A 56958-nucleotide genomic window follows, 5' to 3' on the forward strand; every position below is an offset into this window, starting at 1 on the left:
CGAACAAAACAGGTCGATGGAGTGGGCACGACAACCCGCTCCGCCGACCTGTTTCTACACAGTCTCCCTAAACTACTTTTCGCAAAAAACGTGAGATTTTTTCGCAAATTCGATGCGACGCCACACGAAATCAGCACTATCGCTCACCTAAAGAACGGTTCCGTCAAGGTAAAAGCGGGCGATCGGGTTACCGCCGGTGAGCTCATCGGGAAATGCGGAAACTCGGGCAACTCCACCGAACCTCATATCCATTTTCAAGTATCCGCACCCTCGGATACAGTTGCCAACATGAGCACCATTCCGATATCCTTCACCGATAACATTCGACCGATTCGAGGGGATCGCATTGGCGGAAATACCAACTAACGGACGGTGAAGCTGACCTGATGAAACCCATACCCAAGGAAAAGATTGTTACGCCCCACGGGAGCCTGGAATATGCTCGGCTGGGTGAAGGCGAACCGGCAATCATTATGATCAATGGAGGAAACGGGCCCATCGAAGGATGGTACAAAGTCATTCATGAAATTGCGGAGCACTCCACCGTTGTCGCTTATAACCGGTTAGGAGTAGGCGGCAGCGACAAGCCTTCAAGTCCCCAACACGGGAAATCGATTGTCACCGCGCTCCGGCATTTGCTGAAGGAAATCAACCTCCAACCGCCCTACATCTTGGTCGGGCATTCTCTGGGAGGCTTGTATGCCAACTTGTTCGCCAGACAGTATCCGCAGGAAATCAAGGGAGTCGTTCTGCTCGATTCCAGCCACCCGCAGGATATGATTCTCAATCAAACCCAAAATGCGTTCATTCGGGAGATCAATCGCGTCCTGGGGGTGTTTGACCCGTTGTTTCCCCACCGCCAATGGAACGAGACCCGATTCGTGGAGCAGACGGTCCAGCAGATCGAAACCGCCGGCCCATTCCCCGATGTCCCGCTCTTTGTCGTCTCGGGAGGGAAGAAACCGCCGATGATGCCTGGGTCTATGATGGAGCTTCGACGGCAAAACCAGTTGGACTTTCTCCGCCTAAGCCTTCAAAGCCGCCATGTCTTGGCGTCGCAGAGCGGGCATTTTCCGCAGTTCACGGAGCCGGCCGTTGTGACGCAAGCGATTCTGGATTGTGTTGGAATGGCACGGCAATCGTCGGCGACATAAGAATGCCGTTTCTGAATAATGAAATAGGAAACAGCCATCTCCGCGCAGGAGATGGCTGTTTTTTCGACCGTCGCCTGAACCTCCGTAAATATAGTCTAAAACAAGCAGCCGATTGTCATATGCAAGGCAAACCGTGACCAATCAATGGCACTGCCCCTGAATGATAGCCTGTAGCCTCCAGAACCTTCGATTTGTCTGCCATTTTTATTTTTGAATAACCTAATTCTTCTCCCAAAGCCTGAAAATCAACGCGACCCCGCGCGAACTAACGATAAAAGCTATTAAACCTTGTTCCGTTTGCAAAATGAGGGTAGGTGCCGCTTTTTCAATATCAAAGTATTTTGCCGCATTTCGCGATAGACTGAACATATAAATAGCGTGATATCGATTCCATGAATATCTGCTCCTATCATCTATTTGAACTCACGATCCTTAGCGAGTCCATCCTCGAATAATACGAACGCCATTCTCATGGCCTGCAACATTCCCTTCTTCTTTTACCTTGGGCTTACCCTTCTTCTCCTACCGCAACCGGATTCCCTAAATGCACTTATAGCCCGTTTAATACACGAAAAGAGGGGTTGTCCCCTCTTCTACTACTCCTCTTTCGGCCACCCGCCCTATATGCCCATGCAGTTGCCGTCCGGGTCGATAACTTGGAAGCTGTAGCCGTTGCCTGGCTTATAGACCATCTCCTTGACGTCAGCGCCCTTCTGCTTCATCTCTTCGTAAAGTTCCTGGATGTTATCCACTTGGAAAGAGAAGAAAATCTCCCTTTCCCCCTTGGCGGAGACAAACTCCATTTTCGGAACATCGGAGACGGGCTCGCTTCAGCGCTTCCTTCACAGCGCCTTTCGTGGAGTCGAACCAGGCCGCGGTTTCTTTGGCTGTAAATCCGAATACTTCTGTCATTAATAGCAGGACGGATTGCCTGACGGACAGACGCTCCGCCATGACCTCGAACGCTTCCCTGACATTCACATCGTTCACTGCATGATGCTTGACATGCTCTTCCAACAGCGGCACCTCGTGAACGGCTTTCGTCCGGCGGTGATCGATCCATGCGTTTTTCGCAATACGGAACAAATAGGCCCGGTTCATCGCCGAATTGTCGCCGTAAGCCCGATAGGCTTTCTCAAGCGTAATTTGATACAGTTCTTCGCCATCCGTGCCGTTGACGGTGAGACGTTTGCAATATGCTTGTAATACACCCAAATGAGGCTCCAACTGTTCCACAAACTTTGCATGCAGGTATAGGTAATCACCGCCTCTGCTCTAGCAACAACTGCCGTGCTGCATACCCTCACCGCTTATACGCCGACAGCATCAGCCCGATCTGCCGGATGGCGAACTGGACGTGCTTGTTGTCGCGGGTCAGCCTGCTCGCCATCACGCCACCCTCCAGCGACGTCACGACGAACGAAGCGATGGGCTCCGTCTCCATATCGGAACGCAGTTCGCCGTCTTGCACGCCCTTGTCCAGAATGCTTCGTACCAAGGCCACGAACCGATCGAACGCCGCGAGGGCTGGCTCCCTCAACGCCGCATACCCGTCGTCGGCTTCGACCGCCGTGTTCAGCAGCGGACATCCTCCCTCGAGCGGCGGATCTCCGACAGGGTCGCGATGCACCTCGCACACGGCAATGACTTTGTCGATTGCCGACGTCGCCTTGTCGGCGGCCTCCTGGAATCGCTCCATCAGCAGGTCGCCGGCATATGCAAAAGCTTCGACCGCGATATCGTCTTTGCCGGCGAACGTGCGGTAGATCGCACCCTTGCTCAGCCCCGTGACGTCCATGACATCTTGTATGGAAGAGCCGGCGTAGCCCTTGGCATTGAACAATTCGGCAGACTTGGCGATGATAAGCCGACGCGTTTTTTCGCTCTTGCGCATCGCGATGAACCTCCGCATGTGAAAGATAATTGCCTCTATTGTAACATCGCGTTGGCGTTTCAGGGAAAAATCGCGTACAATAAAATACCGAACCGTTCGGTTTTTTTATTATAGGAGGAATGAATGATGAATCGAGTAAAAGTAGTCCGCATTCCGATTCTTCCGCTGCGCATGGTCAATGCTCATCTGCTGATCGGGCCCGACGGATGCGTGCTCATCGATGCGGGACTGCCCGGCTCCGAGAACAAAATACGAAACGCCTTGCGCCGGGAGAAGCTGACGTTCAAAGACATCAAGCTGATCGTGATTACCCACGCGCACGTGGACCATGCCGGGAGTGCCGCCGCGATAAGGGAATTGACGGGAGCCCCCATACTCGCGCACAAGGACGATGCCATGCACTACAGCCGGGAAGTGCCGATGACCTTCTGCCCGTCGGGATGGTTCGGCCGGTTCTTCATCAAGCTTCCGTTGATGTTCCAGCCGTACGTCGGATTTGCGCCGGATCTGATGCTATCGGGCCAGGAGACGCTCGATTTGAGCCGATTCGGCGTACCGGGCCAAGTGATCCACACCCCCGGGCACACGTCGGGCTCCATCTCCGTCGAGCTGGCCACGCGCGAAGCGATGGTGGGCGATCTGCTGGCTTCCGGCATTTTGCTCGGCGGCATCATGAGGAAACACCGCGCGATACGCCCGCCCTTCGAAGACGACCCGCATCGAGTAGCGTACGAGCTTCAGCGACTGCTTGATTCGGGGCACCGCACATTTTACATGGGGCATGGGGGTCCGCTTGGAGCGGACCAAGTCAGACGGCACGCGCAATCCTTGCTGCGCCTGACGTCCACCGGCCGCGCTCGCGATCTGCACCCCAGCTGACGGATTGTCTCCAGAGTCCCTTTAACAAGCAGATGAGTAAGCAGGGGCTGTCCGAAGCATTGTTGCTTTCGGCAGCCCCGTTTTCGATCACGGCTAGAATCCGATCGCGCATCCGTCCTTTCTCGGATCGGAGCCTCCTTGGAACAGCCCGGTTTCCGGATCGATGCGAATCCCCTGGTACCCCCCGACGACGAAATCATCGCCATCGGATTGTTTCAATAGCGTATAGCCTTGATCGGAAAGCTCCTGGCGAATCTCCGGGCCCATCTCCGACTCCAGGAAAACTCCATGAGAATAGTGGCGGAACCGGGGGGCATCTCCCGCCGCCTGAATATTCATGCCGAAATCAATCAGGTTCACCAGCGTTTGGACTTGTCCTTGAGGCTGCATGTCGGCGCCCATCACGCCGAAAGAGATCAACGGTTTCCCGTCTTTCAGCACCATTCCCGGGATAATGGTATGAAACGGACGTTTGCCGGGTTGGAGAACGTTGGGATGGTTACGATCGAGTGAAAATAACGAACCGCGGTTATGCAGAAATATTCCGGTCTCGGGAATCAATACCCCGCTGCCGAACAGACTAAAAATGCTATTGGTCACGGAGGCCACGTTTCCTTGTTTGTCCGTAACGGTCAAGTAAACCGTATCCCCGCCCAATTCAACCTCGGATTGGCTTTTCTTCAAACCGGACTGAATCGAATCCGCCAACTCTTTTGCGTATTCCTTGGACAGCAGATGGTTTACGGGAATGTCTGCAAATTCCGAATCGGCGATATATTGGTCCCGGTCAGCGTAAGCGAGCTTCTTCGCTTCGACAAAAAGCCGGATATACTCCGGAGAGTTATGCCCAATCGCCTTCAGGTCGAAATTTTCGAGAATATTCAGCATTTGGAGCACGACAAGCCCTTGGCCGTTCGGCGGAATTTCCAAGATCTCGTGTCCGCGGTAATCGGTCGATATCGGTTGGACCCACTGGGAGCGGTGTTCCCTTAGGTCTTCCTTTCGCAGCAATCCCTGACGGCTCTTCATGTAGCGATCGATTTTATCGGCAATCTCGCCCTGATAGAAGGCGTCCCTTCCATCCTTCGCGATTTGTTTGAGGGACCACGCCAAATCGGGTTGCTTAAATAGCGTTCCTTCGTTAGGAGCTTTTCCGTGTATTAAATATTTATTACTGGCTTCCTCGGACTGCAGAAGGAGCCGTTCCGCTTTCTTCCAGTAGTACGCCACCATCTCCGGAATGGGAAATCCCTCTTCCGCATACCGAATGGCCGGAGCCAATACTTCTTTAAAGGTAAGCGTTCCGTGATTTTGAAGAAGCTGTGACCACCCGTCGACAACTCCCGGAACGGTTGCCGATAGAATTCCATGAGACGGGATGCTGGTATAACCATTCTGCTCGAAAAAATCGGGGGTTGCCGCCCGCGGGGCTCGCCCGCTTGCATTCAGCCCCTTGACTTCGCGCTTTGCGGCATCGTAAATCAGGGCGAACATATCGCCGCCCAGCCCTGTCATCATCGGCTCAACCACGCATAACACGGCCGCGGTTGCCACGGCCGCATCGAAGGCATTTCCCCCTTGCTGCAGGATTTGCAGGCCGGCCATAGCCGCCAGGGGATGACTGGTGGCAACCATTCCATTTTGCGCATGCACCACAGAGCGGGTTTGTTTCCGATAACCGGATGGTCGATCTGCCATGTTAGGTCCTCCTGGACGACAAACTGTTTTTCACTGGATTGACAAGGGGCTCAAATCCCTCGATTCGGCACTCCACGACGTCTCCGTCCCGAATCACCGCAGCGCCTGGCGTTCCGGTTAAAATCACGTCTCCCGGAAGCAAGGTCATGACCTGCGAAAAAAAGGAGACAATGAACCATGGACGATAGATCATATTGGACACGACGTTGCTCTTGTGGACTTCTCCGTTCAGGATCGTACTGACTTCAAGATCCGGGAGATGGGGCAATTCATCCTTCGTCACGAAATGGGGCCCGAAGCTGAAGAACGTATCGAAGCTTTTGGAACGCGTTAAGAATCTCGGATTCCTCTGGTGAATATCCGCGGCGGTCATATCCAATGCGGTCGTGAACCCGGCGACAACATCGGGCGCTTCGGATTCCGGAACCTCTTTGCAGCATTTCCCGATGATGATAGCCAGCTCGGCTTCGGCGGTTGTTTTCTCCGATTGAGCGGGAATACAGATCGAATCGAGAGGGCCAATGAGGCTGGTATCGGGCTTCATGAAACTGACAGGCTCTTCATTCTCCGGAATGGAAGCGAGTTGGGAGGGATTCTCGACATAGTTGAAGCCGACACCGATGATTTTCCGGGGGTAACGGTACAGAGGGGCGTATGCCGCGTCCTTATCGGGAATCAAGGGAAGCTCCTCCAGCCGGTTTTTCCCTCCTGTCTGGTACCAGCGATTGAGTTCGTCCAGTTGATCGTTGAGCAATAGATCATAAAGCCGGTCGTTCCAATTCACATTGAATGCTCGATTGATCGTCTCTATGAAAACAAGTCCGCGCTCCGTTACGATAGCGGAGCGTTCCTGCCCTTCGAGTTTCAGGGTGGCTATCCTCATCGCTGTTCTCCCTTATCAATCCATTCAAGAAGCTTTACATCTTGGCCGAGACCGGCGATAACGGACAGTCCGATTGGCGAGCCGTTGATTTCAGCTACGGGCAGCGTTACCTGCGGCAAGCCGGCCAATCCGGCAATGCAGCATAATTGCAAGGTTCGGGCCCGGCGTATCTCGACTTCCTCTCCGGACTGGCCCCGCAACGGAGCGATGCCCGGTGCCGTCGGAATGACCAGAAGGCCATCATCGCCCAATAGCTCGGACATACGGTGCCGAATGTCCTTCCTCAGCTGCACGAGGTCGTGACTTGCGTCTTTTTGCAACGTGCTCGCCCAAGAGAAACGTTTTCCGATCGAGGTTCCGAAGCGCGGTTTCGTCTGCTCCACCCATGCGCCGTGGGTTTCCCAGATTTCCAGACCTTGCAGAGTCCGAAAGGCATTCATCCAATCGGTTAACCCGGATGGGGATAAGTGGATCCATTTGCACTCCTCTACCCGATGGATGAACGGAATGGATATCGTTAGAGCATCCCGGCATTTCGCGTCCGCGATGGACCAGGCATCATGGGCAAAATAGATGTGCCGAAATTCGGCTCCCACGGACGGGCGGCCACCCAGCAAGACCTGCCCGACATCCAGAAGCGTCTTCGAATCTCTAGCCATCCACCCCACCGTATCGAAACTAGGGGCCAGGGGAATGACTCCGCTCATGTCGACGAGACCGTGAGTGGGGCGGAATCCATAGATTCCGCAATAGCTCGAAGGAATCCGGACGGAGCCCCCCGTATCGGTACCCAATGCGAAATCAACCAAACCCGCGGAAACGGCCACAGCCGAACCGCTGGATGATCCTCCGGGAATCCGTTCCGGCGCCTTGGGATTCACGGGGGTTCCGTAATGTTCGTTCTCGCCGTCCAAGCTGTACATCAGTTCGTCGGTATGCGTAGTTCCGGTCAGCCTGGCTCCATGGCTCAGCAGCAGCTGAATGCTGACGGCATGGCGATCGGCCGGCCCGTGGGTTTGCAGCCAGTCCGGATTGCCTGCGCTGGAGGTATAGCCCTGAATGTCGAATACGTCCTTTACGGCAAACGTTAGTCCGTCCAATGCTCCCGAGCCGGAAGGACCCGCCGCGATGTCTCGACGGACATAAGCGCCCCAATCATGGTTCATCTCTCATTCCACACCTTCCATGCGAAGGAATTCACCGTGTATGGAACTTATATTAGTAATAATTAGAGAGGAAGTCATTGTTTATGTGTAATAATTTAATGGACCCTTATTGTGCACATTGAACATGCGTTAAGCCAGGAGCAGGGAACGTACCATGAGAGCAATCCTCAATTTCAATACCTCGTTCGGATCCTTCAGGCTCCTGCCGAGAATTTCCTCGCATTTGTTCAGGCGGTAGGAAACGGTGTTTCGGTGAATGTAAAGTTGTTTGGCGGTTTCCGTAATGAGGCAGTTGTTCTCCAAATAAACGGCGATGGTTTGAATCAGATCCATATGTTCCCGGTCGGTAGAATCGGCAAGACCCTTGAGGGTCATGTCATAGAATTGCTTCAGATTTTTATACGGAATCATCCGAAGCAATTCCGTCAACTCCTTCACGCGATACGACTGAATAAATCGCGTTTTCTTCGATTGATATCCGGACCGCAAGGCTTCCAGGGCTTTCTGGAAACATGTCGGAATATCCATTAATTGTTCGGCGTAATTCCCTACGCCAAATGACAAGCTGATTTCCAACTCCCGGTAAAGCTTGTCCTGAATGTTCCGCAAGATGCCGTTCCAATCCTGCTCCTCCGATTCTTGCGTTGCCTGTGAGGCCTCAACCGGAATCAGCATCATAAAATGATGGGTTTTCGTAAACAAAATGTACGGCTTCTTAAGGCTGGAAAACGCATCATCCAAATGTTCGTAGACTTGATCCCTGAATTGACGGATGGCCTCTTCCTGATGAACGAACTTTTTGCTGTAAATTTCCGAACCGTCGTCGATTTCAGCTACAATACATTTGTAAGTTTGCCTTTTCTGAAGGCCGTAGTGCCTCCCGCGGTTCAGAATTTCTTCATCCGAAGTCATCTGCTCATCGAGCAAATCGGCAAAAAACTCATTTTTAATCCGTCTTGAGCTTTCTTCCAGCGCATGCTGCTTCATCAATTCGAACCGCACGACATTCGCGGCCTGTTCCACGGCCAGAACGGAAAAAGGGTCCTCCAGCATCGTTCCGAGAACGACCAAAAATCCTTGCCGCTGTTGATAGATTTCAACGGAAAACGCGGTTACGGCCTCTTTGCCGGCTAACAGCGAGAAATAGCAGACTCGATTCGGGAGAGCCGATTCCAAATGCCGGGCGATCCCCTTTTGTTTGTCCGAAGAGAGGGAACGGGTTGAACGCGATTCTGCCAGCACTTGTCCCCGGTGATCCAAGAGGAGTACCGGATGTAGAATTAAGGCGCTTAAGCTGTCCATCACTCCCGGCATTCCCTTGCCCTCCATCACGATGCGGGAAAAAGCCTGATGGGTTTCCAGCGCGTAGCGCAATTCATCGGTTCTCTTTTCCAAAATGAAGCTGAGAATTTGCGTCGTCAATTCCCCTAACGGGGAATCGAGCGGGATCTCGATAATCGGAAAAGCGAGTTCATCCGCCAATTGCAGGACGGAAGAGGGAATCTCGGCAATGAAGCGTTTGGTCTTAATGCCCAGCCCGGCACATCCCTTGTCGGCCATCTGCCGGACCAACTCCAGCAAGTCGTTCGGCGATTCCTTAATGGCAAATGCCGTCGTCAGCAACAATTCATTCGGTTTCAAATATTGAATGATGTCCGGAGCATCCATCATATTGACGCTTTCCACGCTTCTGTTCATGCCGAGACCGCCTGCAGCGAGTTTCGCGTGTTTGAGAAGAGGCATATGGACCACATCCATCATTTTCATGAGCGTCACCCCGAATTATGAATTATCCAGTTAAAATGAATATACATGAACACAATCATTGTACATTGCGCATGATTATATGGCTATATTTTATTCAAAGGATACAATGACTTCCGAATAAGGATTCACTACAATAGGAATATCCTTCGAAAATAACGTGTAGAGAGCGAAATTGAAACGTGAACAAAGGGGTACGCACGGATGAAAATAGCGGATCTCCAGCGGCAGAAAGAGGGGAGCGCGCGGATGGATATACCGGATCTCCAGGAGCAAGTCGAAGAAATGGTCCATTGGTTGGCGGTTCACGGAGCGGATCCGGAAGGCGGCGTGACGCGCCATTTATATACGGCATCTTGGACAGAAGCCCAGCAGGCATTGGAACGGAAGATGAAAGAATGGGGACTGGAAACCTATTACGATGAAGTAGGCAATTTGTATGGAAGGCTTGCCTCGTCCCATTCCGAGGCAGGTGCGATCGTTACCGGATCGCACGTGGATACGGTCAAGTGCGGCGGAAAATACGACGGTGCATTCGGAATTGTTGCCGGATTATTGGCGTTGCGTTACTTAAAAGAAACGTACGGCCCGCCCGTTCGGAATATCGAAGTCGTTTCCTTGTGCGAGGAGGAAGGCAGCCGGTTCCCCCTCACCTTCTGGGGGTCCACCAATGTGACGGGAATAGCGCCATGGGACAGAATCTCGCAGATTCAGGATGCCGAGGGAGTTCCCTTCACGGAGGCCATGATAGAAGCGGGATTCGGTTTGGGTCGTTATCGAAACCCGCGGCGGGAGGACATTCTTTCCTTTATCGAGCTCCACATCGAACAGGGAGCCGTTCTCGAGCGAGATGGAACGCCGATCGGAATCGTCGAGCAAATCGTCGGGCAGAAGCGCTACACGATCGAATGTACCGGGGAAGCCAATCACGCGGGAACGACGCCGATGGATCTGCGGAAAGACGCTTTGCGGGGCTCCAGTCAAATGATTGTCGCGATTATGGAATCCGCGGACCGCGCGGGTGCTCCGTTGGTCGCAACGGTCGGTAATCTCAAGGTGGAGCCTAACGTATCGAACGTCATTCCGAATAAGGCAACCTTCACCTTGGACATCCGGCATCCCCAAGGCGACGCGTTGGACGCTTTCTGTGAAGAGGCGATCGAAGCCTGCTATACGATTGCGCAGGAACGCGGGCTTCATATCATGGTTAACAAACACCTCGATGCTCGTCCCGTTGAAATGGATGCGTCGTTGCTTCGCCGAATCGAAAGGATTTGTCGTCATCAAGACGTGCCTTACAAATTGATGCCAAGCGGAGCGGGGCATGACGCCCAAATTATGGCTCCGCGATACCCGACTTCCCTGATTTTCGTGCCGAGTCGTCGCGGGATTAGCCATAGCCCCGAAGAATACACCTCGAAAGAAGATTTGGCGGCAGGGGTGCAAGTCCTGATCCAATTGTTATACGAGTTAGGTTATGCAAAGGAGACGGAGTAGATGAAATACCGAGATCTCAATACGTCAACCCGGACCATCATGACTCCGGGTCCCGTGGAAGCGGAGCCGCGCGTGCTGCGCGCGATGGCGACTCCCATCCTCGGACAGTTCGACCCCGAGTTCACGCATATGATGAATGAAACCATGGAGATGATCCGCGAGCTGTTTCAGACGGAAAACCGCTGGGCCTTTCCTGTTGACGGAACATCCCGTTCCGGAATCGAAGCCGTATTAGCCAGCATGATTGAACCGGGCGACCGCGTTTTCATCCCGATTTACGGCCGGTTCGGCCATCTTCTTACGGAGATTGCAGAACGGTACGGGGCTGAAATCCATAACATCGAAACAACATGGGGAACCGTTTTTGAGCCGGAGGATGTCATCCGTGAAATCGATCGCGTAAAGCCCAAAATCGTCGCGATGGTTCACGGGGAAACCTCTACGGGATGCATGCAGCCCTTGCGGGAAATCGGCGAAGCTTGCCGGGAACGCGATGTGTTCTTCGTGGTTGACGCGGTTGCTTCTATCGGGGGCGTCGATGTAAAGGTAGACGAGTGGAAAATCGACGCCGCGATCGGCGGTACGCAGAAGTGTTTGTCCGTGCCGTCCGGCATGGCTCCCATCACCTTTAATTCCCGCGTTGAGGCCCTGCTCCTGGAGCGGAAGAAGATCGAACAAGGGCTGGTCGAACCCGGTTCGAAGGGAAAGGTGCAGCCCCGCGTGATTCGAAGCAACTACTTCGATCTAAGTCAATTGATGGATTACTGGGGCCCTGCCCGATTAAATCACCATACGGAAGCGACTTCGATGCTTTACGCGTTGAGGGAAGGCTTGCGCATCGTCCTCGAAGAAGGTTTGGAAAATCGATTCGCCCGGCATCAACGGCACGAAAAAGCGCTGGTTCAAGGAATTCGGGCGATGGGATTGGAGTTATACGGCAATCCGGCTTGCAAGCTGCCGGTGGTCACTTGCATTGCGATTCCGGAAGGAGTGGACGGCGAATCGGTTCGTGCCATGCTGCTGAACGATTTCGATATCGAAATCGCCAGCTCCTTCGGACCGCTGAAAGGAAAAATTTGGAGAATCGGCACGATGGGTTACAGCTGCCGCAAGAAAAATGTGCTCCATGTGCTGGGTGCGCTGGAATCCGTTCTTCTGCGCCAAGGGGTTAAGGTTCAGGCCGGTCGTGCGGTTCAAGCCGCATTGGATGTTTATCATGGGAATGCAAACGGATAAGCGAAGCGATATAGGAAGAGGGTGAACGCGTGCGGAAATCCTATCAAGAGCTCATATTGGGAATGCTGCGGACAGGCATATTCGGGTTTGGCGGCGGGCCATCCGTCATCCCGTTAATCCGTTACGAAGCCGTTTCCCGATATCGCTGGCTGGATGATGACGAATTCGGGGAAATATTGGCGATCGCCAATGCGTTGCCCGGTCCGATCGCTACGAAAATGGCAGCCTATTTAGGGTATAAACAGAAGGGGACGCTAGGAGCCTTGGTCAGCGTGGCGGCACATATTTTGCCTACATGCCTGGCGATGGTCGCTTTGCTCGCGGTCGTCAATGTTGCAAGCTACTCGAAAGCAGTTGAAGGCATGATTTCCGCTGTCATGCCGGTCGTTGCGGTCATGCTTGGTCAGATGGCCTACGAATTTGGCGAGAAAGCCGCGAAAGGGTTGGGAAAGTGGTTGGCCTGCCTATTATTTGTTCTTTCCTTTCTGATGCTGCAGGTCATATCCATTCACCCGGCCATTGTGATCGTGATCTTCCTGGCATATGGAACTTTCCATTTTAAACTCAAGAATAAAGCGGATCGTTCCAAGCGGAAAAAGAAGGGGATGTCCTCATGATCGTTTGGTTAGGTTTATTTTTAGGCTTCTTTCTTGCGAATGTTCTCGGATACGGCGGAGGGCCTGCTTCGATCCCTCTTATGTACGAAGAAATCGTGAATCATTATCATTGGATAACGAATGCCGAATTTTCCAATATGCTTGCTCTAGGGAACGCGCTCCCGGGACCCATCGCAACGAAAATTGCCGCTTATGTAGGTTATGACGTTTTCGGATGGTGGGGGTTCTTGGTCGCTTTGTTCGCTACCGTATTTCCCTCTGCCTTTGCCCTTATTTTTCTTTTGAAAATCATTCAGCGGCATCGGCAATCGTTCGTCGTAAAAGGAATGACTTTATGCGTTCAGCCGGTCATCGCGGTGATGATGTTTATGCTGACGTGGAATATGGGGAAAGATTCCGTGGTTTCGTTAGGAATATGGCAAAGTCTCGGAATTGCGCTCCTTTCTTTCCTTGCGCTTGTCAAATGGAAGGTCCACCCTGCCCTGATGATCGTTGCGGCATTTGCCTACGGCGGGCTTATTCTTCCCCATATTAAATAATGCATATTAAATAATGGGCAAAAATCTAACATAACATGTCATAAAGACAGGGGAAATCCCTGTCTTTTTTCTTTTCAGTCCAGCTTTTATGCACGATGACCAGTTCGGTCTTTATGTTTTGTGTGCACTGAATAATGAAAAACAAAGGCTTTTCAATTATATTAAAGGTATGCCAAGTGAAAGTATGTAACGAGTTATGTAAATAAAGATGACAATTAACGAAAGGTGGGTAGTCGAGCTAAGGCTGATTAGTAAACCCATACATGATCCGCAGCAAGATAATCCCCATAATAAAGGAGCTCGTGTACATGTCCACTCGCCTAGAAACATACAATACGCCGGATGTGCTGATCCAACAGGATGCAAGTGTGGATGAATCGCTGAAGCCGAAAACCGAAGCAAGCAGAACGGTGAAACCTCTGGACTATATTTTTATGTGGATCGGAGACGGCGTTAATTTGGGCAATATGACGCTTGGCGCAAGCTTGATTGCGGCGGGCGTCGCAACGCTGAACATTTTTCAGACATTTGCCGCAGCCGTCATTGCCATTGGCCTCATTTCGGTTATTTTCGCTTTGAACGACAGGCTCGGCTACAGAACGGGAATCCCCTATGTGGTGCAGCTCAGAATGTCCTTCGGGCTCAAAGGCTCCATCATATCCTCGCTTTGCCGGGGAATCCCCGCCATCGTATGGTACGGCTTTCAAAGCTGGATTGGCGGTACGGCCTTAAATGAAATCGCGAAGATCGTTACGGGCGGTTCTTTCGATAATGTGGCCATTTGCTTTGTCTTGCTGCAGGTGGTCCAGATCGCGCTTTCGCTGTATGGCTTCCACGCCATCAAATGGGTAGAGACGCTTACCTCCACCGTCATTATCCTCGCGCTGCTTTATGTGTTTGGCGTCCTTCTAACGTCCCACAGCGATGTGATCGCGGAGAAATGGGTTCATGCCAAAGGCTCGTGGGGCTTGCCGTTCTTTGCCTTCATCATGATGTTTATGGGAAATTACGCGGCGATCTTCTTGAGCGCGGCGGATTATTCGAGAGAACTGAAAACCGGGATCAGCGACAAAAAACGCGGCTTCTTGTACTTCACGCCTATTCTGGTCGCCTACGGCTTGACCCTGACGATTGGCGCCATGCTTGCTTCCGCAACCGGCATCTCCAATCCGGTCAAGGCCTTTGCGGAAGTGGTGGATAACTCTTACATTACCTTCTTTGTATCCGCATTTATCGTGATGGGCGCGGTTGCCGTAAACATGGTCGCCAATATTATCCCCCCCACCTACGTGATTACCTTGCTGACCAAAGTGAAATTCAAACCTGCCGTTACCCTAACCGGACTGCTTGCGTTGTGCTCCTTCCCTTGGGTGCTTGTACAGGATTCTTCGGCAAAGGGTCTGGGCATGTTCATTCTGATCTATTCCGCATTCTTAGGGCCGATCGTTTCGATTTTGTTAATCGAATATTATGTGTTGCGGAAGCAGAAGGTAGATATTTCGGAGCTGTACAAGGAGAACGGTCGATTTGCCGGATATAATCCGGCCGCGATTCTTGCCATGCTGATCGGTGCCGGCGCCGCCTTCATCAAAGTGGAATTGGCATGGGTTACGGGCTTTGTCGTATCGGGCATCGCCTATCTTCTTCTGACGAAGTATGCATTCCAAGGTTCGAAATTCAAACAGGGAACGATTTTCGAAAAATAATCGCATCAGTGTTGAAAGGAAAGGAGATCAGCCATGAAGTACGACTTATTGATCACAAACGGCAATGTCGTTCTCAGGGATGTCGTAATAAAGGCGGATCTGGCCATTCAAAATGGCAAGATCGTCGCGATCGCCGAACGATTGAATGAGACAGCGGACCAAGTTGTGGATGCCGCAGGTCAGTATGTGATGCCTGGCATGATCGATACGCATGTCCATATTTGCGAACCGGGGCGCACGGAATGGGAAGGCTTCGAAACCGGCTCGAAGGCGTTGGCGGCAGGTGGCACTACAACCTATGTGGATATGCCTTTGAATGCTTTGCCCGCAACAACGACGCAAGAAGCGTTAGCATTAAAGCTTGCCGCAGCTGCCGGGAAAAACTATGTTGACTATGCCTTATACGGCGGATTGGTTCCGGGAAATCTGGCCAACTTGCAGGAGCTTTCCGATGCGGGAGTCGTGGCGTACAAATGTTTCATGGCCACATGCGGAACCGACTTGCCGGACGATTTCAAAAACGTAGACGACTATACGCTATATGCGGGAATGAAGAAACTAGCCGAGCTTGGCCATTTCTTATCGATTCATGCGGAAAATGCCGAGATCACGGACCGTCTGGGAGAAGAAATGATCAAACAAGGGAAGACGACGGCTTCCGATTATGTCGCCTCCCGCCCGGTATTTACGGAGGTAGATGCCATTAAGAGAGCACTGCTGATGGCGAAAGAAACCGGATGTAAACTGCATTTCGTCCATATCAGCAGCGCTGCGGGCGTAGAGGAGATCATCAAAGCTCGGAATGATGGACAGGATGTGACACTGGAGTCATGCCCGCACTACTTTACGATTACGACAAGCCAGTTTGAAGAAATCGGGCCTCTCGCCAAATGTTCGCCTCCATTGCGTGATGAATCAGAGCAAGAAAAGCTATGGGAAGCCTTAAAGCAAGGGAAAATCGATATGCTGACCTCCGATCATTCCCCTTGTCCGCCGGAAATGAAGCATAGTGAAACCAATAATATCTTTGAGGTATGGGGCGGAATTTCAGGCTGTCAAAACAATGTCGACCTGATGTTCGATGAGGCTGTGCAAAAACGCAATGTACCTGTCACTCAATTTGCTCGAATGATTGCGACCAATCCGGCGGAAAGGTTCGGCCTAAGAACGAAGGGTGAAATCGCGCTCACCAAGGACGCGGACATCATCTTGATCGATCCCAATCAATCTTATGTCGTCAAAGCCGAAAACCTTTATTACCGCCATAAGCAGAGCCCCTATACGAACAGAACCATCCATTGCCGGGTTACCAAAACATTCGTGAGAGGGCAGCTGGTATTTGACGTTAATGAAGGCATCGTAGGGGAACCCATCGGGCAATTCATACGATCCCCGAGAGTGGAAGGCCTCCATGAATCATTAAGATAACCCGGTCACCGCCGCCATTCACCCCAATCCGGGCGTTACATGTTGACTTGCAAAAAAGGCCGGGAATGCACTGCCTTTACCTCTATGGTGGGTGGGGTATCCCGGCTTATTTCAAATCCTCATCGCTCACGAAAATCATATTGGGTAGTCCTGTTTTAACAGCCAAGCCCCATCCAAATGATTCCCTTTGCGATACTTGGGCACGAATGGAATTTATACCCTTTTTCCATTTAACCGGCACACTTGCAAAGTCCGGACGAATGCGTCCGTCATTCAATGGCGGGTTCCAATACCAATCACCTTGGTACAATTCCTTATCATTGATCCATATACGGATCGAGTCACTGAACCCAAACGACAGCATGGTCTCTTGCTCTTCAGAAATCATGAAATTGCTTTTTACCTCAACACTAATCCCCGGCTCCGCTCTATGAATTCTATTTAGATTAAGAGTACCGTTTTCCTCGACCATAGCTTTTGTCCAATACCTTGCTTCAAGCGAAGGGTTTGATACGTACCACTCTGTTATAAATGTTTCAGATTTAAGCTTGGCAAAATCTATGGTTCTTTTATTCAATGGTTTTGGATGAATTTCTTCTATGGAGAGGTTACGGATATAGCTAGGCAAGAAATTCCATACCCCCACTTTACCCAGTTCTCCACCATGCTGCAGGTTAGATATAACGAGCGATGGCTCCGTATGATTTCCCAAGTAAACGCAAGCCCCTTCGGGTTGGACTTCAATACTGAATGTATGCCATTCACCCGTCGTGTTTGGGAGCGGTTGTTGATAGGAAGGTCCGTTATAGATTTGCCACGTCATCGACCCGTTCATAACCGGATCATACTGAATCTCAACCGGAGCAAGATAAACCAATTCAAAATTGGCGTCGTCCTTGGCTCCAAAAACCAAACCGATGAATCCTACTTCACCGGGAATGGCTACCTCGGCTTGAAGCCGATAAGAACGATACGGCACTTCTTCACGAAGAAAAACAACCGAATTCATCTTCTCCATATACAAAGCTTTTTTGCCGTTCCATTCCGATGGCCGTGCCTCGGAAATCCCCAAATCAAATTTCTCCAAATCATCCCACAACGAATAAATCCGCCTTGTTGCTGTCATTTTGTTCTATCTCCCTGTCTTATTAGATTCAAGTGGTCAAGCAACAGCCAACAGACCGCGCATCCCATCCGGAAACGCCTCAATGTAAAGACTTGATCTACATCGGATGTTTCGAAAAAAAGAGACCGAATGCCTGTCCCCTCCATTTTGAACTCGAGAATGTCGTCACCCTCCGCAAGCACCCCAGTTCCCTTTCTTAAAATCCTTCAAATGCGGATGTTGAACGCGAAGACCAAAAAGGGCTGCAACAGGTCATTAATCCTTAACCTGCCACAGCCCCGCGTCCGACGCCGCCTCTCAAATCTTACCCTTCCCCCTGGAGATGTCGATTAGTTCAGGGATGACGTCCATAGATATGTAGGTTCGGCAAGTGCTGCTCAACTTGCAGCTACAAGTGTAAGCTGATCTCCAGGCTGAAGAGCTAAGCCTTCGATTCCTTGCTCCTTCAGTTGCGCGGTGAAGGCTGCAGCATTTTGTGCGATGCCCGGGAATGTGCTGTGATGAACTGGGATCACGTTCTTTGCTTGCAGCCACTTTGCTGCAATCAGAGCATCCTCAGGTCCCATTGTCAATATATCCCCTATCGGCAGTACCGCGTAATCGATATCGTAGAGCTCGCCGAACATTTTCATATCTCCGAACAAGGAGGTGTCGCCGGCATGATAAAGCGTAATTCCGTTCCAATCCATGATAAAACCGCCCGGCATACCTGCATAGATGATGCTTTGGGAATCGTCCGATATGAAAGAGGAGCTGTGGAACGCGTGAACAAGCTTTGCTCTGGCAAATCCCAAGTCCACAGTTCCTCCAATGTTCATTCCGATCGTCTTCAGACCCTTCCAGGAGTAGTAGGTAGCGAGTTCATAGGTGGCGACAATGGTCGCATCGTTAGCTCTGGCGATAGCTTCCGCATCTGCGGTGTGATCCGAGTGTCCGTGTGTAAGCAAGATATATTGAACTTGAATATCCTCGGCTTTCGCTTTCGCAACAGGATTGCCGCTCAGAAACGGATCGATGATGATCGAACGCTCTCCATCCGCGAGCTGAATGCAAGAGTGTCCGTGAAAAACAAGGTTCATTTAGTCTCCTCCATATACTATATTTTATTCGAATGACGACAAAGTGATTATATTTTTTATTTCTTTCCTTGTCAAATTTTTATTTTTTTGTTTTCAAAGCATTGTGATATGATGGTAGCGAGTATGCTGGAAGGGGTTCAAATATCGAATGCTGTCAATCGAGAAGCAGATACTTTTCCTATTATCAAAAAAGCGTTGCATGCATGCTAATGAATTGGTGCAAATTTATACGAAGCGCGGCTATAAGGAGCAGTCGATCAGGAACGTTTTATCACGAATGAAGAAAGAAAAGTATATTCATGCAGAACAACGTTCCCTGTATTCCATCGTGGACAAAGGGGAGCAGTTTTTATCTTTCGTGAACCGGAAACCGTGGCAATACGATGTGGACTGGAACCGCAAATGGTATTTCGTTCACTTCGAGGTACCGGAACCGGAGAGGGCAAAAAGGGATCAATTCCGTTTGCAGCTGCTGCAGCTTGGCTACGGACAAATGTATAAAGGCGTTTATGTCTCTCCTTGGGATTACAGCAAGCAGCTTTTGTCCTGGATTCATGCAGCCTCCATGGATGAATACGTCACGATCTCGGAAGCATCGATTTTGTTTCGGGATATTACTCCCGAGCGGGCAGCCGACATTTGGCCACTAGCCGGCATCCATCGCCTGCATCAGGAGAAGTGGAAATGGTATCAAGAAGAATTCGTGCCGGCTCTGAATCAGGAAATCAGAGGCAAGATGGACCCCTTAGAGCTGTTTGTCCTATATTTGCATATCGGAGAGGTTATCAGCGAGATTAGCCTTAGGGATCCCATGCTTCCGGTGTCTCTGCTTCCATACGATTGGATTGGGCAACGCGTTATCTCCGAGTTGTATCGTTCGTTTCAGTCGTTCGCCACCCTCATCCCCAGCTCTTCAAATTATTATCAATTTCTCGTGTGAGCAAACAACGTCAATGATTGCTACAAATTTTGTTGGTAGAGAATGCGTGCAGACGCTCGATTCGTCAATGCTCCGAAATTGCTTTCATTGACTCCGTGTTGACTTCGGGGCATAAAAAAATACACCGCCGGGGCGAACATGCCCGTGGCGATGGATCCAATGATTAATAACTGCTATTCTTTCTTCGGTTCTCCCTCATTCCCGACGGTTATCGGGTAATCTTTGAATGTAATCCAATTGCTCCCGGAAGATTCTTGAATGCACGTGCAAACGCTTCTGGCGAATCATATCCATATTTCATGGCTACCTCGATAACCTTCGCATCCGCGGTCTGGAGCTCGAACCCCGCCAACGTGAGACGTCGACGCCGAATATACTCGGATAACGATACGCCGGTCATAAAAGGAAATAATAATGAATGCCGTGCATCTACTGCACGAAAAGACACTTCAGTATCCGAATCGTGTTGACTTTAGGTTTGCAATGGTGGGGGCGTCCCTTTCTGTCCCTCTTCGTCCCCAGTCGACCCTTTATTCCCCTCAAAGTTAACCCAATCGCTCCAGCTGTCGGATTTTTTGTAGAATCCCTTTGCAATTCCGGAATTCATTAACCCATAAACCTGTATTCTTCAGGAAGATTGTCATGCTTCCTTGATATTTCTGCTCTTGTACTTTTCCTCCCTTTTATCACGACCTCACTTTGGCCAGCAGCTCTTCAAAGTGAAAATCCGCCGGCTCCGACTCTATACACTTGGTAAGCCTTATCGCATCTTCTACCCTTGATAAACCTCTCTGAAAATCGGAGATATTAAAGGAGTTATTATTTTGAAATGTATCAATAAGTTGAACTAAGGAGAAGGTTCCATATAACCTTTTCGCTTTTTCCTTCGCTTTCTGCGGTGCATTGTCGAGAAATACTACATTGATGCACTCGAATGTTTCGCCATGAAATTGTCCAATCAGATGTTCATCCAAAAACGTTTCCAACAATTTCAATGAGATGTTCTTCTCTTCTTTCGTTTTATAGTTTTTATATTCAATCAAGAATCTCAATGTTCCCCGCCATCCTTCCGCTTTGTTCAATTAGACTCAGGTTCTGTCGAGTACGTTGCTAAATATTGTAGTCACAAAATTATTCCATTATCCTGTGGTTGCTGCACGTCTTGTTGACTCCATGTTGATTAGACTTACATGACACCCGCTCTGTTGTTTGCAGTTTGTTGGTGGTTGTCTGCAAATGGATTTGAACGGACCATTGTTAATGCAATAATCATGATGGCTTTCATGGTGCCGTTAAATTTTGTTGCATGATTGCCATTATAAACCGATCGGTCTATAATGAAACGAATAGAATAGAAATGAGGAGATCAAATGAACATACTCGTGCCCCCATTCACCCGGGAAACCGCAACCCAAAAAGTCCGGATGGCTGAGGATGGTTGGAACAGCCGTGACCCGCATCGGGTGTCTCTTGTTTATACGGAGGACAGCCGTTGGCGGAACCGCGCCGAATTTCCGGTCGGCCGACCGGAAATCGTGGAGTTTCTCACAAGAAAATGGGCTAAGGAGCTGGACTACCGGCTAATAAAGGAGCTTTGGTCGTTCACCGATGACCGTATCGCGGTGCGCTTTGCATACGAGTGGCACGACGATAGCGGACATTGGTTCCGATCATACGGGAACGAAAATTGGGAGTTTGCTTCCGATGGGTTGATGCAGCGCCGGTTTGCGTCGATAAACGATATGCCGATTAAAGAATCTGAACGGAAATTTCATTGGCCGCTCGGTCGGCGCCCCGATGACCACCCAGGTCTCAGCGAGTTAGGCCTATGACCCGTACCGTCTTCGAAAAGTCCGATGTCATTCCGATGGTTGCCGAGGTTTTTCGCGAGCTCGGTTATGAAGGTGCTTCCCTGAGCAAGATCACGACCCGCACCGGACTTTCTAAAGGAAGCCTTTATTATTTCTTTCCCGGAGGAAAAGAGGAAATGGCCGCCGAGATCCTCGCACACGTAGAGGCGTGGTTCTCAGCCAACGTGTTTGAGCCGCTGGAACGCGACGAACCCATTACGGCTATTCAAAAGATGTGGCGCGAGGTCGATGCGTATTTTCGATCGGGCCAACGGATTTGTCTCGTAGGCGCTTTTGCTCTCGACGAGACTCGGGATCGGTTCGCTGCGATGATTAGTCAATATTTCAAAAGATGGATCGAAGCCTTATGTGCAGCACTTGTTCGAGCCGGAGCGGCAATTGAAGCCGCCACAGCGATTTCGGAAGAGGCGATTGGCGGAATTCAGGGAGGATTGATTCTCGCTAGAGCGCTTAACGATGAGGCGATTTTCCAACGTACCATCGCAGGTCTCGCCGAGCGATTGGCGAAGTATACTCAGGGCGGCTCCTCTTAGAGAATAAAAGAAAACATCGCCGGGAAAAATCCACCAGGCGATGTTTTCTCTTTAACGTACTACTTTAATCTTTCCGTGCCTCTTCTTCCCCCGACGCAGGATTTTCCTTGTAGCCACAGTCAGTTTGCAGGACTTTTTAACAGATTCACGATTTCGTCTTTGCTTCCAAGGCCCTTCACCCTCATTTTCAAGCCATCTAGATGGTCGAACGCGGTTGCGTCGAAGGTCATGGAAATCAAATCCTTCTTATCTGCAGTATAATCCATCGTTGCCGTGTTCGAGGGGTGATAAATATTGCCTTTACTGTCGATAAGGGTTACTTTCCAAAGAATGCTCTCGTCCACAGGCTTGTCTACGACAAACTGGATGCTCATTCCTGTAGGCAGCATTTCCGCGGAGATGACTTTGATCATGGGGTTATCTTCGGCAACGTATTTCACTGGTTCATGTTCCGTGAATTTTTCGTCAAGCTCAAACGTATTCTTCCAATCCCCCTCAATGACCCTATACGGCTTCTCCCGGTCTTTTTTATACAGCGAGATGGATTTGATATCCAAGGCCAACGCTTTGATATTGTCGAATTTCCCTTGCGGGGATTGCAGTTCCAGATGGTATAGGGCCTTCCCGTTATTTTTCAGGGAAACGTCCGTATGCCAATCCATCGCACCGGCTAATCTATTCGGGTTGCCGTCTTCCCTGATCGGTCTTCCTTTATCGTCGTGGATCAACAAATCCAAGAAAACCCGATCCGTATCGTTTAACAGTGAAGCATCGTCAAAATCCAATTGGAAAGTGATCGCCATCTTCGTCTTGTCAACAACAACACGATCTACCTGAACGGTAACGCCGCTTTTCTTAACGGCACGATTCACGGCTTGAGAATATCCATGTTCGTTCGCTTTCTGAATTCCCGTATCCTTGTAAAAGAGGGACTTGATGGCGGCGACCGCTGAATCGTTGCTTAGTATCGATACCATGAAAGTGCCGAACAATGCGATTGAGGCCACCCAAATTCGTCTTTTCCGCAGATAAGCGTTTCTCCTTTCCGTACTTTCCGACTTTAACTTTCGGATTTGTTCGAAAGCCGCTTCCGTTTTGCGCATGACGCTTTCGGGTATTTCGCTTTCGACCGAGAAGGCATCCATTATCTTTCTTTCCAATTCGTGATTCATTGCGTCAAACCTCCAGACGTGTTGGGTTGAACCTGCCCGTTCCCGTTAAGATAAAATTCCTTTAGTTTTTGCCTGGCTCTGTTCAATTGGGACTTGATCGTATTTTCTTTTTCGTTGAGAATTTCACCGATCTCCCTCGAAGTGAACCCATTCACATAATGGAGGATAATGACCGTTCGATGGCTCTCGCTCAACATAGTTAAGGTTCGACTGAAATCTATTTCACCTTCAAGGTCCGGGTGCGTAAACGAAAGACTGCCTTCGCCGAGTTGACTATAATCCTCTACGTAAACGACTTTCCCTCTCGATTGAACGATGTCATTGCACTTGTTGATCAGAATCCTGGTTATCCACGTCTTGAAGAACCGCGGTTGCCTGAGTTTATGAAGATCTCTGTAAGCCGCAAGGATGGTGTCCTGTATCGCATCTCCAATATCATCTTCCGAATGGAGTCTGATTTTCGCGATTTTATACATCGGAGGCAGATACTCGTTGATCGCTTGAATAAATGCTTCTTCATCCCCTTTTTGGGCTTTTTTGATGAGTAACTCCATACCGTTCCTCCTGGCTTCGTGATGGGGTGGCTTTGTACATGTACTTCCGTTAGACTCCGGGAAGGCTCCAAATAGTTGCATGGAACCCAAACTTTTTTGTTTGCCAGCTGTTGAACGAGCCGTAACCCATCGAAGTTACATATCGCAAATAACTACAAAAGAAAGTAAAAACCCACCCCAAGGTTGTCCGCCGAAGGTGGGTTTTACACGTTCCTGCAACTTAAGGGAAACGTTTTTATAATTCTATTTTCGTGCCTTTATTACAAATCGTTTTGAATTGGTTTGAATCCCCTTCTCATTTTGATTCTCAGCAATAAATGCCCGGAGTATCTCAAAATCTTTCTGATTTTGTCCAAAGTCAGGAATAATCGGCGTATGCATAAGGAGAAATATTAAATCTTCTGGCGCCTGATAATATTCCACTGTGTCATACTCGAACCACTTTATTTCTGTAAACCCTGCTTTGGATAATTCTTGTATATACCTCCTCATCAATATGCCGGTTGATTCACCATAGCTCTGGCCTCTTCCTAATGCTTGTTTTAGATTTTCTTTATCGCCTTCACTTACTTGCTGGGTAAGAAAAATCCCATCCTCCGATAAAACTTTCGCTACTTGATCGGCGTCAAACTCAGAATGCCGGCAAGAAACCACATCAAAAAACCGTTCAGGAAAATCAAGTTTGCCTGCGTCCATTTGCATAAATCGTACGTTCGAAACTCCGGAACGTTTTAAATTTGCATTCGCTGTTTGAATCATTCCGGACGAGAGGTCGATTCCAACTAGAAGCAGAGCTGCCTCGTGAATGGAGAGAATAGCCTCGCCACCGCCAGTTCCGATGTCTAGTAATACATCTGATCGTTTACTTACTTTAACGACTTCTTCATATAAATTTGCTGTTTTTCCTTCAACCTTGCAGCGCAGCTTGCTGAAATCCCAACCATTCCATTGTCCAACTCTATCATAAAAGTTCCTATATTCTTTTTCGTCCATGGCACAAAATCCACCTTTCGAATGAGGTTACTCATAGTCATGTGAATGCGTTCCGAAAATCCGTTCGAAATCTAGAATTCATATCTCAAAGGGCAGACTTTCCCCTTGATGGCTGGTACGCGTCTTACCCAGCCCGATTCCTAGATACCTCGAACAATCCGGAACAACATCCAATTCACCTCATTTGAAAGATTAGATTTAATCATAATCTACGCTGCCCTTTATGTAAATGCGCTGCCCCTCGAACATGTAATTACAATATTTTGTTGATCACGCCAACATTGGACTGAACGAAGTACTTTACTTTAGAACAGGAATAATAGACCCGCGTATATATTAATAATGAAACAACGGAGGTCATTATGAAAAAGCTAATTATGTGGGTTATTTCTATTACCGCTCTTTTAATATGCTTGATTTTTGTGTATCTCATGAACCTTAGATTTCCGGTCAATGAAGTCAGTCCAATAGAAGTCATTTACAAGGTAGAGAAGTCTTCAGATCCTATCATCAAGGTAGGGACTTACCAGGAATATGATTGGTATATATCTAAGCTAAATCCCGCTTCTACTCATGAGCAACTTACTCTAAAAATGAAGGATAAAGGCTGGCGCTATGAGGATCAGGAAGGTGCAGGTTTATTCTTCACAAAGAATGATATGACTGAGATCATAACCTGCCAGACATGGACAACGCGGTATTATCTATGTAAAGTTAATACCGCCGTACAGATGTAATGAAATCGAGCAGATGCGCATTTGCATGGGCCTCTCACCATTTTTTCTTTACAGGTATCCAAATTTCTCCCGTAACATTAATTGCCATTCCATAGTACATTTCAAAGCAAGGGCCTTCAACCTGTTCGTATTCAGAAGTCGGGAACCACTCCGAATAGATTCGTTCCCATAACGGTTGCAGATCGCAATGCGGTTCAGGGAAGATCGCCCACGTTAATGGAGGGACAGAAAGCTTTGTAAATCTCTCTGGAATTTCGAGCCCTTTTGGCAAGTTGTAACACACCATGTATTTGAAATTTTCTCTAGTGTGATCATATAAGGCAGCATGCAGTACCGTGTCTCCAAATCGTCCCAGTAATTCATTCAACAGATCAACACTGCCGTCTTCATCGCATTTTTTCCGAAATATAGGAACTTCAGAAAATGCTGTTTTCTGGTCCGAATGAATAAGACCGTAGACTCCGAACATCTCGAAAGCCCCTCTTTGTTCAATGCGGTAATTCATTTCGACATCTCCTCTGATTGAGATATGAAAGGACATGCGAGGATAGGCTTTTAGAGTAACGCCCTGATCACGCGCGGACACAGGCATGATCCCATGGAGATTCTTGAATGCACGCGCAAACGCTTCTGGCGAATCATATCCATATTTCATCGCTATCTCGATAACCTTCGCATCCGTGGTCTGGAGCTCGAATGCCGCCAACGTGAGACGTCGACGCCGAATATACTCGGATAACGATACGCCGGTTATAAAAGGAAACATTCTTTGAAAATGATACGTGGAGCAATAGGCTTTCCGTGCAATTTCATCATAGGAGATGCTGGCCGTTAGGTTTGCTTCGATGTAGTCCATGGCGCTATTCATCCTGTCCAGCCAATCCATCGCGTTCCCTCCCTTCGAGATCAATCTTATCGGAGATAAATATGGAATGCCGTGCATCTCCTGCACGAAAAAGTCAGTACGTCGATTTGCACTTACTTTCTGTCGCAGGCTCATCCCAGTCTCGGAAAACACCTAAAATTAGGGCTTGCTGAATGCTGAAAATCGCCGATCGCGCAGCTCGAAAACCAAATGTTTTGCCAGGGGACTTCTTTCTGTCCTTCGGCGCACGAAAAATGCGACACCAAACCGAAAATTCGGATGAGGTTAGCCTTCTGTTGGCTTGATTCAAAATTCAAATTCAAAATTTTTCTCGTTCAGCTGGTAATGCTCCAATAAGAATGGACCGCAACTCGCGGAACCAATGCCGGATTGCTTATAATCAATACAGACAACCGTGTAGCCGCTCTTCCCCAGCTCGTAAGATGTTTTTTGGCGGATAGCTCCTCTTGCGTATACTCGGAAGCATTAAAGGAAAATACTTCCGCGGCTTCGAAAAGGACCAGGGTATCCTTGGAGCTGATTTTGACATACTCGCAGCCCCAATGGGATGAGTTTTCTTGCGGTTTGATATAATCCTCATGCATTTCGGAAACCTGTTGCGAGAACACTCCCATATAGGACGCTTGATGCTTGTCTATATAGCTCTCATATGGGCCATATCCATAATACTCCACTTGGTCAAATTGATTGTTCATGAACATTCTCACGCCAAAGCGCGGCAAGTAAGGACGTTTATCGGCAACAACGGCATATCTCATTCGGTGATAGGATGGGCCGCCAAGAGCGATTGTTAGTCAAACAGAGCTGTCGATTTATTCCAGCGATACTCAAAGTTTTTACCGGAAATCTTCCGATACATCAATCGGATCGAGCGCTGGAGATGCATCGATGACTCTTTGTTCCTTGCAGATAAGGATTTGGTCGAAGCCGATTTCGCTGCCGGACCATTGGGTATCCTCTTTTTGCGTAAAAATAAACCGTACATAAACACTTTGGCCGGTTAAACCATCCAGACTTGGGATTGTTACGATTCTGGAGGATTTGGCCGGAACCTGAACATCCAACTTCTCCTGCAGAATCACTTTGCCGATGTCTGTAACTTCAACGGTACATTCAAGCTTATCGGACAAGCCGGAAAAATCGTAAGTATTCATGAACTCAAATACCCCTTTCGAGGCGTAAACCGGCTTGACCCGGATCGGACGATAAACATTCTTTGCTTCCATTAAACCTGTGCGGAGTACGGTCGGGATAAACCAATCCGTCTATACAGAAATTCCCGTCATGTGTCGATTCATGAAAGTCCCCGCCATAGGCGTACTTGGCTTTGCCGTTGCTGTCTTTCTGTCATGTGAGAAACCTGGCTGTATCCAGCAAACCGATTGTTTACATAAAGATAAGTCAACTCCCTCGAAGTTTAAAAACCGCTCGTACCCATCGGACAAATCCACTATATCTATTTCATCTGATTTTTGAAGAGCTCGCGTCCGAACTTACCCCTTTACCGCGCCTGCGGTCAAGCCGCTGACGATGTACTTCTGCGCGAACAAGTACAAGATAAACACCGGAAGCGAGGTCATGACCAAATCGGCGAAGATCAGGTTCCAATCCCGGCTGAACTTCCCGTAGAAGTTGTAGACCGAGAGAGGCATCGTCCAATCGGAGCTGTCGGTCAGGAAATAGAGCGGAATGGTGACGTCGTTCCAGACGGACATGAACACCATGATCGCCACCGTCGCGTTAACCGGGACGATGAGCGGGACGATGATCCGGAAGAAGACGCTGAACATGCCCGCGCCTTCGAGGAACGCGACCTCGTCCAGCACCTTCGGGATCGACTTAATGAAGCCGTTATACAGGAATACGCTGAACGCGGTGTTCAAGGAGGCGTAAATGAAGATTACGCTCGTGATGCTTCCGTAGAAACCGAACCATTGCACGACGCGGATCGTCGTGATCGTCGACATCGGCGCGATAAGCCCCATGAAGAAGAACAAGTACAGGAAGTTCGATAGCCGCGACTCCCGGCGCACCAGCACGAAGGACGCCGCCGACGTCGTGACGATATTGATAATAGCAGAAACGCCGGTGATCAGAATACCGTTCAGGAAGGCGCGCATCAGGTCGCCTTCATCGAACACCTTCTTGTAATTGTCGAATTGCCAGGATTTCGGCAGCTTCAGCGAGAAATCGAGCACCTCGACGTTCGTTTTGAACGAGCCGAAGATCATGATGAGAATAGGCAACAAAACGATGAGAGAGGCTGCGATCATTAACGCTTCGACCGCGTAATCGCGCCATGCTTTCCTTTGAGTGTGACCCATTATTCGCTAACCTCCTTGCGGCGAATGTACAGCAGCAGCGGAATCGAGATGATGGTGACCACGATGAACAGCAGCGTGTTCATCGCCGTGCCAAGGCCCCAGCTGCCTTCACCGAACGAGCGGAGGATGATCGTTCCGACGACTTGGGACGCATTGCCCGGACCGCCTCCGGTAAGGACAAACACTTCGGAGAAGACCTTGAGACCGCCGATCAGCGTAAGCATGACGTTAATATTGATGGCCGGAAGCAGCAGCGGCAGCGTGATGTGCCTAAAGCTCTTCCAGCTGCCGGCGCCGTCGATCGTGGCCGCTTCGTAATATTCTTTGGAAATCGATTGAAGGCCAGCCAGGTAGATCGCCATCTGGAAGCCGGCGGATTGCCAGATCGAGATCACGGCGATCGTGAAGATGACGATAGCCGGATTCGTCAGCCAAGCTTGGGTCAAGGAGCCGAGGCCGACGGCCTCGAACAGCTTGTTGATCGCACCGTCGGCGCGGAGCATCGGCGTAAATACGATCCCGATGACCATGATGCTCAGGATGGACGGCGAATAGAAGATCGCCCGAAGCGCGTTTCTGGTCTTCAGTTTCATATTTAGAGCGACGGCAAGCACGAGGCCGAACAGGTTCTTTCCGATAACCGTGACGATGGCGAAGACGATCGTATTGCGAAGCGCCTTCAGCAGCGTCTCGTCGGAGAAGATCGTATGGAAGTTATACCAGCCGTTGAAGTGAACGGATTCCCGGTCGAGTCTCCAGTCCGTGAAGGAGTAGAAGAGACCGACGACGGTTGGCAGGACAAAAAAGAGGACGTAAATAAGCAAAGCCGGCATTATCAGATAGTACGAGTACAGGTTCTTCGATATTCTCATGTTCCACTCTCCAATGGAAAGGACGAAACGAAGCCCGAAGGCTCCGTCTCGCTCGATCCTTTTTTCTGTTTAGAAACCAGCCGCACCTTTGTCCTTCATCAGTTGGGCGAACTTCTTCTGCCAAGCTTCGAGCGCTTGCTGTGGCGTTTTACCGCCCGCGAAGATGTCTTGGTAGTACCGGTATTCTTCGCTGATGTCGACCAGCATGAAGGCGTCGGAGGTAACGACGGTCTTCTTCGGCGTGATGTAGTTGTCGACGATCTCTTTCTTGTACTCCGGAAGCTCCGGCGTCGTGACGTCGTTGAAGTTGGAAACAAACTTGTTGGCATTCACGATCTTCTGAGCGACGTCCTTCGAGGCGAGGAATTCGAGGAACTTCTTCGCTTCTTCCATGTGCTTCGCCTTCTTCGGAATGAACAGCTGGCCGCCGACCGGGCTCGCGCCCATCTTCGCGTCTTCGGCGTACGGGATCGGGAACAGGCCGAGATGCAAGTCCGGAGCTTTGCTCGCGAGATCATTGATGAACCAGTCGCCCATGAACATCATCGCGACTTCCTTGTTGATGAACTTGCCGGAGGCCATATCGTAGCTGTCGCTCAGCACGTCGGAGTTCGTGAGGCCCTTTTTGTAGAGCTGGTATTGCTTGTCGATGATGTTCGCGAATTCCGGCATGTCCGTCCATTTCTTCTTGTTCGCGTTCAGGTCGTCCCAAAACGTCGGATCGTTCTTGCTCACGTAATCGGCGAACGCAGAGCCCATCCAGATGTTTGTCGCCCACATGTCCTTGAACGGCATGTAGATCGGAGTGATGCCGCTCGCCTTGATCTTCTCGGCCGCCGCGACGAGTTCATCGTAGTTCTTCGGAATGGAGATGTTTAGATCCTTGAAAATATCCTTGTTGTAGACGACGCCTTGAATACCGGCATCCTGGCTGAGTTGAAAGCCATACACGTGACCGTAGGCGGAGAGCACGTCCTTGTTCAGCAGGCGGCTGACCCAAGGCTGATCGTCGAGAATCTCGAAGTTGCGCTCGAGATTGAGATCGTTCACGGCGCTCGCGAGATTGTATGGCACGAGGTCAGGTGCCTCGCCGACAGCCAGCTTCGTCTGCAGCACCGTCGTGACTTGCTCGGACGGAAGCATCTGCACGTTGACGTGAATGTTCGTTTGGTCTTCGAACTGCTTTAGCAGTTCCTCTTTGATAAAGGCGTAGTCCTGGGAGCTCTTGGAGATGGCGAGCTCGATCGTGACCTTTTCGCCCTTCGCGGAACCGGAGCTTGCCGATTCCGATGCTCCGTGGTCCGATCCGACGGCGTTGTTCGCATTGTTCGACCCGCAGGCGGTAAGCGATATGGCGAGCGCGGAAGCCAGCAATAGTGCGGACGGTTTGATCCATTTGTTGATCATGCTTATTCCCCCATTTGTCGAATAGTTGTATGTTGCCTTGGTTGCGATTACAATATCGATTATAAAATCGGGCGATCCAAGGGTACATGTTTGTGGTTTACTCTTCATGTGTAAAATTCTGAACCGATCAACCGAGAAGGACGGATTCGTCATGGCCTTTATGGATAAGGAATTCGAGAAGATGGACGGCCGCTCGAGCCTGCAGCGCAAGCTGATCGTCACGTTCGTGCCTATGCTGCTCGTGATTCTCGGCTGCTTCGTCATCTATGTCAACTGGTTCATCATTCAACCGCTTCGCGAGAAGACCGTTAACGAGACGCTGATGACAGCGACGAAGGTGTCCGCGCAGCTGGACGATTACATTGACATTCAGAATCAACTGTCGCAGCGGCTCCTGTCGAATCAGGACCTGTTCGTCCTCATGGATCCCGGACCGCATCCGGCCTACGAAGGGCTCACGGGGAACCGCAAGCTGAAGGACATCATGTTCCAGGCGCTCGGGCCGAGCATGAACATCCGCGACATGGTTGTCTACAACCTCGAAGGGAAGCCGGTGGCGTCCTATATCGGCAAGTCCTTCCCGGTCTCGATCAAGCCGGTCATCGACAACAAGCGGCTCGCGGATAAGCTGAACGACAGCAAATACATTCTGTACGCGGGAGATCCGGGCGCGCTCGCGTTCGTCCGCTCCATCATCGACATCAACGGCAAAGTGTTCGGCTACTTGTACATCCAATTGGACAATGCTTACTTGCGCAAAGTAACCAACGGCGTCGTCGGTTCGAAAATCTACGTGGTCGACGAAGACGGGAACGAGATCGCGCGGTCGAGCGATGCCTCGGACGAGAAGGGAAACGTCGATCGGATGAACAATGCCCATGGCACCCGAGGCATTTACACGGACGCCTCCCGGAACTACGTCGCGTACCAGAAGTCGAATGGCAACGGCTGGACGACGTTTATCGTGACGTCTAAGGCTTCGGTACTTGGCTCCGTCAATTCGATAAAGAACGTCTCAATCTTTATCATCGTCGCCCTGACACTCGTCTCGCTCGTTTACATCTACTTCTCGGCCCGAAACTTCGTCTTGCCGATCCGCCGGCTGCGCAGCCAGATCATGCGGATGAATTACAGCAATCTGAGCCTGAAGGAAGACGTCAAGCTGCATAACAACGATCTGTCGCTTCTCAACAAAGCGTTCGGAGAGATGCTTGATCGGCTGCAGAAGTCGATCGAACGGGAGAAGCTGGCGGTGCACGAAGAGGTGATGGCGAGGAACTCCGCGCTGCAGGCGCACATTGCCCCCCATTTTATCCATAACGCGCTCTATCTGATCAGCATCGCTTCCCAGGAAGGCAAGAACGAAGCCGTCTCCGAGATGTGCCAGCAGCTGTCCGAGGGCTTGCGGTACATCGTCTCCTCTCCTTACAAACACGTGAACATGTTGGAGGAGATCGAGCATACGCGCAGGTACCTATCGCTCGTCGAACGCAACTACGAGGAGGATCTCGTGTGGGAGATCGACATGGACCCCTACGCCGAAGCGATTCAGCTGCCGCGCCTCGTCATCCAGCCGTTCGTGGAAAACTGCATCGAGCACGCGTTCAGCCATACCGATCCGCCTTGGCGAATCCATATCAAAGTCAAGCTGTACAACGGGCTGTGGGCGGTCGAGATTACCGACAACGGCAAAGGAATCGACCAATCGGAGATCAAGCGGATAATGGCTACTATCGAGGAGTCGGATCACGGTGTACGAGAGATGCGGGAAGAGTCGCTCGGTATCGGCAGCATGGGCATCGTCAATACGGTGAACCGGCTGAAGCTGATGTACAAGAACCGGTTGTTCTTCAACTTGTTCAATAACGCCGATTGCGGCACTACGGTTCAGATTATCGCCTCTCTCAAAAGGAACTTTTATTAACGGATTCAGGAGGCCTTCGTCCATGTATAACGTCCTTATCGCGGAAGACAGCAAGCCGATACAGCGGAACATTAAGGGGCTGCTCGAAGCATCGGGTCTGCCGGTCCGCGTCGCTGCGACGGCCGCGAACGGCGAGGAGGCGCTGGCGGCCTTCCGGTCACATTCTATCGATATTATGCTGACCGATATTCGCATGCCCAAGATGGACGGCTTGACCTTGATCGAACAGGCGAAGATCATTCATCCGAAGCTGAAGGCCGTGCTGATCAGCGGCTTCAACGACTTCGAATATACGCGCAAGGCGCTTAATCTACAGGTGAACGATTATTTGCTGAAGCCCGTCACGCGCGCCCAACTGATCGAGGTCATGGAGAGGGTGATCGCGCAGCTTCAAGAGGCACAAGGGAAAGCGGCTTCGCTGTACAGAGGAATCGTAGAGATGAGCTATTGGACGGAGGTGGATTCGAAGTTCTACGAGAACCCGAAGGTATGGATCGACATCCGCAAGCAACCGTTCGCGGGAAGCGGTGAGAAGCTGACGCCCGCATTCGTCGCGGATTGCCTTGGAAACCCGCCGGCCGTGTGGGCGATGCCGTCCGTATCTACCGATCGATTGTTGCTGTTAGCCGACGAGGCCTGGGCGAAGGCCTTCGAATCGCCGGCGGCGCTGCTTGAAGACGTAAGACTAAGGCTGCAGGAGGCCGGTCTTCGCGTCTCCTTGGGAGGGAGCTTCGAGCCGTTGCCTTGGAACCTCGTTCCCGAAAAAATTCGGACGGTCGCGCAGGAACTTGATGATCAAATCCCCATTTTCAAACCGATCGCGATGGACTTCGACCAACCTTGGCTCTATCCTCGGTTGTCGTTGGAGGAAATAGACAAGCTCGGCGGTGTCTACGGGGCGCTGGCGGAGCAGCACAACATAGAGCGGTTCATGCTTATGCTGTCCGAGCAATTGTCCAAGTGGAGTTGGAGCGGACTTCGGTTGGTGGAGCTGAAGCGGTTCGTCCGGCAGCTCGCGAGCACGTTCGCGGCGCAGATCGACGGGGAAGGAGGGTCGGAGCCGGCGAAGCTGTTCGGCCAAGTCGAACGTTTGTTCGAGCTCCCCGATTACGAGACCTTCTGCACGGAGCTGCTGGAGCTCACGGAGCAAATCTTCCAGTCGGTTCTCACGCTGAACAAGAAGAGCGGCATCGAGCTATTCGAGCAGATCGAGCGGTTCTTGAGCACGAATCTATACGCCAACATCGGCATTCAGGACCTCGTCGGAAAGTTCCATGTGAGTCCGTCCTACATCAGCCGCATCATGAAGCGACACTCCGGTCAGACCTTCGTGCACTACTACACGGATCTGAAAATAAACGAGGCACGCAGGCTGATGGAGGCGAAACCGGAGATGCTTATCAAGGAGATCTCGGACGCGCTCTGCTTCGGCGATCAACACTACTTCTCCAAGGTGTTCAAGGAGCATGTCGGCTGCAGTCCGCTGGATTACAAGAACAAGGCGAAGGAAGAGAACGGCTGACGTCTTACTCCTGGATCCTTCTGCGCAGCATCTTTCCTGGAGGGGACATCGCTTTACACATTTAAGTGGGCGGTAAGAGGAGCGGGGAACGAGAAATTGACTCGAATCACAGAGACAAAAAGAGAGTCCACTGGTATCGCCCGTCAGATTTCAAAAAATCAAGGATCAGAGCTGTTTATCCATGGCAGAGACGGAAAGATTCAGTCCCGTGACCTCTGATTGAGATATGAAAGGACATGCGAGGATAGGCTTTTAGAGTAACGCCCTGATCACGCGCGGACACCGGCATGATCCCATGAAGATTCTTGAATGCACGTGCAAACGCTTCTGGCGAATCATATCCATATTTCATGGCTACCTCGATCACCTTCGCATCCGAGGTCTGGAGCTCGAACGCCGCCAACGTCAGACGTCGACGCCGAATATACTCAGACAACGATACGCCGGTTATAAAAGGAAACATTCTTTGAAAATGATATGTCGAGCAATAGGCTTTCCGCGCAATTTCATCATAGGAGAGATGCTGTCCGTTAGGTTTGCTTCGATGTAATCCATGGCGCTATTCATCCTGTCCAGCCAATCCATCGCGTTCCCCCCCTTCGAGATCAATCTTATCGGAGATAGATATTGAATGCCGTGCATCTATTGCACGAAAAAGTCAGTATGTCGGATTAAAGACCATAATAACACGGTGGTTGACTTGGTGTTGATTATCCACTGTAACACTCTATGAGATCACGTTGTAAACAGGTTTTTTGCAACCGATTGTAGATTCCGTGCTGACTTCAGAACAGAAAAAATACAGAGCTACAGCATTTCCTCTCGCCGTGCTCTGTATTAAACTTCGCATACTGCTATGCAAATTCCGATCTTTTTCCTCTACCGTCGCAACCGGATTCCCCGCATAAATATCCAATCGCTCCAGCTTCTTATCCCCCCACGAACCCCTATGCTCAAAGGGTTCTAACGCCAAAAGGTGGGGATTCCGATCAACGCTGCGGGAATGCCTCGGAAGATGTGCCAACGCTCATGTGCAACGACCTCCCTTGGCTACGCTTGGGAGCAATTCAAGAGCAAGAGGCCCATGGACGACGGGGATGGAGAAACAGTATGGTTTGACCTGGGGAAAGGTAACCCCCTATGGCTGGGCCAAGCTGAACGAAACGCCAACAAAAGGCCAAGTGAAGCAAGGTAGCACCCAAAAGGGTGGGTGGGCTGGTTGGTTGGTTGGCGGAAGAACGGGGGCTGTTTGCAAGTTGTTGAATGGTTGTTTGCAGATTCCGCGTGATGCCCGGTCAATCCCTCTCATTAGTTGTCGAAAAAGGCGATTCGAATCAGTTCCTTCGCTTTCCTCAACCCCTTCGCGTCCAATTGCCGCAGCATAACCAGAATGTCACTCAACTCCTCCGTCTTCCATGTGGATTCGATCGTGCCGTTCGATAATTCCGTGATCTCCTTGCCTTCTTCCGGCTCGACCTTATCTTCTTCTAGGCGAACCCATGAAGCCTCCGCCATATCCTTCATGCATCGCGCGAGGAATCGGATCTGATCGAGATCATATTGGCCCAGGAATTCACGCACATTGCCGTCGATATGGGCATGCAGCATTTGGTGCAGCATGAAGATTTGTCGGCCCGTCGGGGTTAATCGGAACAGCACTTCTTTCTTATTGTCCGGAAGCGATTCCGCTTGGATAATTCCCTGTTCCGCCAACCGACGTGTAATCTTGGATACACTCCCTCTCGGGATACCAAAACGCTTGGAAATTGTAACCCCGTTAACCGGTTCCGACTCTCCTATCGCATCCACTACATGGAGCATTAGAACTGTTGCTTCCTTCAGAAAATCGATAACGACGACATCCGAGGTGTTCGTCATCATCCAGCGCCTCTCTTCGTCCTCGCCCTCTGCTTGGATTCGCTTTTGCATGTCAGCGACATGATTCATGATTTCCGTAATTAAGAGTGATTGTTCGACGTTCGCATGCAGCCCACTTTTCTCGCCGGTCTTCTCTTGCAATTGTGACGCACGAGTCAATGATCCTTCTCCTTTACATGTTCCTTCTTGGTTTAAGTATAGCAACCGTTCAATGAAAAATAAATATTTCAAGAAACATTATTGACAACCGGGAAACAAAGATGTACGATTGTTTCCATTGATATATTATTGAATCCTCTGATCCAAAATGAGAGAAGGGCTGCTTATGAACTTCGTTATTGTGTTCGACCATCCTTACGGAGCCTTGGCTTCCGAGAACGTCCCGCATCAGAGAAGCTATTCCGCTGCGCTTTTAGCCTCTGTTATTAAAGGTCTGCTCTCTAACGGCCACGGTATCGACCTGTTCGATCTGCACGCGAACGGCTTCAATCCCGTCATGTCAGGTTCAGATCTCGCCTCTTGGCGGCAGAAACGAACGAACGACCCCCTTGCGGCCGACTACCAGAGGCGTCTCCAGGCTGCGGATCATATCATCTTTATTTTCCCCATCTGGTGGGAGGGGATGCCAGCGCTCATGAAGGGCTTCCTCGACAAGGTCTTTGTGAAGGGCATCGTATACGAAGAAACGAAACCGGGACGTCCCTTCAAATGCTTGCTTCCTCGTTTGAAAGGCGTATCTATGCTGACAATCATGTCTACCCCTACCTTCGTTTATCGCTGGTTCCTCGGGAATCCGATTGCGAAGATGGTGTTCCGTGGTACCTTCCGGAAGATGGGCGTGAACAATCTCAAATGGTATAACTACTCAGGTATGGAAAATCGCAGCCTCGAGCAACGTCAGAGCTATTTGGACAAAACGGAACGAATATTCGCAACACGCTGGAAACGAGCTGTCGTTTAATTCGCGACGCACATCAGAAGGAATCCTATCAGTTAATCAAAAGATTTCACGGCTTTGGGGATCTCGCAACTGCTTTCTCCGATTTCTTGTTTGAAAGCTGTTGAACGATAAGCACAAAGAGGGCCGCAACAGGCCACTAGCTAGCAACCTGTTACAGCCCTCCAACCCGCGTCCCGCGCGAGTTTATTTTTTCACTTCCTCCCCCACCGCAATCGGATTCTCGCTATACGTAATCCAATCGCTCCAGCTGCCCGCATACAGCCTCACGTTCTTATATCCCGCTTCCTCCAGCGCCAGCACGTTCGGGCAGGCTGTGACGCCGGAGCCGCAATAGACGATGACGCGGTCATCCGGCTGCAGATCCTCGAAGCGCTCACGCTGCTCGCCCGCATCCTTCCAAGTTCCATCACCGCGCAGAGAATCTTTCCAAAACCGATTCAACGCCTTCGGGATATGCCCGGCCACGCGGTCGATCGGCTCCACCTCGCCGCGGTAACGCGGGGCTTCGCGGGAGTCGATCAGGACGTCCGACCGTTCGCGGACCGCGCGCCGTACATCCTCGACGTCCGCCAGCATGTCCTCCTGCAGTTGGGGTACAAACGTTTTCGGAACCCGAATTGGCGGCTCCGCATCGGTCACCGGGTAACCGGCCTGCTTCCAAGCGGTAAAACCCTGCTCCATCACATAAACATTCTCATGTCCCATATACCGCAACAGCCACCAGAACCGGGACGCCATGGCGCCGCCCTGATCATCGTATGCGACGACGCGGACCGCCCCGTCGATGCCCGCCTTGCCCAACTTGCCCGCCAACACGCCGATATCCGGGAGAGGATGTCTTCCTCCGTGCTCCGCTACTGGCGCCGATAGATCCTTTTCCAAATCAAAGTAGACCGCGCCGGGTATGTACCCTTCCTTGTAGGCGTTCAACCCCGCCTCTCCGTTCCCCAACTGAAACCGGCAGTCTACGATCACCAAATCCGGTTCGTACAACCTCGCCAGCAGCCATTTCATCGATACGACGTTTTGCACCCGTCATCCTCTCCTTCTTCCATCCGAATCCATTTTCATCCTCTCTATTCTACAGCGCTCCAATCCATGATGTAAAACACCGCTTCATCCTCGACCCAGAGCTTTACCCACGCCAATCTTGCAGAAAAGAAGGAAGTTTAGGGAACGCTGTCGAATTCCAAGACATGCCCCACGTCTTCCACAATAAAGAATAGGTGATCCTTTTGCATCCACAAACACAGTCCTCAGCTCCTGCAACGAAGAAGAAGCTTAAAATCCGTCTCCACTGGGTCATCGCCATCCTTCTCCTCCTCATCCCGTTGTCGGTGGGTGTCTATGTCTCCTGGCCTCAGTACTACGGCTTCACGGCGCTTGGCGAAATCGTCTCCGTCCAGGAGATCGGCGTGAAGGGAAGCGTGCATTTCGTGTACGTCCGTGAGGGGGTCGCGCGCAACAGGATCGAGAAGCTCTCGATCAGCCGGTCGATGCCCGACGCCGAATTTTACCCCGCGGATTCCTCCGCGAGAGACGCGCTCGACGAGATGAAGGATGTCGGAGAAGAATCGCGCAACGAAACGATCCGGCATGCCGTGGATTCGGCGGCGGAACTCACCGAAGCTCCGACGACCAAGGAGGAACGCGATACGAGACGGGACCAGCTGATCGAAGAAACCTCCCGTTACTACGGAGACTCGATCGGCCTCATGCTCGGGATCGGTCTGGTGGAAGAAACGGAACACGAGGACTTCTCCCGCAATGGCGCGCGGACGATTGCCGGCACGGGAACGCTCGAGGCGGACGAATCGGTCGGTTCCGTCGGAGCGATCCGGGACAAGCTGCGGACGGCGGAGAAGTTCGGGGCGGATATTTTCTTCGTGCCCAAGGATAAGGAGACTTACCCGTACATAGGCCTGAGCAACGAGGAAGAAGCGGCACAGGTCGCACAAGAACTGGGCTTGCATCTGAGGGTCGTTCCGGTGGCGAACCTCGGAGAAGCGATCGCGTTTTTAAGACAAGCGGAATGACCTACAACCGAAGGAGTGAAAGCAGCATGCCGTGGAAACTGAAATCGGAAATGATGTCGAACGTGATGAAAATATTGTTATGGCCGCTCATCGTTCTTGCTGTAGTGGATGTACTGTTCATGGCCGTTTACGCGATCGATCTCGAAGTTTTCGCCGAATACGTGTTCCCGTTCTACGGGTTCGAGAATACCGTCGCCGTAGTGCTTTATTACATCGTCATCATCCTCTTCTTGATCTGGATCTATCGGGTCCACATGGACTTAAACCTGCTGTTCCCTCGTTTCCCCAGGACGCCCGGCGGCTCATTGGCCTGTATAATGGTGCCGTTCTACAACTTCTACGGAATTCCTTCCGTCTACAATATGATCGGCACCCACTTCCTTACGGAGACGACCCGTCTTCGCAAAGAAGGCCGTTGGGTACGCGGGCTTTCCGTGCCTCTGCTTATTTTCATGCTTGGAACCAATGGCCTGAATCGTGTGATCCGTGGTGCGGATGAACCCAGCGATACGTTACTGCTATCCGAAAGTATCTCCTCCCTCACCTTATACGCCATTTTTCTGATCCTGGTCCTGATGGTGTCCCAAGGGTTGAAAAAAGTTTATGCCGACAGCGTCGAGGTGATGTACGCCCCGGAGGAGACGATTCCCGAGGAAGCGGCCGTCCAACAAGGTTAACACGCGAATCAATAGAGGCAGAAGGAACGACCCCCCGCTCCCTCTGCCTCTGTTCATTTTCACAACCGCGCCATTGCTTCTTTCATACACCGATAGAGCTCCCCGTCCATGACGAACCGGATCGGATTGTCCGGATTCTCGCCTGGAAACGTTCCGCCGCCCGGATTAGCTCTTCGTCCCCGCCGGACAAGAGATCCGTCAGCTCCTTCCAGCGCCGGACAAGCTCAGCAACCTCCGGATCCTCCACCGGCGTGCGGCTTTCCATTTTGGCGCGTACCTTCGCGATGAGCTCCGGCCACTCGTTCGCCATTCCCATCATTTTGTCGTGCCCGAGCGATTCGCTCTGGCGTCTCATCTTCTCCAGCTGCTCGTCCGTAAAATATTGACTCGGCTTCAAACACATCACCTCGATGATTTTCATTCCGTAGAAACGCGTTCTCTCTTGAGAACCAACGCATGCAGCTCTTCCAAATGGGCGTGCAACAGCTGCTGCCGTTGGATGGTCTCCCGCAGCCGCTCCTTCTGGATCCGAAGCACTTCAGCGGGATCGTAGTCGCGGCTCTCCATCAGGGACTTGATAGCATCCTGCCCGAAACCGAGCTGCTTCAGGGAGATCACCTGCTGGAGCCTCGCGATATCTTCATCCGTGTACAGCCGATGCCCGGACTCCGTGGTCCGGGACGGCGTCACCAATCCCTTCACGGTCGTAGTGGTGCAAGGCCCGCACGGTTAGCCCGTTCTCTCGGCCAATTCTCCGATTTTCCAAACTTCCTTATGCACACCTGCTTCCCATTTCGCGCAAAACCTCTATTGTCGACAAACAACATAATAAAACCTGACGCGAGGTCAGGTTCAATTGGTTTTTTGAAAATGTTCGGTCATCTTATCCAGTACTTCTTCCCAGCGTATCTTCATCTGTGCTCTTGTCTGAGGCCCGTCCAGATGCTCTTGGTGGAAAGAAACGGTCGTTCGTCCTTCCTTGCCGGGAATCAAGCGAATTTGAACCGTCGACGGCTTGTCCCAGTCCTTCGGCTGCCAAGTTAGACGCAGCTGCTGGAGCGGCTTTGCTGCCCGTATCTCGCCGGTCGAGCCGTCGGCAGTCTGATAAGACCGTTTAACGGCGAGATCCAGTCGAGGCAGATCGCCCAGCCACGATTTCAGCCCCTCCGGCGAAATCAAATAGGACCAGGCTTGCTCCTGCGTCACGGGCAAAGTCCTGCGGACGCCGATCTGGAAGCCCGCATCTTTCGTTAAACCGACGGGTTTGACGCTCATGACGGGTCCATCCCTTCTTCATCCCTTCCTGGGGTGGTTTTGGTTTACACTCTACCCTCGTTCAACATCCCGATCGCTTTATCGATGCGCCGCTGACGGGTCTCGGGGGTTTTCGCGCCCTCGATTTGAAGGAGGAATCTCCTCTTGTTGCTGTAAGACAACCCTTCAAAAAAATGCTTCGCCTCCGGATTTTCATTCAGCGCATCGATGAAGTCCGACGGGACGTCCAGCTCACGAGGCTCGGTATCGAGCTCGAGCTTCACTTCCACTTGATCACCAGCGGCAACGCCTGCCCCTTCCCGATGCTCGGCACTTACGGGAATCAGATACCGTCCGCCCATGACCCCAACCGTTGTGCGATAGGTATATCCCCGGATCGTGACGCGAACCGCCGGACGCTTGGAAGAACCTAATTCCGCCAATACCTCCTCCGGCACCTGGATGCCTGTTGCGGTCTTGCCATGCAGTTGAATGACAGCTTCAAATTTCATCAAGGTACCTCCCATTATAATGAAGAAGCCGCCTGCCTCAACAACGCCGACAGCCCTTCGTCATCCACGGCCTGGCCGTTCCGAATTTTGATCGTTTTGCGTTCCGGAGGACCGTCGAACAGCCCATCCGGAAAGTCCACTCCGCTCGCGTTAAAGATCGTAAAGCTGACCGCGTCTTTCGATGTCGAAATTACGGCTGCGTATTTTCCGTTTTGCAGAAAATGCGGCTTCTTGTATTGCATGCGCTCCTGTACATCCGGCAGCGTCCGGTGAACCATATCGCGCAGGCGTGAGCAAAGCTCCGATTGCCAAGGTTCCTGTAAGTTTTCGATAAATGCTTTAACCTCTTCGTTCATCCGTTCCATCTCCTCGCATTTTCTCGCGTTATGGTTTATGGATCATATCCGCCTGATCCCGCAGATCCGCTTCCAGAAGCCTCATTCCCGCACCGCGAATCCATTCCGCCGGGTCGCATACTTGCCGAAGCTCGACTTCCCCCTTCGCCGTATCCGTGAGGATCCGGCAAACGCATGGCCCATACGTACGCTTCTTCCTTGGTTTCCACCTCGATCATCATGAAACCTGCGACCAACCCTTGGACCTCATCAAAAGGTCCTACGGTCACTCTCGGCTTCCCTCCGGAGACGGGATACGAGAGCCGAATCCCCTCCGAACTCGGATACAGCCCTTCCGCTGCAAGGAGCACGCCTGCCTTGACCAATTCCTCGCAGTACTCCTTCCATGCCTCCGCTCGCTCGGACGACGGCTTGACGCCCGCTTCGAATTGCCGTGACGCCTTGCAAATCAGCATAAACCGCAACGAGATCTGCTCCTTCCTGCTTCGATATCGGGCCAAGCCGCCGAACCCTACCCGGCAACCCGCCTCTATAACGACAACGAATAGGAAGGTTGGAAATCGACACGTGAAACAGCTGAATCGAAAAAAACTAGTCTTTTCCGGTGAAATAGGATTTCAGGACGGGCGCCAATACTTTCATCGATACGTTGTGGTTTTGACCTGGCAGAAACCGCGACTCGCCGTTCGGCAGGATGTCGGCGACTTTGGATACGGCATGCCGAAGTGCCGCGGGACTTTTCTCGCCGCCGATCACGAGCGTCGGAACGGAGATAGACGCGAATCGCGGTTCCGGAAGGGAGAAGTCTCCCATGACGGCAACATCATAGGGCAGCGTATGGGCTACGGCTCTTAACCGGGCCCAGAAGGGCATTACGCGCATGAGCGCGATCGCGAAACCGGGGGCTCCCATATGGCGGAGCCTCGGAATCCTTCGTCGCCTTGACAACCATCATGAATCGCATCGTGTTCTCCTCCTTATGGGTTAGCATCGCACTTTCGAGCGACGGAAAATTCGATTTCATCATTAGTTCCCGATCGGCAGGCCGAACTCCTCCCGCCTTCTTCGTTGTCAATCCCGAAATAAAATCAGTTTCCGAACTCTTTCATCCCGGATCCAGATGGCGCCCCAATACAAAACCGCTAAGTAGACGGGAAATAGAATATTGGAAAACAGCGGCGCATCCACCCGGACTTGAACCGCCATCGCGCCTCCCAAATATCCCGTCAACAGCAGCGCACCCAAGATTGACGTGCGGGGAATGGCGTATAAAAGGGTAGAGAGCAGTCCCAGCACGCCCATGACCGCCATATGCCGCTCCGCGAACCCAAGTTCGAGCGTAGCCTTGACAACGGGTTCCGGCCCCACGATTTTCATGATTCCGTCAAACAGCATGAACAGAATGACGATTCCGCTCATGATTCGCGCGGTCCATATCTTTCCTTTTCCGTTCGACACGTTCGTTTTCAAGCCCGTTCTCATTTCCCGTTCGATTGTCATCATAAATCTCATCCTCCTCGATTTGTTGACCCTCTCAAGGTCGCTTACATTCATGCAACGAATGGGAAACGGCAAAATCGACAGGCAGCTCAAATATTTTTTAACTTGCGCATCTGCACCTTGCGTGCTCGTGCGATCAGTATTAAAACAGACCGGTTGCGAGGTTCTGTTTTCCCCAACATACCTGGCAGCACACCTAAGTATTTCGCAACGTCTCCGGAAGTCACTACAGCCTTCGTAGTCGGGAGTTCGCAGATATAACGTCTTCGGAAGTCACTACAGCGTTCATACTCGAGGGTTTCGCAGATATAACGTCTCCGGAAGTCACTACAGCGTTCATACTCGAGGGTTTCGTAGATATAACGTCTCCGGAAGTCACTACAGCGTTCATACTCGAGGGTTTCGCAGATATAACGTCTCCGGAAGTCACTACAGCGTTCGCAACTCCTGAAGACACGACCTATAAGTCGCAAAATCCGCTTCGAAAGACGAGCAGAACGCCAACGGGACCGCCAGAACCGTAAAACGGCTCCCCTCTCGCTTCCCTAAAACCACTCCCCGGAAACCATAGTGTGAAGAAAACCTGACGCGAGGTCAGGCTCAAGAGGTTGATGTATGTAAATCACCATAAATTTCAGTTTTCTCTGCTTCAAACGAAGGAAGTTCCCTACGGTTTGTCGAAGAATTATAGGAATTGTCGAAGAATTTGCGAAGAGGCATGGGTGATGGGGTTGTTCTCGTTGATCAGAAAGCGCTTAACCGTTCGCATTGCAGCCGTGATAACGGCCGTATTTCTTCTGCTCACGGCTGGATGCATCTTTATGCAAACCCTCAATACGAAATCGGCAGCCGAAAAAGCGCTCGCCGAGCATGGAATGAGAATCGTGAGCGGCTATGCCGCCCAATTGGATGCCCGCAAATACGCGGAATTCCTGAAGGACCCCCGGGAAAACGACCTGTACTGGTCCCTGCGCCAAGAGTTGGACCGATTTCGCACGCAGATTAACGCTCTCTATGTTTATTTCGTGGTCATCGATGCAAACGGCGTGCCCCGGATCATGATCGACGGACAGCCTCCGAAATCCGATGTGGCCTCGCCGATCAACGAAGAAACGGACATCGATGCGGAAGACATCGCGGCGCTCCGCAATGGGAAGAGCGCAAGCTCCCCGATTACGGACGATCCGAAGTACGGCCGGTACATGAGCGTTTACGCTCCAGTCACCGATCCGAACGGGAAGTTCATGGGGCTGTTAGGCATCGATACCGGCGCGGCAGTGGTGAACGGCATCACGATGAGCGTCCTCCGGGAGAGCCTCCTCTACTACGTACTGATTCTGGCCGCGGCGGCGATCGGTATCGCCTTCGCCATCTGGTTTATCGCGAGGGCGCTGCGTCCGCTCCGTAACCTGACCGCCGGTGCCGAAAGCATGGCGCGAGGCGATCTCGCCCAGGCGTATGCCCTCTTCACCGCGAATCCCGTCCGCTCCGAAGACGAAGTGGGCAAAGCCTACCAAGCCATGACCTCGATGTCCGGCAACTGGAATGAAATCATCCGCGACATCGTGTCGAACGTGACGAACACGTCTTCCCGGTTGGTGCTCATTTCGGACCGGTTTACCCAGGACGCGGAGCGCATGCTCCAAATGAACCAGGTCATCCGCGGGGCGATCGGACAAATCGCCGCCGGGGCGTCATCCCAGAAATCAAGCGCCGTGGACAGCGCCCATGCGATGGAGGAAATGGCCGCCGTCATTCAACGGGTAACGGAAGCCTCCACGACCGTTTCCGATGCGGCCGTTAGCACGCTGGGTATCGCGGAATCCGGCCAGGCAACGATCGCCAGGATGAACGATCAGGTCCGCCATATCGCTTCCCATGCGGGCGAGGCCTTGAAGACCGCCGCGGCGTTGCAAGGATACTCGGAGCAGATCGAAGGAGCCCTGAGCACGATTACGGAATTCGCCGACCAGACCAAACTCCTGGCGCTGAACGCCGCAATCGAAGCCGCCCGGGCGGGAGAACACGGCAAAGGGTTTGCCGTCGTAGCGGGAGAAGTGAGGAAGCTGGCCGATGCGTCCTCCGCCTCCATTGTGTCCATCTCGTCTTTGCTGAGCAGCATTAAATCCGATTCGGATCGAATCGGGGCGATCATGGATCGCGCCTCCAGGGAAGTGAGCGAAGGCGTCGCCTTATCCATGCAGACGGAGCAGTCTTTCGGACGCGTGGTAGAGGCGTTCCGGACCGTGGCCGAGCAGATCCAGGAAGTATCGGCCGCAGCCCAGCAAATGTCCGCCGGAGCGGAGGAGGTTGCAGCAAGCTCAGCCGGGATGGCGCACATCGCCGGCGAAGTCGCGGAGCAAACGGAACGGATCCGTGGGTTGTCCGATCAACAATCCGGTATGATGCAGCAGGTTGCGGACGAATCCAGAACGCTGAACGGAATGACGCACGAGCTGCAAGCGTCGGTGAAACAGATCAAAGTGTAACGTTCATCTCGCGTTCGTCCCCAGCGCATGCGCACCATCCCGATGCACCCGCGATTTCGGGGCCGTTGCCGCGTATTGGACCGCCATCATCACGAGGATCATCACGGCCATCCCGGCAATGGAGGAAGCGAAGCTGCCGGTGGCATCGTGAATCCAGCCCAGCAGGAGGGGACCTGCAGCACCGATGACGTAACCGGCCGATTGCACCATCGCCGACCAGGCGGCCGCATCTTGGGCGTTATCCGTCGCATCGATCGGCAGCATCAGGTTCAAGGAAAACACTCCGGCGGCTCCGATCCCGATCAATGCGGAACCGGGGAGCGGATCCGCTTGCACGGCAAACAGCATCAGCCCGGCAAACTCGATCAAACCGGATACGAACAGCCACAAGCGGCGGGACGGCAATTTTCGAAGCAGAATCGGAAGCACCAGACTGACCGGAATTTGAATCACGACGAATGCGGTTAAACAAGTGGCGGCGTATGATTTGGCGTATCCCATGCCTTGGATCATTTGAGGCAGCCATGCGGTAAACGAATAGAACAGCATCGCCAATAAACCGAAGGAGACCGTCAAGATCCACGCTTTCCCGTTCCCCCACGGCAACCGGGCTTTCGTCCCCGCAGTCCCAGCAGTCCCAGCAGGGATCGCTTCCGCCTTTCCTTTGATTTGCCGATTCACGAACAACCACCACGCGAACGCGGCAACGAAGGCAATCACCGCCCAGAACGCCAGCGATCGCTGCCAGGAATGGAACAGGTGCAGAAGCGGAGCAGAGAGCGCGGAACCGAAAGCGGCCCCCATCGTAAGGGCAACCGTATATACGGCAATCATGGCCGGAACGTGCCCGGGAAAATGCCGTTTGATGAAACCGGACAACAGAGGACCGATGAACGCAATCCCGATCCCGGTAATCAACGCCGAAATAAGCAGAAGGGATGCGGTATTCGCGAACAGCCGGATCACGGTACCGGTGCCGATGATCACCAGCGATAACCCCTTGATCCGTTCGATTCCCCATTTGCCCCCGGCTTTCACCGCGAGCGGAGAGAAGATTCCCATGCACAAGACCGGAATGGAAGTTAACAGACTTGCCAAGGCGGCGCTCATTCCGAGTTCCGCCCTTATGTTCTCCAGCAGCGGGGCAATGGAATTGATCGCAGGACGCAAATTCAAGCAGGCCAGGAATAAAGCGACGACCATCAGAACGTTTTTTCTCATCTCGCATGACCCTTTCGCAGTACCGTCTTAGGATGAACCCATACTACTTGGGGTCTGATCATTTATCAATTATATTAAAGTTATGATAACGATTTGTTTTGAAAATGATTGTCGTGCAATTCGGCGAAGGCTTAGAGGGGAGCGGAACGCATGGAGCTTCGGCAGCTGGAATATTTCGTCGCGGCGTGCGATGAATTGCACTTTACGAAGGCAGCGGACAAGATGGGGGTCTCGCAGCCGAATCTGAGCCTGCAAATCAAAGCGCTGGAAGAAGAACTCGGAATGCCCCTCTTCGACCGGATCGGCAAACGCATTGCGCTCACCGAGGCCGGCTCCGTCCTGCTGAAGTACGCCCGTGGGATGTTCCAGAATCTCCGGAATGCCCGGCACGAATTGGACGAGCTCCGCCATCAACGGGGAGGGAGCCTCGGCGTCGCGGCTTTGCCTTCCGAGCTCGATTACCGGCTGACCCCGATGTTCATTGAGTTCTGCAAGAAATACCCGAACATCAAGCTGAAAATCGTCGCGGAAGTCGACGTCGCAAGCCTGGTGCTGAGCAATGGGATCGATATCGGCATCTCCGTAACGCCTCTATACGACAGCCGGCTGGTCATCCGTCCGCTCACCCGGGAGGAATACGGCCTGGTCGTACCTCAAGATCATGAGTTGTCCGCCCGTGCATCCATCTCCTTGACCGAACTCAAAGAGCTGCCGATCGTGACGTATCCGAGAGGATTCTGGGGGCGCGAGTTTCTCGAGAACCATTGCCGGCAGCGCGGATTTGGGCTGAACGTGGTGGTCGAAACGTCCTCCAATCCGTCCCTCTTCACTTTCGTCAAAGAGAACATCGGGGTCACCATCCTATCGAATTCGCTCTTGGCCTCCCTCGATCAAATGCAGCTGCGTTTCATCCCGATCCGCGAGGATCCGCCCGTCCGGGAAATGAGCATCATCTACCGGTCGGACAAATATTTGAATCACGCGGCGCAAGCCTTTATCCATTTCGCGGAGGAACGCTTGAAAGAGCATTGATCGTCATCGAATGATCATGGACACAAGTCAAAACGACTTCGTCGTCCTGTAGGGACATAGAATGTCGTTTTTATCGAATTCTGAATGATAAATAAAGAAGGCAGGGAACGGAAACCCGTTCGTCTGCCTTCTTCGTCGTTGCTCGCCTGCGAAACTTATTTCAGGCCGCGCAGGTTGTAGAACGCCGCTTTGCCGCCGTAGATCGCGGTCGTACCCAGCATGTCTTCGATGCGGAGCAGCTGGTTGTACTTCGCCACGCGGTCCGTACGGGACGGAGCGCCGGTTTTGATCTGGCCGGCATTCGTCGCCACGGCGATGTCGGCGATCGTGCTGTCCTCGGACTCGCCGGAACGGTGGGAGATAACCGCGGTGTAACCCGCGCGTTTCGCCATCTCGATCGCGTCGAACGTCTCGGTCAGCGTGCCGATTTGGTTCACTTTGACAAGGATGGAGTTGCCGATGCCCTTCTCGATGCCTTGCGACAGACGCTCGGTGTTCGTCACGAACAGGTCGTCGCCGACCAGCTGGACTTTGCCGCCGAGCTTGTCGGTGAGCAGCTTCCAGCCTTCCCAGTCGTCTTCGGAGCAGCCGTCTTCGATCGAGATGATCGGGTACTTCTCGACCCAGCTCGCGAGCAGGTCGACGAATTCCGCCGGGGTGAAGGATTTGCCTTCGCCTTCGAGGTGGTATTTGCCGTCTTTGAAGAACTCCGTGGAAGCGACGTCCATGCCGAGGAAGATGTCGACGCCCGGCTTGTAGCCGGCTTTCTCGATCGCTTCGATGATCGTGGAGAGCGCTTCTTCGTTGGAGCCGAGGTTCGGCGCGAAGCCGCCTTCGTCGCCTACGGCCGTGTTCAGGCCTTTGGCCTTCAGAACGGATTTCAGCGCGTGGAAGATTTCAGCGCCGGCGCGGAGAGCTTCCTTGAAGGAAGGCAGGCCCACCGGAAGAACCATGAATTCCTGCACGTCGACGTTGTTGTCGGCATGCGCGCCGCCGTTGACGATGTTCATCATCGGAACCGGCAGCGTTTTGGAGTTGAATCCGCCCAGGTAAGCGTACAGCGGGATGGAGAGGGCATCAGCAGCCGCGCGAGCTGCGGCCATGGATACGGCGAGGATCGCGTTCGCGCCCAGGTTGCCTTTGTTCGGCGTGCCGTCCAGCGCGATCATCGTGCGGTCGATCAGCACTTGGTCGATCGCGTCGAGGCCGATGATTTCGGGGGCGATTTTCTCGTTGACGTTGTCGACGGCGTTCTGAACGCCTTTGCCGAGGTAACGGGACTTGTCCCCGTCGCGCAGCTCAACGGCTTCATAAGCGCCGGTGGAGGCGCCGGACGGCACGATGGCGCGGCCGAGGGCCCCGGACTCCAGACGGACTTCGACTTCCACGGTCGGGTTGCCGCGGGAGTCGAGTACTTCGCGTGCATAAACGTCGGTAATGATGGTCATGCTTCGACACTCCTCTACTGATCGGGTTTGGGAAAACGCATAAGGCTATTGTATCAAACTTTTGCCGGTCATTTCCTTCGGTTGCGCCAGCTCGAGCAAAGTCAGCAGAGTAGGCGCCACGTCGGCCAGGATGCCGCCATCGCGAAGGGTTACGCCTGGCTTCGTCACGATGCACGGCACCGGATTCGTCGTATGGGCGGTGAAAGGGCGTCCTTCGTCGTCGATGACCATGTCGGCATTGCCGTGGTCGGCGATGATGACGGCGACGCCGCCTTTGGCGAGAATCGCGTCGACGACTTTGCCCAGGCATTCATCCGTCGCTTCGACCGCCTTGATCGTCGGCTCGAGCATGCCCGAGTGGCCGACCATGTCGGGGTTGGCGAAGTTCAGGATGATCGCGTCGTGTTTCTCCGCTTCGATCTCCTTAACCGCTGCGTCGGCTACTTCATATGCGCTCATCTCCGGCTGCAGGTCATAGGTCGCGACCTTCGGCGAGTTGATGAGGATGCGCGTTTCGCCTTCCAGCTGGATGTCGCGCCCTCCGCTGAAGAAGAAGGTAACGTGCGGGTACTTCTCCGTTTCGGCGATTCGCAGCTGTTTCTTATGGTTCTGCACGAGCACTTCGCCCAAGGTGTTATCGAGCTCCTTCGGCTTGTAGGCGACGAAACCTCCGACGGTTTCGGCGAACAGCGTCATGCACACGAAATACAGGTTTTTCGGAAACTGCGGTCCCCGGTCGAACCCGCGGAAATCTTCGTTCGTGAAAACGTTCGACAGCTGGATCGCCCGGTCCGGACGGAAATTGAAGAAAATGACGGAGTCCTCGGATTCCACCAGGCCCACCGGCTTGCCCGCCTCACCCACGATCACGGTCGGCATGACGAATTCGTCCATGACCGACTTCTCGTAGGATTCTTTGACAGCTTGGATCGGATCGGTATACGCCGGGCCTTCTCCGTACACCATCGCCCGGTACGATTTCTCCGTCCGCTCCCAGCGCTTGTCGCGGTCCATGGCGTAGTAGCGGCCTTGAACGGTGGCGATCCGGCCGATGCCGATTTCCTTAATCTTCGCCTGCAGCTGCTCCAAATATCCGACCGCGCTGTCCGGCGCGACGTCGCGTCCGTCGAGGAACGCGTGGATATAGACTTCGCTCAGTCCTTCCTTCTTGGCCAGCTCCAGCAAAGCGAACAGGTGCGCGATGTGGCTGTGCACGCCTCCATCGGAGAGCAAGCCGTACAGGTGAAGCTTCTTGCCTTTCTCTTTCGCATGGCGAACGGCGCCGAGCAGCGTCTCGTTCTCGTAAAATTCCCCTTCGCGAATCGACTTCGAAATCCGCGTCAGGTCCTGGTACACGATCCGGCCGGCGCCGATGTTCAAGTGGCCGACCTCGGAGTTGCCCATCTGGCCTTCCGGCAACCCGACGGCTTCGCCTTGCGCGGTCAGCGGGGTATGCGGGTATGTGGACCAGTAGCGGTCGAAGTTCGGCTTCTTCGCCTGCGCCACGGCGTTGCCGTGCGTTTCCTCGCGGAGGCCGAAGCCGTCGAGGATGATGAGGGCAACGGGTTTGGGGGCCGCCATCTTACTTCGCCCCCTCGACCAGCGCCACGTAAGACGCAGGCTCCAGGCTCGCGCCGCCTACGAGCGCGCCGTCGATTTCCGGCTGCTGCATGTACTCGCGGATGTTGTTCGGCTTCACGCTGCCGCCGTACTGGATGCGCACTTGGCTGGCCGTATTCTCGTCGAACAAGTCGCGGATGACGCCGCGGATGTAGCCGATGACTTCGTTCGCGTCTTCGGCCGTGGACGATTTGCCCGTGCCGATCGCCCAGATCGGCTCATAGGCGACGACGACTTGCGCCGCTTCGCTCGCGGCCAAGCCTTTGAATGCGGCTTCCGTCTGCACGCGGCAGACTTCCTTCGTTTGGCCGGCTTCGCGCTCTTCCAGCTTCTCGCCGACGCACACGATCGGGATCAGATGGTGGCGGAAAGCCGCGTGCACCTTCTTGCTCACGATCTCGTCCGTCTCCGCGAAGTATGCGCGGCGCTCGGAGTGCCCGATAATGACGAAATCGACACCGAGATCGTTCAGCATGATGCCGCTGATTTCGCCCGTGAACGCCCCATTGTCTTCAAAATGGAGGTTCTGCGCGCCTACCTTCAGAGTCGTGCCTTTGACGGCTTCGGCCAGTGCCGGGAGCGCGGTGAACGGGGCGCAAACGACGCTTTGCACGCCTTCGACTTCGACTTTACCCTTCACTTCGTTCACGAACGATACCGCCTCGGACGCCGTTTTGAACATTTTCCAGTTGCCTGCAATGATTGGGGTTCTGCTCATCGTATCACCACTCGCTTTACTTGTCGTTCAGCGCTACGACGCCGGGAAGGGCTTTGCCCTCCATGAACTCGAGCGACGCGCCGCCGCCGGTGGAAATGTGGTCCATCTTGTCGGCCAGATGGAATTTCTCGGCCGCCGCCGCGGAATCGCCGCCGCCGATGACCGTGTAGGCAGAGGTTTCGGCGCAGGCTTGCGCGACTGCGAGCGTACCGTGGGAGAACGGCTCGATTTCGAAGACGCCCATCGGTCCGTTCCACACGACCAGCTTGGAGTTCTTGATGACTTCGGCATAGATCTCGCGGGATTTCGGCCCGATGTCGATGCCTTCCCAGTCGGCCGGAATGCCGTCCACGCCGACGATCTTGGTGTTGGCCGTCGCGCTGAAATCGTCGGAGACGACCACGTCGACCGGCAGAAGGAAGTTCTTGCCGAGCTTCTTGGCTTTCTCGATGAACTCGAGGGCCAGATCCAGCTTGGAGTTATCGCACAGCGATTGGCCGATTTCGTAGCCCTGCGCCTTGAAGAAGGTGTAGGAGAGGCCGCCGCCGATGATGATGTTGTCCGCGATCTCGATCATTTTGTTGATGACGTCGATCTTGTCCTTGACTTTGGAGCCGCCCACGATCGCCGTGAACGGGCGTTCCGGGTTATGAAGCGCCTTGCCGAGCACGTCCAGCTCTTTCTCCATCAGAAGGCCGGCAACGGCCGGCAGATGATGCGCGATGCCTTCCGTGGAAGCATGAGCGCGGTGCGCGGCGCCGAAGGCGTCGTTCACGTACAGGTCCGCAAGCTCGGCGAAGGCTTTGGCCAGCTCCGGGTCGTTCTTCTCCTCGCCCGCATGGAACCGGACGTTCTCGAGCAGCAGCACGTCGCCGGCTTGCAGCGCGTCGGCTTTGGCCTTCACGGCCGCTCCGATCGATTCGTCCGCTTTCTGTACCGGCTTGCCGAGCAACTCGGACAGACGGGCAGCGACAGGCGTCAGGCGCAGCTCTTCCACCACTTCGCCTTTGGGACGCCCCATGTGGCTGGCGAGAATGATTTTGGCGCCATTCTCGATCAGGTAGCGGATCGTCGGCAGCGTCTCCCGGATCCGGGTGTCGTCCGTAATCGCGCCATTCTCGAGCGGCACGTTGAAATCGACGCGGACGAACACCTTCTTGCCCGCCACTTGCGCGTCTCGTACGCTTTTCTTGTTCATGAACGGATTGCCTCCTCAATACACCTTTTAACCCCACCGGCGCGAAGCAGGACTCCGTCAGGAGTCCGGTTCGCATCCGCTGGGTCTTGCAGGAGCGCTATAAGGTAAAACGCGTCCCGGCATTGCAGCAGCAATCCGGGACAAACGCCGACTATCTTTGTAAGTATGTCCCCCAAGGACGCCGCACCCACTCCTTCCACCCAAGTAAGTTACGAGCTCTACAGTCGTAGTCGCGGGTGTCCAGAGGGCGCAGCGCCTCGGAATCCCCCTTCCCGGGAAGGGGGACATAGGGGGTTGGCAGCCCTTAGGGGGATGGCGGAAAAGGGTTGTAAAGGAACCCCTTTTACATTACAGTCCTTTGGACGCGATGTAAGCAGCCAAGTCTACGACGCGGTTGGAGTAGCCCCACTCGTTGTCGTACCAGGAAACGACTTTGACCATGTTGCCTTCGATGACCATCGTCGACAGCGCGTCGATCGTGGAGGAAGCCGGGTCGCCGTTGTAGTCGCTGGACACGAGCGGCTCGTCGGAGTAGTTCAGGATGCCTTTGAGCGGGCCTTCGGCGGCTGCTTTCAGTGCCGCGTTCACTTCGTCGACCGTGACGCTCACTTTCAGCTCGGCCACGAGGTCCGTTACGGAAACGTTCGGCGTCGGCACGCGGAACGACATGCCGTTCAGCTTGCCCTTCAGCTCCGGAAGAACCAGGGAAACGGCTTTCGCGGCGCCCGTCGTGGACGGAATGATGTTCTCGGCTGCGGCGCGCGCGCGGCGCAGGTCTTTATGCGGCAGGTCGAGCACTTGCTGGTCGTTCGTGTAGGAGTGGATCGTCGTCATCATGCCTTTGACGATGCCGAATTGGTCGTTCAGAACTTTGGCGAAAGGAGCCAAGCAGTTCGTCGTGCAGGAAGCGTTGGAAATGATCGTGTGCTTGGAGGCGTCGTATTTGTCCTCGTTGACGCCCAGAACGATCGTGATGTCTTCGTCGGTAGCCGGAGCGGAGATGATGACTTTCTTAGCTCCGCCTTTCAGGTGAAGGGAGGCTTTCTCTTTCGCGGTGAAGATCCCCGTCGATTCGACGACGATTTCAGCGCCTACGGATGCCCACGGCAGGTTGCCCGGATCGCGCTCTGCGAACACTTTGATCGATTTGCCGTTGACGATGAGGGCGCCTTCGCCCACTTCAACGGTTCCGTCCAGACGACCGTGTGTCGTGTCGTACTTGAGCAGATGCGCGAGCGTGCTAACGTCGGTCAGGTCGTTGATCGCGACGATTTCCACGTTCGGGTTGTTCAGAGATGCACGAAACACGTTGCGGCCGATACGGCCAAATCCGTTAATGCCGACTTTCACCATAATGATTTGCCTCCTTGAAGATTTCGGTTTATTTGATCTATGACAGGCGTCTGAAACGCCAAGACCACACTTGTAACGGGAAAACTATAGGTGCCGGAGCGCTTCCGTCGCAGCGGCTTCGTCCGTGACCAGCACATCGTCGTGGCCGAAACGCAGCACCGAGGCGATCGCCTCTCCCTTGCTTTTGCCTCCGGCGATTCCGATGACGATGCCCGCCGCCTCGATATCCTCGAGCCGCAATCCGGCCGTCGCCATGCGGTGGACCACTTTGCCGTCCCGGTCGAAGTAGTAGCCGAACGCTTCCGCGAGCGCGCCTTCGTGCAGAATCGCCTTGATCGTGACGTCGTTCAGCTTGCGCCGCCGTGCCATCGTCATGGCGTCCCCGATTCCGTGCACCACGATGCGGGCGCTTCGGATCATGTCCACGACTTCCCGCACGCCGGGCTCCTGCATGATCGTTTGGTACGCTTCCTCGCTTAGATGGTCCGGCACGTGAAGCATCCGGTACCGGGCGCCCGTTCGTTTCGCCAGCTCGGAAGCGATCGTGTTCGCCTGAAAGTCCACGCTTTCGCCGAGACCGCCTCTGGCCGGTACGAACCAACTATCGCGAAGGGGAGTCGGAATCGAGAAATGCGAAGCCATACGCGCCATAGTCGATCCGCCCATCACCGCGACGACATCGCCGGACGACATGCTGTCCCGCAGCACACGGGCTCCCGCTCGGCCGATCTCGAGCTTGACATGCTCCGAGTCGTCCGAATCGCCGGGCACGATGACGACCCGTTTCAAGCCGAAAGCGGTTCGAACGCGCTCCTCCAACTCGGACAAGCCGAACATTTCCTTCACGAGCGGCTCCATGTCCTCCACCAGTTGGCGACCCGCCTCGCTTAGCGTCATGCCGGCCGTCCCGGTCACCAGCAGGCCTTGGGCCCGCAGGATCTCCAGCTCCGCGCGCAGCACGCGTTCCGTCATCTCGACCTCGGACGCGAGCGACCTCCGGCCGATCGTCCCCGATGTGGAAATCCGGTGCAAGATATCGTAACGCTTCTGCAGGACCTGCATCAGATCGGGCAACAATTTCTTTTGGATCTCGAGTAGATTCCGCATTCTTTCCGCTGGCCCTCCCGATGGCGGATGGATGGTACGGGATGAATGCTCTCGTGCTGGACGTAAATCGTCCCGCAGGTTCTTTTCTGGTCCCACCTTTATTTTAGCTAAAGATTCTTTGACTTGCAAGATGCAACGTTCCCGAAGCCGACAAAATTAACCACCGAATACGGCTTGCTTTTTGGCCCGTCATCGCCTATAATAATTTTTGCTGTCCTTGATGTGACATCATGCGCCCGTGGTCCAACGGATATGACGCAGGCCTCCGGAGCCTGAGATTGGGGTTCGATTCCCTACGGGCGCGCCAACTTCTAGCATAGATCACAACCGACCGTTCCATACGGTCGGTTTTTTGTTATGCGCAAAAAAGAGCCGTTCCTGTGGAACCGCTCATCAACGCCAAATCACCTCGCGCCGGGAACTGCGCGCACATGGTCGACCGACCGCCATCACGCAGCCATTTTACGCCGGTCTTTCTGACTCAACTCGCACCACCAGCCGCTCGGCAGCCACGTTAAGCTCCCGGGGCAAGCTTATCTCTTCCCACCCGCAACTCGACAGCCTCGTTAAGCTCACCGGGCAAGCTTATCTCTTCCCACCCGCAACTCGACAGCCTCGTTAAGCTCACCGGGCAAGCTTATCTCTTCCCACTCGCAACTCGACAGCCACGTTAAGCTCACCGGGCAAGCTTATCTCTTCCCACCCGCGACTCGGCAGCCACGTTAAGCTCACCGGGCAAGCTTATCTCTTCCCACCCGCGACTCGGCAGCCACGTTAAGCTCACCGGGCAAGCTTATCTCTTCCCACCCGCGACTCGACAGCCTCGTCAAGCTTCTCGAACTGGCTTATCTCTCAGCCAATAGACTCTTGATGGCACCCGTTGTGCACCGGGGAATCTCCTTACCCCCCTCCTCCTCTCCACTCAAGCACAGCAAAGTGCGCCGAACAAAACATGCGGGAGTCCAGAGGGCGCAGCGCCTCGGAATCCCCCTTCCGGGGAAGGGGGACTTAGGGGGTTGGCGGAACTTTGACTTAGGGGGATGGCGGAACTTTAACTTCGGGGGTTGGCGATAATATTTTGACCATCTTTGACTTTCGTATGCGAATTGATTATGATGGAGAAACCAAGCAAATCCATTCCAATGAGGAGGGACGTCACACATGAGTTTCATACCTATGGTCGTCGAACAAAGCAAC

General features: G+C 52.8%; 57 protein-coding genes, 1 tRNA gene and 4 pseudogenes (1 of these 62 only partly in view). 23 read left to right on the forward strand and 39 right to left on the reverse strand.

Features of this window, described 5'->3' with window-relative positions:
* A partial coding sequence (locus GE107_RS26930) for a M23 family metallopeptidase (RefSeq protein ID WP_219643656.1) occupies positions 1–366 on the forward strand: 366 nt, incomplete at its 5' end.
* Between the two features lie 20 nt (positions 367–386).
* Positions 387–1154, forward strand: a complete 768-nt coding sequence (locus tag GE107_RS23125) for an alpha/beta fold hydrolase (RefSeq protein ID WP_219643658.1) — start codon at positions 387–389, stop codon at positions 1152–1154.
* 115 nt (positions 1155–1269) lie between these two features.
* Here the strand turns inward: GE107_RS23125 and GE107_RS27315 are convergent, their stop codons facing one another.
* From GE107_RS27315 to GE107_RS23140, 3 genes are all read right to left on the reverse strand, one after another.
* Positions 1270–1356 (reverse strand): hypothetical protein, encoded by an 87-nt coding sequence (locus GE107_RS27315; protein ID WP_370636512.1) that lies wholly within the window; start codon positions 1354–1356, stop codon positions 1270–1272.
* Between the two features lie 542 nt (positions 1357–1898).
* A complete protein-coding gene (locus GE107_RS23135; RefSeq protein WP_219643662.1) occupies positions 1899–2390 on the reverse strand; it encodes an RNA polymerase sigma factor in 492 nt (163 codons plus the stop codon).
* 67 nt (positions 2391–2457) lie between these two features.
* Positions 2458–3048 carry a TetR/AcrR family transcriptional regulator gene (locus GE107_RS23140; protein WP_219643664.1) on the reverse strand — a complete coding sequence of 197 codons (591 nt, stop codon included), beginning with the start codon at positions 3046–3048 and terminating at the stop codon, positions 2458–2460.
* A 126-nt stretch (positions 3049–3174) separates the two neighbouring features.
* Here GE107_RS23140 and GE107_RS23145 point away from each other — a divergent pair, with 126 nt between their 5' ends.
* Positions 3175–3927: an MBL fold metallo-hydrolase gene (locus GE107_RS23145; RefSeq protein WP_219643665.1), complete on the forward strand. Its 753-nt coding sequence runs from the start codon at positions 3175–3177 to the stop codon at positions 3925–3927.
* A gap of 93 nt (positions 3928–4020) precedes the next feature.
* On the opposite strand, the gene ggt is transcribed toward GE107_RS23145, so the two are convergent.
* The 4 genes from ggt to GE107_RS23165 form a co-directional block, all read right to left on the reverse strand.
* On the reverse strand, positions 4021–5625 hold the full coding sequence (gene ggt / locus GE107_RS23150; RefSeq protein WP_219643667.1) for a gamma-glutamyltransferase: 1605 nt from the start codon (positions 5623–5625) through the stop codon (positions 4021–4023).
* A 1-nt stretch (position 5626) separates the two neighbouring features.
* The gene (locus tag GE107_RS23155; RefSeq protein WP_219643670.1) at positions 5627–6508 is read right to left on the reverse strand and encodes a fumarylacetoacetate hydrolase family protein; all 882 of its coding nucleotides are present in this window, start codon (positions 6506–6508) and stop codon (positions 5627–5629) included.
* The gene (locus GE107_RS23160; protein ID WP_219643672.1) at positions 6505–7674 is read right to left on the reverse strand and encodes an amidase; all 1170 of its coding nucleotides are present in this window, start codon (positions 7672–7674) and stop codon (positions 6505–6507) included. The genes GE107_RS23155 and GE107_RS23160 overlap by 4 nt, the downstream gene beginning before the upstream one ends.
* A 129-nt stretch (positions 7675–7803) precedes the next feature.
* Entirely contained in the window at positions 7804–9441 is a 1638-nt protein-coding gene (locus tag GE107_RS23165; protein WP_219643673.1) for a PucR family transcriptional regulator, read from the reverse strand.
* A 201-nt stretch (positions 9442–9642) separates the two neighbouring features.
* Between GE107_RS23165 and allC the strand changes: the two genes are divergently transcribed.
* The 6 genes from allC to allB all read left to right on the forward strand — a co-directional run bounded on the left by allC (position 9643) and on the right by allB (position 16461).
* A complete protein-coding gene (gene allC, locus GE107_RS23170; protein ID WP_255570800.1) occupies positions 9643–10935 on the forward strand; it encodes an allantoate deiminase in 1293 nt (430 codons plus the stop codon).
* A complete protein-coding gene (locus GE107_RS23175; RefSeq protein WP_219643675.1) occupies positions 10936–12171 on the forward strand; it encodes a pyridoxal-phosphate-dependent aminotransferase family protein in 1236 nt (411 codons plus the stop codon).
* A gap of 29 nt (positions 12172–12200) precedes the next feature.
* Positions 12201–12788 (forward strand): chromate efflux transporter ChrB, encoded by a 588-nt coding sequence (gene chrB, locus GE107_RS23180; protein WP_370636505.1) that lies wholly within the window; start codon positions 12201–12203, stop codon positions 12786–12788.
* Positions 12785–13327: a chromate efflux transporter ChrA gene (gene chrA / locus GE107_RS23185; protein ID WP_255570801.1), complete on the forward strand. Its 543-nt coding sequence runs from the start codon at positions 12785–12787 to the stop codon at positions 13325–13327. Before chrB ends, chrA begins: the two co-directional genes overlap by 4 nt.
* A 308-nt stretch (positions 13328–13635) precedes the next feature.
* The gene (locus GE107_RS23190) at positions 13636–15033 is read left to right on the forward strand and encodes an NCS1 family transporter (protein WP_219643678.1); all 1398 of its coding nucleotides are present in this window, start codon (positions 13636–13638) and stop codon (positions 15031–15033) included.
* A 33-nt stretch (positions 15034–15066) separates the two neighbouring features.
* Positions 15067–16461, forward strand: a complete 1395-nt coding sequence (gene allB / locus GE107_RS23195) for an allantoinase AllB (protein ID WP_219643680.1) — start codon at positions 15067–15069, stop codon at positions 16459–16461.
* Between the two features lie 106 nt (positions 16462–16567).
* On the opposite strand, the gene GE107_RS23200 is transcribed toward allB, so the two are convergent.
* A complete protein-coding gene (locus tag GE107_RS23200) occupies positions 16568–17587 on the reverse strand; it encodes a hypothetical protein (protein WP_219643681.1) in 1020 nt (339 codons plus the stop codon).
* 377 nt (positions 17588–17964) lie between these two features.
* Positions 17965–18666 (reverse strand): metal-dependent hydrolase, encoded by a 702-nt coding sequence (locus tag GE107_RS23205; protein WP_219643683.1) that lies wholly within the window; start codon positions 18664–18666, stop codon positions 17965–17967.
* A 148-nt stretch (positions 18667–18814) separates the two neighbouring features.
* Here GE107_RS23205 and GE107_RS23210 point away from each other — a divergent pair, with 148 nt between their 5' ends.
* Positions 18815–19606, forward strand: coding sequence for a PaaX family transcriptional regulator C-terminal domain-containing protein (locus tag GE107_RS23210; RefSeq protein WP_219643684.1), 792 nt, complete (start codon positions 18815–18817; stop codon positions 19604–19606).
* Between the two features lie 220 nt (positions 19607–19826).
* On the opposite strand, the pseudogene GE107_RS23215 reads toward GE107_RS23210, so the two are convergent.
* Positions 19827–20018 (reverse strand): annotated as a pseudogene (locus GE107_RS23215) (helix-turn-helix domain-containing protein); the annotation flags it as partial.
* A 274-nt stretch (positions 20019–20292) separates the two neighbouring features.
* The gene (locus tag GE107_RS23220; RefSeq protein WP_219643687.1) at positions 20293–20601 is read right to left on the reverse strand and encodes a hypothetical protein; all 309 of its coding nucleotides are present in this window, start codon (positions 20599–20601) and stop codon (positions 20293–20295) included.
* Positions 20602–20976: 375 nt separating this feature from the next.
* On the opposite strand from GE107_RS23220, the gene GE107_RS23225 reads away from it, so the two are divergent.
* Complete coding sequence (locus GE107_RS23225) at positions 20977–21438, forward strand: nuclear transport factor 2 family protein (protein ID WP_219643688.1); 462 nt, start codon at positions 20977–20979, stop codon at positions 21436–21438.
* Positions 21435–22010, forward strand: a complete 576-nt coding sequence (locus GE107_RS23230) for a TetR/AcrR family transcriptional regulator (protein ID WP_219643690.1) — start codon at positions 21435–21437, stop codon at positions 22008–22010. Before GE107_RS23225 ends, GE107_RS23230 begins: the two co-directional genes overlap by 4 nt.
* A 119-nt stretch (positions 22011–22129) precedes the next feature.
* Here GE107_RS23230 and GE107_RS23235 read toward each other — a convergent pair whose 3' ends face one another.
* From GE107_RS23235 to GE107_RS23245, 3 genes are all read right to left on the reverse strand, one after another.
* Positions 22130–23182 carry a DUF4179 domain-containing protein gene (locus tag GE107_RS23235; RefSeq protein WP_219643692.1) on the reverse strand — a complete coding sequence of 351 codons (1053 nt, stop codon included), beginning with the start codon at positions 23180–23182 and terminating at the stop codon, positions 22130–22132.
* Complete coding sequence (locus GE107_RS23240) at positions 23179–23736, reverse strand: sigma-70 family RNA polymerase sigma factor (RefSeq protein WP_219643693.1); 558 nt, start codon at positions 23734–23736, stop codon at positions 23179–23181. The genes GE107_RS23235 and GE107_RS23240 overlap by 4 nt, the downstream gene beginning before the upstream one ends.
* Positions 23737–23979: 243 nt before the next feature.
* Positions 23980–24729 (reverse strand): class I SAM-dependent methyltransferase, encoded by a 750-nt coding sequence (locus GE107_RS23245; RefSeq protein WP_219643696.1) that lies wholly within the window; start codon positions 24727–24729, stop codon positions 23980–23982.
* A 362-nt stretch (positions 24730–25091) separates the two neighbouring features.
* Here GE107_RS23245 and GE107_RS23250 point away from each other — a divergent pair, with 362 nt between their 5' ends.
* Entirely contained in the window at positions 25092–25466 is a 375-nt protein-coding gene (locus GE107_RS23250; protein ID WP_219643698.1) for a hypothetical protein, read from the forward strand.
* Positions 25467–25500: 34 nt separating this feature from the next.
* Here the strand turns inward: GE107_RS23250 and GE107_RS23255 are convergent, their stop codons facing one another.
* The 7 genes and pseudogenes from GE107_RS23255 to GE107_RS23285 form a co-directional block, all read right to left on the reverse strand.
* Positions 25501–26352 carry an AraC family transcriptional regulator gene (locus tag GE107_RS23255; protein WP_219643699.1) on the reverse strand — a complete coding sequence of 284 codons (852 nt, stop codon included), beginning with the start codon at positions 26350–26352 and terminating at the stop codon, positions 25501–25503.
* A gap of 285 nt (positions 26353–26637) precedes the next feature.
* Positions 26638–27110, reverse strand: a pseudogene (locus tag GE107_RS23260) (beta-galactosidase small subunit).
* A gap of 78 nt (positions 27111–27188) precedes the next feature.
* Entirely contained in the window at positions 27189–27506 is a 318-nt protein-coding gene (locus GE107_RS23265) for a DUF4981 domain-containing protein (protein ID WP_219643704.1), read from the reverse strand.
* Between the two features lie 4 nt (positions 27507–27510).
* Positions 27511–27642 (reverse strand): annotated as a pseudogene (locus GE107_RS23270) (hypothetical protein); the annotation flags it as partial.
* 203 nt (positions 27643–27845) lie between these two features.
* Positions 27846–28676 carry a carbohydrate ABC transporter permease gene (locus GE107_RS23275; protein ID WP_219643706.1) on the reverse strand — a complete coding sequence of 277 codons (831 nt, stop codon included), beginning with the start codon at positions 28674–28676 and terminating at the stop codon, positions 27846–27848.
* Entirely contained in the window at positions 28676–29548 is an 873-nt protein-coding gene (locus GE107_RS23280) for a carbohydrate ABC transporter permease (protein ID WP_219643708.1), read from the reverse strand. The genes GE107_RS23275 and GE107_RS23280 overlap by 1 nt, the downstream gene beginning before the upstream one ends.
* A gap of 69 nt (positions 29549–29617) precedes the next feature.
* Positions 29618–30955: an ABC transporter substrate-binding protein gene (locus GE107_RS23285; RefSeq protein WP_219643710.1), complete on the reverse strand. Its 1338-nt coding sequence runs from the start codon at positions 30953–30955 to the stop codon at positions 29618–29620.
* 151 nt (positions 30956–31106) lie between these two features.
* Between GE107_RS23285 and GE107_RS23290 the strand changes: the two genes are divergently transcribed.
* The 3 genes from GE107_RS23290 to GE107_RS23300 all read left to right on the forward strand — a co-directional run bounded on the left by GE107_RS23290 (position 31107) and on the right by GE107_RS23300 (position 34620).
* Positions 31107–32879, forward strand: a complete 1773-nt coding sequence (locus tag GE107_RS23290; RefSeq protein WP_370636506.1) for a sensor histidine kinase — start codon at positions 31107–31109, stop codon at positions 32877–32879.
* A 22-nt stretch (positions 32880–32901) separates the two neighbouring features.
* Positions 32902–34401, forward strand: a complete 1500-nt coding sequence (locus GE107_RS23295; protein ID WP_219643712.1) for a response regulator — start codon at positions 32902–32904, stop codon at positions 34399–34401.
* Between the two features lie 96 nt (positions 34402–34497).
* Positions 34498–34620, forward strand: a complete 123-nt coding sequence (locus tag GE107_RS23300) for a DUF2188 domain-containing protein (protein WP_255570804.1) — start codon at positions 34498–34500, stop codon at positions 34618–34620.
* Here GE107_RS23300 and GE107_RS23305 read toward each other — a convergent pair.
* Positions 34589–34986, reverse strand: a pseudogene (locus tag GE107_RS23305) (helix-turn-helix transcriptional regulator); the annotation flags it as partial. The gene GE107_RS23300 and the pseudogene GE107_RS23305 overlap by 32 nt on opposite strands.
* Before the next feature lie 723 nt (positions 34987–35709).
* A complete protein-coding gene (locus GE107_RS23310; RefSeq protein ID WP_255570805.1) occupies positions 35710–36510 on the reverse strand; it encodes a winged helix DNA-binding protein in 801 nt (266 codons plus the stop codon).
* Positions 36511–36604: 94 nt separating this feature from the next.
* On the opposite strand from GE107_RS23310, the gene GE107_RS23315 reads away from it, so the two are divergent.
* Positions 36605–37240 (forward strand): NAD(P)H-dependent oxidoreductase, encoded by a 636-nt coding sequence (locus tag GE107_RS23315; RefSeq protein ID WP_219643713.1) that lies wholly within the window; start codon positions 36605–36607, stop codon positions 37238–37240.
* A gap of 183 nt (positions 37241–37423) precedes the next feature.
* Here the strand turns inward: GE107_RS23315 and GE107_RS23320 are convergent, their stop codons facing one another.
* A complete protein-coding gene (locus GE107_RS23320; protein WP_219643715.1) occupies positions 37424–38272 on the reverse strand; it encodes a sulfurtransferase in 849 nt (282 codons plus the stop codon).
* 203 nt (positions 38273–38475) lie between these two features.
* Between GE107_RS23320 and GE107_RS23325 the strand changes: the two genes are divergently transcribed.
* Together GE107_RS23325 and GE107_RS23330 are read left to right on the forward strand one after the other, a co-directional pair.
* Positions 38476–39276: a hypothetical protein gene (locus GE107_RS23325; RefSeq protein WP_219643717.1), complete on the forward strand. Its 801-nt coding sequence runs from the start codon at positions 38476–38478 to the stop codon at positions 39274–39276.
* Between the two features lie 26 nt (positions 39277–39302).
* Complete coding sequence (locus tag GE107_RS23330; protein ID WP_219643719.1) at positions 39303–39953, forward strand: hypothetical protein; 651 nt, start codon at positions 39303–39305, stop codon at positions 39951–39953.
* 82 nt (positions 39954–40035) lie between these two features.
* Here the strand turns inward: GE107_RS23330 and GE107_RS23335 are convergent, their stop codons facing one another.
* The 8 genes from GE107_RS23335 to GE107_RS23370 form a co-directional block, all read right to left on the reverse strand.
* Positions 40036–40374: a TipAS antibiotic-recognition domain-containing protein gene (locus GE107_RS23335; protein WP_219643721.1), complete on the reverse strand. Its 339-nt coding sequence runs from the start codon at positions 40372–40374 to the stop codon at positions 40036–40038.
* Positions 40371–40643: a MerR family transcriptional regulator gene (locus GE107_RS23340; RefSeq protein WP_219643723.1), complete on the reverse strand. Its 273-nt coding sequence runs from the start codon at positions 40641–40643 to the stop codon at positions 40371–40373. The genes GE107_RS23335 and GE107_RS23340 overlap by 4 nt, the downstream gene beginning before the upstream one ends.
* A gap of 162 nt (positions 40644–40805) precedes the next feature.
* The gene (locus GE107_RS23345) at positions 40806–41228 is read right to left on the reverse strand and encodes an SRPBCC family protein (protein WP_219643725.1); all 423 of its coding nucleotides are present in this window, start codon (positions 41226–41228) and stop codon (positions 40806–40808) included.
* Positions 41229–41272: 44 nt separating this feature from the next.
* Positions 41273–41719 carry a YdeI/OmpD-associated family protein gene (locus tag GE107_RS23350; RefSeq protein WP_219643726.1) on the reverse strand — a complete coding sequence of 149 codons (447 nt, stop codon included), beginning with the start codon at positions 41717–41719 and terminating at the stop codon, positions 41273–41275.
* 14 nt (positions 41720–41733) lie between these two features.
* The gene (locus GE107_RS23355; RefSeq protein WP_219643727.1) at positions 41734–42075 is read right to left on the reverse strand and encodes a DUF1801 domain-containing protein; all 342 of its coding nucleotides are present in this window, start codon (positions 42073–42075) and stop codon (positions 41734–41736) included.
* A 35-nt stretch (positions 42076–42110) separates the two neighbouring features.
* Positions 42111–42530: a YciI family protein gene (locus tag GE107_RS23360; protein ID WP_255570813.1), complete on the reverse strand. Its 420-nt coding sequence runs from the start codon at positions 42528–42530 to the stop codon at positions 42111–42113.
* A 136-nt stretch (positions 42531–42666) separates the two neighbouring features.
* A complete protein-coding gene (locus GE107_RS23365; RefSeq protein WP_219643728.1) occupies positions 42667–42987 on the reverse strand; it encodes an alpha/beta fold hydrolase in 321 nt (106 codons plus the stop codon).
* Positions 42988–43146: 159 nt separating this feature from the next.
* On the reverse strand, positions 43147–43575 hold the full coding sequence (locus tag GE107_RS23370) for a DoxX family protein (protein ID WP_219643818.1): 429 nt from the start codon (positions 43573–43575) through the stop codon (positions 43147–43149).
* A gap of 821 nt (positions 43576–44396) precedes the next feature.
* Between GE107_RS23370 and GE107_RS23375 the strand changes: the two genes are divergently transcribed.
* Entirely contained in the window at positions 44397–46064 is a 1668-nt protein-coding gene (locus GE107_RS23375) for a methyl-accepting chemotaxis protein (RefSeq protein ID WP_219643729.1), read from the forward strand.
* A gap of 3 nt (positions 46065–46067) precedes the next feature.
* Here GE107_RS23375 and GE107_RS23380 read toward each other — a convergent pair whose 3' ends face one another.
* Positions 46068–47285, reverse strand: a complete 1218-nt coding sequence (locus tag GE107_RS23380; protein WP_219643731.1) for an MFS transporter — start codon at positions 47283–47285, stop codon at positions 46068–46070.
* A gap of 150 nt (positions 47286–47435) precedes the next feature.
* Between GE107_RS23380 and GE107_RS23385 the strand changes: the two genes are divergently transcribed.
* A complete protein-coding gene (locus GE107_RS23385; RefSeq protein WP_219643736.1) occupies positions 47436–48317 on the forward strand; it encodes a LysR family transcriptional regulator in 882 nt (293 codons plus the stop codon).
* 155 nt (positions 48318–48472) lie between these two features.
* Here the strand turns inward: GE107_RS23385 and eno are convergent, their stop codons facing one another.
* The 6 genes from eno to GE107_RS23415 form a co-directional block, all read right to left on the reverse strand.
* The gene (eno, locus tag GE107_RS23390; protein ID WP_219643738.1) at positions 48473–49765 is read right to left on the reverse strand and encodes a phosphopyruvate hydratase; all 1293 of its coding nucleotides are present in this window, start codon (positions 49763–49765) and stop codon (positions 48473–48475) included.
* 45 nt (positions 49766–49810) lie between these two features.
* A complete protein-coding gene (gpmI, locus tag GE107_RS23395) occupies positions 49811–51346 on the reverse strand; it encodes a 2,3-bisphosphoglycerate-independent phosphoglycerate mutase (protein ID WP_219643740.1) in 1536 nt (511 codons plus the stop codon).
* A 1-nt stretch (position 51347) separates the two neighbouring features.
* Entirely contained in the window at positions 51348–52103 is a 756-nt protein-coding gene (gene tpiA / locus GE107_RS23400; protein WP_219643742.1) for a triose-phosphate isomerase, read from the reverse strand.
* Positions 52104–52119: 16 nt separating this feature from the next.
* A complete protein-coding gene (locus GE107_RS23405; RefSeq protein WP_219643744.1) occupies positions 52120–53301 on the reverse strand; it encodes a phosphoglycerate kinase in 1182 nt (393 codons plus the stop codon).
* A gap of 348 nt (positions 53302–53649) precedes the next feature.
* The gene (gap, locus tag GE107_RS23410; protein ID WP_219643746.1) at positions 53650–54654 is read right to left on the reverse strand and encodes a type I glyceraldehyde-3-phosphate dehydrogenase; all 1005 of its coding nucleotides are present in this window, start codon (positions 54652–54654) and stop codon (positions 53650–53652) included.
* Between the two features lie 84 nt (positions 54655–54738).
* Entirely contained in the window at positions 54739–55761 is a 1023-nt protein-coding gene (locus GE107_RS23415) for a sugar-binding transcriptional regulator (RefSeq protein ID WP_219643748.1), read from the reverse strand.
* Between the two features lie 232 nt (positions 55762–55993).
* Here GE107_RS23415 and GE107_RS23420 point away from each other — a divergent pair.
* Positions 55994–56068, forward strand: a tRNA-Arg gene (locus tag GE107_RS23420).
* A gap of 854 nt (positions 56069–56922) precedes the next feature.
* Positions 56923–56958: the start of an ATP-dependent Clp endopeptidase proteolytic subunit ClpP gene (clpP, locus tag GE107_RS23425; protein WP_219643750.1), read on the forward strand. Its footprint extends 546 nt past the window's final position; 36 of the gene's 582 nt are visible here — the first part of the coding sequence; its start codon is at positions 56923–56925; its stop codon lies off the right edge, out of view.

The sequence above is a fragment of the Cohnella sp. CFH 77786 genome (genome assembly GCF_019400745.1).
GTDB lineage: Bacteria > Bacillota > Bacilli > Paenibacillales > Paenibacillaceae > Cohnella.

What these genes read in the sequence shown, in the direction of transcription:
- GE107_RS27315 (WP_370636512.1), bottom strand. Translation starts at nt 1,356, where the DNA reads ATGGCAGACAAATCGAAGGTTCTGGAGGCTACAGGCTATCATTCAGGG.
- GE107_RS23245 (WP_219643696.1), bottom strand. Translation starts at nt 24,729, where the DNA reads ATGGACGAAAAAGAATATAGGAACTTTTATGATAGAGTTGGACAATGG.
- GE107_RS23315 (WP_219643713.1), top strand. Translation starts at nt 36,605, where the DNA reads ATGAACTTCGTTATTGTGTTCGACCATCCTTACGGAGCCTTGGCTTCC.
- GE107_RS23225 (WP_219643688.1), top strand. Translation starts at nt 20,977, where the DNA reads ATGAACATACTCGTGCCCCCATTCACCCGGGAAACCGCAACCCAAAAA.
- GE107_RS23350 (WP_219643726.1), bottom strand. Translation starts at nt 41,719, where the DNA reads ATGAAATTTGAAGCTGTCATTCAACTGCATGGCAAGACCGCAACAGGC.
- GE107_RS23175 (WP_219643675.1), top strand. Translation starts at nt 10,936, where the DNA reads ATGAAATACCGAGATCTCAATACGTCAACCCGGACCATCATGACTCCG.
- GE107_RS23145 (WP_219643665.1), top strand. Translation starts at nt 3,175, where the DNA reads ATGAATCGAGTAAAAGTAGTCCGCATTCCGATTCTTCCGCTGCGCATG.
- GE107_RS23125 (WP_219643658.1), top strand. Translation starts at nt 387, where the DNA reads ATGAAACCCATACCCAAGGAAAAGATTGTTACGCCCCACGGGAGCCTG.
- GE107_RS23250 (WP_219643698.1), top strand. Translation starts at nt 25,092, where the DNA reads ATGAAAAAGCTAATTATGTGGGTTATTTCTATTACCGCTCTTTTAATA.
- GE107_RS23190 (WP_219643678.1), top strand. Translation starts at nt 13,636, where the DNA reads ATGTCCACTCGCCTAGAAACATACAATACGCCGGATGTGCTGATCCAA.
- GE107_RS23345 (WP_219643725.1), bottom strand. Translation starts at nt 41,228, where the DNA reads ATGAGCGTCAAACCCGTCGGTTTAACGAAAGATGCGGGCTTCCAGATC.
- GE107_RS23385 (WP_219643736.1), top strand. Translation starts at nt 47,436, where the DNA reads ATGGAGCTTCGGCAGCTGGAATATTTCGTCGCGGCGTGCGATGAATTG.
- GE107_RS23280 (WP_219643708.1), bottom strand. Translation starts at nt 29,548, where the DNA reads ATGAGAATATCGAAGAACCTGTACTCGTACTATCTGATAATGCCGGCT.
- GE107_RS23285 (WP_219643710.1), bottom strand. Translation starts at nt 30,955, where the DNA reads ATGATCAACAAATGGATCAAACCGTCCGCACTATTGCTGGCTTCCGCG.
- GE107_RS23255 (WP_219643699.1), bottom strand. Translation starts at nt 26,352, where the DNA reads ATGGATTGGCTGGACAGGATGAATAGCGCCATGGACTACATCGAAGCA.
- GE107_RS23370 (WP_219643818.1), bottom strand. Translation starts at nt 43,575, where the DNA reads ATGACAATCGAACGGGAAATGAGAACGGGCTTGAAAACGAACGTGTCG.
- GE107_RS23375 (WP_219643729.1), top strand. Translation starts at nt 44,397, where the DNA reads ATGCAAACCCTCAATACGAAATCGGCAGCCGAAAAAGCGCTCGCCGAG.
- GE107_RS23405 (WP_219643744.1), bottom strand. Translation starts at nt 53,301, where the DNA reads ATGAACAAGAAAAGCGTACGAGACGCGCAAGTGGCGGGCAAGAAGGTG.
- GE107_RS23335 (WP_219643721.1), bottom strand. Translation starts at nt 40,374, where the DNA reads ATGAAAATCATCGAGGTGATGTGTTTGAAGCCGAGTCAATATTTTACG.
- GE107_RS23210 (WP_219643684.1), top strand. Translation starts at nt 18,815, where the DNA reads ATGCTGTCAATCGAGAAGCAGATACTTTTCCTATTATCAAAAAAGCGT.
- GE107_RS23295 (WP_219643712.1), top strand. Translation starts at nt 32,902, where the DNA reads ATGTATAACGTCCTTATCGCGGAAGACAGCAAGCCGATACAGCGGAAC.
- GE107_RS23240 (WP_219643693.1), bottom strand. Translation starts at nt 23,736, where the DNA reads ATGGAGTTACTCATCAAAAAAGCCCAAAAAGGGGATGAAGAAGCATTT.
- GE107_RS23415 (WP_219643748.1), bottom strand. Translation starts at nt 55,761, where the DNA reads ATGCGGAATCTACTCGAGATCCAAAAGAAATTGTTGCCCGATCTGATG.
- GE107_RS23230 (WP_219643690.1), top strand. Translation starts at nt 21,435, where the DNA reads ATGACCCGTACCGTCTTCGAAAAGTCCGATGTCATTCCGATGGTTGCC.
- GE107_RS23160 (WP_219643672.1), bottom strand. Translation starts at nt 7,674, where the DNA reads ATGAACCATGATTGGGGCGCTTATGTCCGTCGAGACATCGCGGCGGGT.
- GE107_RS23330 (WP_219643719.1), top strand. Translation starts at nt 39,303, where the DNA reads ATGCCGTGGAAACTGAAATCGGAAATGATGTCGAACGTGATGAAAATA.
- tpiA (WP_219643742.1), bottom strand. Translation starts at nt 52,103, where the DNA reads ATGAGCAGAACCCCAATCATTGCAGGCAACTGGAAAATGTTCAAAACG.
- GE107_RS23355 (WP_219643727.1), bottom strand. Translation starts at nt 42,075, where the DNA reads ATGAACGAAGAGGTTAAAGCATTTATCGAAAACTTACAGGAACCTTGG.
- GE107_RS23235 (WP_219643692.1), bottom strand. Translation starts at nt 23,182, where the DNA reads ATGAATCACGAATTGGAAAGAAAGATAATGGATGCCTTCTCGGTCGAA.
- GE107_RS23365 (WP_219643728.1), bottom strand. Translation starts at nt 42,987, where the DNA reads ATGGGAGCCCCCGGTTTCGCGATCGCGCTCATGCGCGTAATGCCCTTC.
- allC (WP_255570800.1), top strand. Translation starts at nt 9,643, where the DNA reads ATGAAAATAGCGGATCTCCAGCGGCAGAAAGAGGGGAGCGCGCGGATG.
- gap (WP_219643746.1), bottom strand. Translation starts at nt 54,654, where the DNA reads ATGGTGAAAGTCGGCATTAACGGATTTGGCCGTATCGGCCGCAACGTG.
- GE107_RS23290 (WP_370636506.1), top strand. Translation starts at nt 31,107, where the DNA reads ATGGCCTTTATGGATAAGGAATTCGAGAAGATGGACGGCCGCTCGAGC.
- GE107_RS23380 (WP_219643731.1), bottom strand. Translation starts at nt 47,285, where the DNA reads ATGAGAAAAAACGTTCTGATGGTCGTCGCTTTATTCCTGGCCTGCTTG.
- ggt (WP_219643667.1), bottom strand. Translation starts at nt 5,625, where the DNA reads ATGGCAGATCGACCATCCGGTTATCGGAAACAAACCCGCTCTGTGGTG.
- allB (WP_219643680.1), top strand. Translation starts at nt 15,067, where the DNA reads ATGAAGTACGACTTATTGATCACAAACGGCAATGTCGTTCTCAGGGAT.
- gpmI (WP_219643740.1), bottom strand. Translation starts at nt 51,346, where the DNA reads ATGGCGGCCCCCAAACCCGTTGCCCTCATCATCCTCGACGGCTTCGGC.
- GE107_RS23155 (WP_219643670.1), bottom strand. Translation starts at nt 6,508, where the DNA reads ATGAGGATAGCCACCCTGAAACTCGAAGGGCAGGAACGCTCCGCTATC.
- GE107_RS23275 (WP_219643706.1), bottom strand. Translation starts at nt 28,676, where the DNA reads ATGGGTCACACTCAAAGGAAAGCATGGCGCGATTACGCGGTCGAAGCG.
- GE107_RS23165 (WP_219643673.1), bottom strand. Translation starts at nt 9,441, where the DNA reads ATGAAAATGATGGATGTGGTCCATATGCCTCTTCTCAAACACGCGAAA.
- GE107_RS23205 (WP_219643683.1), bottom strand. Translation starts at nt 18,666, where the DNA reads ATGAACCTTGTTTTTCACGGACACTCTTGCATTCAGCTCGCGGATGGA.
- GE107_RS23360 (WP_255570813.1), bottom strand. Translation starts at nt 42,530, where the DNA reads ATGCTGATTTGCAAGGCGTCACGGCAATTCGAAGCGGGCGTCAAGCCG.
- GE107_RS23140 (WP_219643664.1), bottom strand. Translation starts at nt 3,048, where the DNA reads ATGCGCAAGAGCGAAAAAACGCGTCGGCTTATCATCGCCAAGTCTGCC.
- eno (WP_219643738.1), bottom strand. Translation starts at nt 49,765, where the DNA reads ATGACCATCATTACCGACGTTTATGCACGCGAAGTACTCGACTCCCGC.
- chrA (WP_255570801.1), top strand. Translation starts at nt 12,785, where the DNA reads ATGATCGTTTGGTTAGGTTTATTTTTAGGCTTCTTTCTTGCGAATGTT.
- GE107_RS23200 (WP_219643681.1), bottom strand. Translation starts at nt 17,587, where the DNA reads ATGACAGCAACAAGGCGGATTTATTCGTTGTGGGATGATTTGGAGAAA.
- GE107_RS23265 (WP_219643704.1), bottom strand. Translation starts at nt 27,506, where the DNA reads ATGAATACTTACGATTTTTCCGGCTTGTCCGATAAGCTTGAATGTACC.